Annotated in this window: 48 protein-coding genes and 1 tRNA gene; 24 read left to right on the top strand and 25 right to left on the bottom strand. The window is 67.8% G+C overall.

Features of this window, described 5'->3' with window-relative positions:
• Window positions 1-161: 161 nt before the first annotated feature.
• On the bottom strand, window positions 162-1,112 hold the full coding sequence (locus tag NA12_RS25865; RefSeq protein ID WP_067456703.1) for a cobalamin biosynthesis protein: 951 nt from the start codon (window positions 1,110-1,112) through the stop codon (window positions 162-164).
• Window positions 1,113-1,230: 118 nt separating this feature from the next.
• On the opposite strand from NA12_RS25865, the gene sigJ reads away from it, so the two are divergent.
• A complete protein-coding gene (gene sigJ, locus NA12_RS25860) occupies window positions 1,231-2,154 on the top strand; it encodes an RNA polymerase sigma factor SigJ (protein WP_067456700.1) in 924 nt (307 codons plus the stop codon).
• Window positions 2,155-2,171: 17 nt separating this feature from the next.
• Here the strand turns inward: sigJ and ald are convergent, their stop codons facing one another.
• Both ald and NA12_RS25850 read right to left on the bottom strand, forming a co-directional pair.
• Window positions 2,172-3,284: an alanine dehydrogenase gene (gene ald, locus NA12_RS25855; RefSeq protein ID WP_067456697.1), complete on the bottom strand. Its 1,113-nt coding sequence runs from the start codon at window positions 3,282-3,284 to the stop codon at window positions 2,172-2,174.
• Window positions 3,285-3,365: 81 nt separating this feature from the next.
• Complete coding sequence (locus NA12_RS25850) at window positions 3,366-4,136, bottom strand: MBL fold metallo-hydrolase (RefSeq protein ID WP_067456694.1); 771 nt, start codon at window positions 4,134-4,136, stop codon at window positions 3,366-3,368.
• A 71-nt stretch (window positions 4,137-4,207) separates the two neighbouring features.
• Here NA12_RS25850 and NA12_RS25845 point away from each other — a divergent pair, with 71 nt between their 5' ends.
• The 4 genes from NA12_RS25845 to NA12_RS25830 all read left to right on the top strand — a co-directional run bounded on the left by NA12_RS25845 (window position 4,208) and on the right by NA12_RS25830 (window position 6,623).
• The gene (locus NA12_RS25845) at window positions 4,208-5,164 is read left to right on the top strand and encodes a GlxA family transcriptional regulator (protein WP_067456691.1); all 957 of its coding nucleotides are present in this window, start codon (window positions 4,208-4,210) and stop codon (window positions 5,162-5,164) included.
• A gap of 8 nt (window positions 5,165-5,172) precedes the next feature.
• Complete coding sequence (locus tag NA12_RS25840; RefSeq protein ID WP_067456716.1) at window positions 5,173-5,688, top strand: gamma carbonic anhydrase family protein; 516 nt, start codon at window positions 5,173-5,175, stop codon at window positions 5,686-5,688.
• A 115-nt stretch (window positions 5,689-5,803) separates the two neighbouring features.
• Window positions 5,804-5,992: a hypothetical protein gene (locus tag NA12_RS25835; RefSeq protein WP_067456688.1), complete on the top strand. Its 189-nt coding sequence runs from the start codon at window positions 5,804-5,806 to the stop codon at window positions 5,990-5,992.
• 7 nt (window positions 5,993-5,999) lie between these two features.
• Window positions 6,000-6,623: a TetR/AcrR family transcriptional regulator gene (locus NA12_RS25830; RefSeq protein WP_067456685.1), complete on the top strand. Its 624-nt coding sequence runs from the start codon at window positions 6,000-6,002 to the stop codon at window positions 6,621-6,623.
• On the opposite strand, the gene NA12_RS25825 is transcribed toward NA12_RS25830, so the two are convergent.
• The gene (locus NA12_RS25825) at window positions 6,591-8,372 is read right to left on the bottom strand and encodes an Eco57I restriction-modification methylase domain-containing protein (RefSeq protein WP_067456682.1); all 1,782 of its coding nucleotides are present in this window, start codon (window positions 8,370-8,372) and stop codon (window positions 6,591-6,593) included. The two genes, NA12_RS25830 and NA12_RS25825, sit on opposite strands and share 33 nt — an antisense overlap.
• Before the next feature lie 176 nt (window positions 8,373-8,548).
• Between NA12_RS25825 and NA12_RS25820 the strand changes: the two genes are divergently transcribed.
• Both NA12_RS25820 and NA12_RS25815 read left to right on the top strand, forming a co-directional pair.
• Window positions 8,549-10,378 (top strand): vWA domain-containing protein, encoded by a 1,830-nt coding sequence (locus tag NA12_RS25820; protein ID WP_067456678.1) that lies wholly within the window; start codon window positions 8,549-8,551, stop codon window positions 10,376-10,378.
• A 107-nt stretch (window positions 10,379-10,485) separates the two neighbouring features.
• On the top strand, window positions 10,486-11,181 hold the full coding sequence (locus NA12_RS25815; RefSeq protein ID WP_067456675.1) for a nitroreductase: 696 nt from the start codon (window positions 10,486-10,488) through the stop codon (window positions 11,179-11,181).
• A 9-nt stretch (window positions 11,182-11,190) separates the two neighbouring features.
• Here NA12_RS25815 and NA12_RS25810 read toward each other — a convergent pair whose 3' ends face one another.
• From NA12_RS25810 to aceE, 7 genes are all read right to left on the bottom strand, one after another.
• On the bottom strand, window positions 11,191-11,649 hold the full coding sequence (locus NA12_RS25810) for a winged helix-turn-helix transcriptional regulator (protein WP_067456672.1): 459 nt from the start codon (window positions 11,647-11,649) through the stop codon (window positions 11,191-11,193).
• A gap of 199 nt (window positions 11,650-11,848) precedes the next feature.
• The gene (locus tag NA12_RS25805) at window positions 11,849-13,294 is read right to left on the bottom strand and encodes an acyl-CoA carboxylase subunit beta (protein WP_067456714.1); all 1,446 of its coding nucleotides are present in this window, start codon (window positions 13,292-13,294) and stop codon (window positions 11,849-11,851) included.
• Between the two features lie 122 nt (window positions 13,295-13,416).
• On the bottom strand, window positions 13,417-14,673 hold the full coding sequence (locus NA12_RS25800; RefSeq protein WP_067456669.1) for a KasA/KasB family beta-ketoacyl-ACP synthase: 1,257 nt from the start codon (window positions 14,671-14,673) through the stop codon (window positions 13,417-13,419).
• Between the two features lie 9 nt (window positions 14,674-14,682).
• Window positions 14,683-14,988 carry a meromycolate extension acyl carrier protein AcpM gene (gene acpM / locus NA12_RS25795; RefSeq protein WP_056821158.1) on the bottom strand — a complete coding sequence of 102 codons (306 nt, stop codon included), beginning with the start codon at window positions 14,986-14,988 and terminating at the stop codon, window positions 14,683-14,685.
• An 81-nt stretch (window positions 14,989-15,069) separates the two neighbouring features.
• On the bottom strand, window positions 15,070-15,984 hold the full coding sequence (locus NA12_RS25790) for an ACP S-malonyltransferase (RefSeq protein ID WP_067456666.1): 915 nt from the start codon (window positions 15,982-15,984) through the stop codon (window positions 15,070-15,072).
• 127 nt (window positions 15,985-16,111) lie between these two features.
• Window positions 16,112-17,413 (bottom strand): PucR family transcriptional regulator, encoded by a 1,302-nt coding sequence (locus NA12_RS25785; RefSeq protein ID WP_174551133.1) that lies wholly within the window; start codon window positions 17,411-17,413, stop codon window positions 16,112-16,114.
• Window positions 17,414-17,457: 44 nt separating this feature from the next.
• Window positions 17,458-20,340 carry a pyruvate dehydrogenase (acetyl-transferring), homodimeric type gene (aceE, locus tag NA12_RS25780; protein ID WP_067456660.1) on the bottom strand — a complete coding sequence of 961 codons (2,883 nt, stop codon included), beginning with the start codon at window positions 20,338-20,340 and terminating at the stop codon, window positions 17,458-17,460.
• 215 nt (window positions 20,341-20,555) lie between these two features.
• Between aceE and NA12_RS25775 the strand changes: the two genes are divergently transcribed.
• The 5 genes from NA12_RS25775 (at window position 20,556) to NA12_RS25755 (ending at window position 22,603) form a co-directional block, all read left to right on the top strand.
• The gene (locus NA12_RS25775) at window positions 20,556-21,104 is read left to right on the top strand and encodes an Rv2240c family protein (protein WP_067456657.1); all 549 of its coding nucleotides are present in this window, start codon (window positions 20,556-20,558) and stop codon (window positions 21,102-21,104) included.
• A 127-nt stretch (window positions 21,105-21,231) separates the two neighbouring features.
• Window positions 21,232-21,654: a DUF3052 domain-containing protein gene (locus tag NA12_RS25770; RefSeq protein WP_067456654.1), complete on the top strand. Its 423-nt coding sequence runs from the start codon at window positions 21,232-21,234 to the stop codon at window positions 21,652-21,654.
• Window positions 21,655-21,727: 73 nt separating this feature from the next.
• Window positions 21,728-22,192 carry a peroxiredoxin gene (locus NA12_RS25765; protein WP_067456651.1) on the top strand — a complete coding sequence of 155 codons (465 nt, stop codon included), beginning with the start codon at window positions 21,728-21,730 and terminating at the stop codon, window positions 22,190-22,192.
• A gap of 32 nt (window positions 22,193-22,224) precedes the next feature.
• Window positions 22,225-22,296, top strand: a tRNA-Val gene (locus NA12_RS25760).
• Window positions 22,297-22,384: 88 nt separating this feature from the next.
• Window positions 22,385-22,603: a hypothetical protein gene (locus NA12_RS25755; RefSeq protein ID WP_067456648.1), complete on the top strand. Its 219-nt coding sequence runs from the start codon at window positions 22,385-22,387 to the stop codon at window positions 22,601-22,603.
• A gap of 21 nt (window positions 22,604-22,624) precedes the next feature.
• On the opposite strand, the gene NA12_RS25750 is transcribed toward NA12_RS25755, so the two are convergent.
• On the bottom strand, window positions 22,625-22,873 hold the full coding sequence (locus NA12_RS25750; protein ID WP_067456645.1) for a hypothetical protein: 249 nt from the start codon (window positions 22,871-22,873) through the stop codon (window positions 22,625-22,627).
• A gap of 140 nt (window positions 22,874-23,013) precedes the next feature.
• Here NA12_RS25750 and NA12_RS25745 point away from each other — a divergent pair, with 140 nt between their 5' ends.
• Both NA12_RS25745 and NA12_RS25740 read left to right on the top strand, forming a co-directional pair.
• Window positions 23,014-23,460 carry a Zn-ribbon domain-containing OB-fold protein gene (locus NA12_RS25745; protein WP_243655069.1) on the top strand — a complete coding sequence of 149 codons (447 nt, stop codon included), beginning with the start codon at window positions 23,014-23,016 and terminating at the stop codon, window positions 23,458-23,460.
• On the top strand, window positions 23,453-24,655 hold the full coding sequence (locus NA12_RS25740; protein ID WP_067456638.1) for a lipid-transfer protein: 1,203 nt from the start codon (window positions 23,453-23,455) through the stop codon (window positions 24,653-24,655). Before NA12_RS25745 ends, NA12_RS25740 begins: the two co-directional genes overlap by 8 nt.
• 74 nt (window positions 24,656-24,729) lie before the next feature.
• Here the strand turns inward: NA12_RS25740 and NA12_RS25735 are convergent, their stop codons facing one another.
• Window positions 24,730-25,383: an FMN-dependent NADH-azoreductase gene (locus tag NA12_RS25735; RefSeq protein ID WP_067456635.1), complete on the bottom strand. Its 654-nt coding sequence runs from the start codon at window positions 25,381-25,383 to the stop codon at window positions 24,730-24,732.
• Window positions 25,384-25,517: 134 nt separating this feature from the next.
• On the opposite strand from NA12_RS25735, the gene NA12_RS25730 reads away from it, so the two are divergent.
• The 5 genes from NA12_RS25730 (at window position 25,518) to NA12_RS25710 (ending at window position 29,713) form a co-directional block, all read left to right on the top strand.
• Complete coding sequence (locus tag NA12_RS25730) at window positions 25,518-25,859, top strand: winged helix-turn-helix transcriptional regulator (protein WP_067456632.1); 342 nt, start codon at window positions 25,518-25,520, stop codon at window positions 25,857-25,859.
• Between the two features lie 197 nt (window positions 25,860-26,056).
• A complete protein-coding gene (locus NA12_RS25725; RefSeq protein ID WP_243655101.1) occupies window positions 26,057-27,829 on the top strand; it encodes a hypothetical protein in 1,773 nt (590 codons plus the stop codon).
• Window positions 27,826-28,020 (top strand): hypothetical protein, encoded by a 195-nt coding sequence (locus NA12_RS25720; RefSeq protein ID WP_067456626.1) that lies wholly within the window; start codon window positions 27,826-27,828, stop codon window positions 28,018-28,020. Before NA12_RS25725 ends, NA12_RS25720 begins: the two co-directional genes overlap by 4 nt.
• A gap of 29 nt (window positions 28,021-28,049) precedes the next feature.
• The gene (locus NA12_RS25715; RefSeq protein WP_067456623.1) at window positions 28,050-28,388 is read left to right on the top strand and encodes a hypothetical protein; all 339 of its coding nucleotides are present in this window, start codon (window positions 28,050-28,052) and stop codon (window positions 28,386-28,388) included.
• The gene (locus NA12_RS25710; RefSeq protein ID WP_067456618.1) at window positions 28,385-29,713 is read left to right on the top strand and encodes a hypothetical protein; all 1,329 of its coding nucleotides are present in this window, start codon (window positions 28,385-28,387) and stop codon (window positions 29,711-29,713) included. The genes NA12_RS25715 and NA12_RS25710 overlap by 4 nt, the downstream gene beginning before the upstream one ends.
• Before the next feature lie 90 nt (window positions 29,714-29,803).
• On the opposite strand, the gene NA12_RS25705 is transcribed toward NA12_RS25710, so the two are convergent.
• The 3 genes from NA12_RS25705 to NA12_RS25695 all read right to left on the bottom strand — a co-directional run bounded on the left by NA12_RS25705 (window position 29,804) and on the right by NA12_RS25695 (window position 31,576).
• The gene (locus NA12_RS25705) at window positions 29,804-30,064 is read right to left on the bottom strand and encodes a hypothetical protein (protein WP_067456615.1); all 261 of its coding nucleotides are present in this window, start codon (window positions 30,062-30,064) and stop codon (window positions 29,804-29,806) included.
• On the bottom strand, window positions 30,057-30,620 hold the full coding sequence (locus NA12_RS25700) for an RNA polymerase sigma factor (RefSeq protein ID WP_067456612.1): 564 nt from the start codon (window positions 30,618-30,620) through the stop codon (window positions 30,057-30,059). The genes NA12_RS25705 and NA12_RS25700 overlap by 8 nt, the downstream gene beginning before the upstream one ends.
• Window positions 30,621-30,814: 194 nt before the next feature.
• Window positions 30,815-31,576 (bottom strand): class I SAM-dependent methyltransferase, encoded by a 762-nt coding sequence (locus tag NA12_RS25695; protein ID WP_067456609.1) that lies wholly within the window; start codon window positions 31,574-31,576, stop codon window positions 30,815-30,817.
• 159 nt (window positions 31,577-31,735) lie between these two features.
• On the opposite strand from NA12_RS25695, the gene NA12_RS25690 reads away from it, so the two are divergent.
• Window positions 31,736-32,626 carry a ribonuclease Z gene (locus tag NA12_RS25690; RefSeq protein WP_067456712.1) on the top strand — a complete coding sequence of 297 codons (891 nt, stop codon included), beginning with the start codon at window positions 31,736-31,738 and terminating at the stop codon, window positions 32,624-32,626.
• A 13-nt stretch (window positions 32,627-32,639) separates the two neighbouring features.
• On the opposite strand, the gene NA12_RS25685 is transcribed toward NA12_RS25690, so the two are convergent.
• On the bottom strand, window positions 32,640-33,176 hold the full coding sequence (locus NA12_RS25685; RefSeq protein ID WP_067456606.1) for a DUF3145 domain-containing protein: 537 nt from the start codon (window positions 33,174-33,176) through the stop codon (window positions 32,640-32,642).
• 103 nt (window positions 33,177-33,279) lie between these two features.
• The gene (locus NA12_RS25680; RefSeq protein WP_067456603.1) at window positions 33,280-34,095 is read right to left on the bottom strand and encodes a serine hydrolase domain-containing protein; all 816 of its coding nucleotides are present in this window, start codon (window positions 34,093-34,095) and stop codon (window positions 33,280-33,282) included.
• Between the two features lie 39 nt (window positions 34,096-34,134).
• Between NA12_RS25680 and NA12_RS25675 the strand changes: the two genes are divergently transcribed.
• Window positions 34,135-35,331: a serine hydrolase domain-containing protein gene (locus tag NA12_RS25675; protein ID WP_067456600.1), complete on the top strand. Its 1,197-nt coding sequence runs from the start codon at window positions 34,135-34,137 to the stop codon at window positions 35,329-35,331.
• Between the two features lie 78 nt (window positions 35,332-35,409).
• Here NA12_RS25675 and aztD read toward each other — a convergent pair whose 3' ends face one another.
• The 3 genes from aztD to aztB all read right to left on the bottom strand — a co-directional run bounded on the left by aztD (window position 35,410) and on the right by aztB (window position 39,691).
• Window positions 35,410-36,570, bottom strand: coding sequence for a zinc metallochaperone AztD (aztD, locus tag NA12_RS25670; RefSeq protein ID WP_067456709.1), 1,161 nt, complete (start codon window positions 36,568-36,570; stop codon window positions 35,410-35,412).
• 26 nt (window positions 36,571-36,596) lie between these two features.
• Complete coding sequence (aztC, locus tag NA12_RS25665) at window positions 36,597-37,553, bottom strand: zinc ABC transporter substrate-binding protein AztC (protein WP_067456597.1); 957 nt, start codon at window positions 37,551-37,553, stop codon at window positions 36,597-36,599.
• Between the two features lie 62 nt (window positions 37,554-37,615).
• On the bottom strand, window positions 37,616-39,691 hold the full coding sequence (gene aztB, locus NA12_RS25660; RefSeq protein WP_067456594.1) for a zinc ABC transporter permease AztB: 2,076 nt from the start codon (window positions 39,689-39,691) through the stop codon (window positions 37,616-37,618).
• A 48-nt stretch (window positions 39,692-39,739) separates the two neighbouring features.
• Here aztB and aztA point away from each other — a divergent pair, with 48 nt between their 5' ends.
• Together aztA and NA12_RS25650 are read left to right on the top strand one after the other, a co-directional pair.
• On the top strand, window positions 39,740-40,417 hold the full coding sequence (aztA, locus tag NA12_RS25655; RefSeq protein WP_067456591.1) for a zinc ABC transporter ATP-binding protein AztA: 678 nt from the start codon (window positions 39,740-39,742) through the stop codon (window positions 40,415-40,417).
• A gap of 10 nt (window positions 40,418-40,427) precedes the next feature.
• On the top strand, window positions 40,428-40,784 hold the full coding sequence (locus NA12_RS25650) for an iron chaperone (protein ID WP_067456588.1): 357 nt from the start codon (window positions 40,428-40,430) through the stop codon (window positions 40,782-40,784).
• Here the strand turns inward: NA12_RS25650 and NA12_RS25645 are convergent, their stop codons facing one another.
• From NA12_RS25645 to NA12_RS25635, 3 genes are all read right to left on the bottom strand, one after another.
• Entirely contained in the window at window positions 40,785-41,915 is a 1,131-nt protein-coding gene (locus tag NA12_RS25645) for an NDMA-dependent alcohol dehydrogenase (RefSeq protein ID WP_067456585.1), read from the bottom strand.
• Between the two features lie 104 nt (window positions 41,916-42,019).
• Window positions 42,020-42,544: a DinB family protein gene (locus NA12_RS25640; RefSeq protein ID WP_067456706.1), complete on the bottom strand. Its 525-nt coding sequence runs from the start codon at window positions 42,542-42,544 to the stop codon at window positions 42,020-42,022.
• Window positions 42,545-42,614: 70 nt separating this feature from the next.
• Window positions 42,615-43,679, bottom strand: a complete 1,065-nt coding sequence (locus NA12_RS25635; protein ID WP_084473103.1) for a phosphotransferase family protein — start codon at window positions 43,677-43,679, stop codon at window positions 42,615-42,617.
• Window positions 43,680-43,749: 70 nt separating this feature from the next.
• Here NA12_RS25635 and pabB point away from each other — a divergent pair, with 70 nt between their 5' ends.
• Window positions 43,750-45,810 carry an aminodeoxychorismate synthase component I gene (pabB, locus tag NA12_RS25630; protein ID WP_067456579.1) on the top strand — a complete coding sequence of 687 codons (2,061 nt, stop codon included), beginning with the start codon at window positions 43,750-43,752 and terminating at the stop codon, window positions 45,808-45,810.
• A 37-nt stretch (window positions 45,811-45,847) separates the two neighbouring features.
• On the opposite strand, the gene NA12_RS25625 is transcribed toward pabB, so the two are convergent.
• The gene (locus NA12_RS25625) at window positions 45,848-46,339 is read right to left on the bottom strand and encodes a hypothetical protein (protein WP_067456576.1); all 492 of its coding nucleotides are present in this window, start codon (window positions 46,337-46,339) and stop codon (window positions 45,848-45,850) included.
• Window positions 46,340-46,622 lie beyond the last annotated feature (283 nt).

Genomic DNA, 46,622 nt, shown 5'->3' with positions numbered 1-46,622 from the left:
CTGGGACTACTAAACCCCTGGTCACCCCAAACACGTCCTCACCCGCCCCGATCACCCCACCAGTCATCACCCTTCAGTCACCCGGTCACCCGGTGATCACCTCCAGCCACCCCGCCCCGGTCATCACCTGCCAGCCACCCCGGCCCACCAGCCACCTCCACTCACCCCCGACCACCCCTTCCACACACCCCCGCAACCACAACCGCAACCACAACCGCACCAACCTGCACACCCCCCGACATCCGAACCGCCCGCCGCAGATCCCCCACAGTCGGCGCCGCCCCCTCCCCCAGAGTCGGCCGCAGCTCAACCCCATGCCGATACTCCGTCCGCCCACCGAGCCGAACCCCGAGCGCACCCGCCATCGACGCCTCGACCACTCCGGCGTTGGGACTCGGATGCGTCCCCGCATCTCGCCGCCACGCCCGCAGCGAAGCCCTCGCCGTGCCCCCGACAATCGGCGCCAAAACCGCAGTGAGCAACCCGGTGACACGGGCAGGGACAAGATTGGCGACATCGTCGGTACGAGCAGCAGCCCAGCCGAACCGTTCGTACCGCTCGTTCCGATAACCGATCATCGCGTCCAGCGTGTTGACCGCGCGATACCCGAGCACGCCCGGCACACCCGCGACCGCGCCCCACAGCAACGGCGCGACCGCCGCGTCGGACGTGTTCTCGGCGATGGATTCGAGCGCGGCGCGCGCAAGCCCGTCGGCATCGAGCACCGACGGGTCCCGCCCACAGAGCGAAGGCAACAATTCGCGGGCACCGTCGAGATCACCGGCGTCGAGACGATCGGCCATAGCGTGCCCGACACGAACGAGGCTGCGACCGCCCAGCGCGGTCCAGGTAGCCAGCGCGGTCGCCAGCACGGCACCGGGGCCCGACCCGCTGCCACGGGTGACGAGCACACCGATCCCGACCACCGAGCCGACCGCGATCACTTCGTGCACCACCCCGGCGCGCCGATCGTCGGCATAGGTCTTGTCTTCCAATGCCGCTGCCGCCGAACCGAATCCGGCTACCGGATGCCACCGTCGTGGATCGCCGAGTACTCGATCGAGCACAAACCCCAGCACCAGCCCGACCGCCGTCGATGTCGCGTTCCGCACCGGCCGAGGGTAACCGCAGCCGGGAATGTCACACCCGCGACCGCTGTTTCGTCTTCGGTGTGACGGCACTTCTAGACTCGCCGGGACCGAGCACGATCAACCGAACGGGCGCAGACACATGACCACACCGCAGCCTCTCGATCAGGCCGAACTGGCTCGCCGTTTCGAGGAACACCGCCCTTACCTGCGGCGTCTCGCCTACAGCACGCTCGGCAGCATCAGCGACGCCGAAGACGTGGTGCAGGATGCGTGGCTGCGCCTGCAACGGCAGTTCGAGGCGGGCAAAGCGGACGAGATCGACAACCTGCGTGCCTGGCTCACCACCGTCATCGGCCGCCTCGCGCTCGACCAACTCGGGTCGGCGCGGGCCCGCCGCGAACAGTACGTCGGCGAGTGGCTACCGGAACCGCAGGTCACTTCCTGGGACGATCCGGCCGACCGCATCTCCCAGGACGAACGCGTCACCACCGCGCTGCTGGTGGTGCTCGAGTCGCTCTCACCCGCCGAGCGCACCGCGTTCGTGCTGCAGGACGTGTTCGGTATGTCCGGCCCCGAAGTCGCCGAGGTGGTCGGGCGCACTCCCGCCGCGGTCCGCCAGCTCGCCTCCCGCGCCCGCAAGCATGTCGAGAACGGCACCCCGCGTTTTCCCGCGTCGCCCGCCGAACAGGAAAAGGTCGTCTCGGCGTTCTCGCTGGCCTGGCGCTCGGGTGATCTGAGTTCGCTGCTCGGCATTCTCGACGAGAACGTGGTCCTCACCGCCGACGGCGGCGGCAAGGTGCCCGCCATCCGTCGACCGGTGCGCGGCGCGGAGCTCATCGCCAAGATGCTGCTCGGCTGGTACACGGCGGCGAACGGCTGGGGTCGGGCGGTGCTGGTCAACGGCCTGCCCGGCTTGGTCGTCTTCGATGGCACCCATGTCGGGGTCTTCTCGTTCGTCATCGACGCGGGTCGCGTGGTCGCGATCACCGTCGTGCGCAATCCCGACAAGCTGCGCGACCTGCCCCTCGACGGCGACCCGGACTGGTACCTGGGCGGCAGGTAGGCGCGACGCGGTCCCGGTTACTCGCCGAGCGAACAGCCGTGCGCGGCAGCGACTTCGGCGGACAGCAGTGTGCCGTCGACGGCGGTGAGCCCCGCGGCGAGGCCGGGGTCGGCGGCGCAGGCTCCGCGCCAGCCCTTGTCGGCGATCGCCGACGCGAACGGCAGGGTGGCGTTGGTGAGCGCCACCGTCGACGTGTGCGGCACCGCGCCCGGCATGTTCGCCACGCAGTAGAACAGCGAATCCGCCACGGCGAAGGTCGGATTCGCGTGGGTGGTCGGCCGGGTCGAGGCGAAACAACCACCCTGATCGACGGCGATATCGACGAGCACCGAGCCTGGCCGCATCCGCGCGACGAGTTCGTCGGACACCAGTTTCGGCGCCCTTGCGCCCGGCACCAGCACCGACCCGATCACCAGATCCGCCGCGACAACGGCTTTCTCGAGCTCGAGCGCATGCGCGGCGAGGGTGGTGACCCGGCCGGCGAAACGAGCGTCGAGCTCACGCAAGCGCGCCGGATTCGTGTCGAGCACGCTCACTCTGGCGCCCATCCCCACCGCGACGCGCGCGGCGTTCGTCCCCGCGACACCGCCGCCGAGCACCACCACGTCGGCCGGTCGGACTCCGGGCACACCGCCGAGCAGCACGCCCCCGCCACCCATCGGCGCCATCAGGTGATAGGCCCCGACCTGCGCGCTGAGCCTTCCCGCCACCTCGCTCATCGGCGCGAGCAACGGGAGCGACCCGTCGGCCCCGCGCACCGTCTCATAGGCGATGGCGACGATTCCCGAGGCCAGGATCGCGTCGGTGCACTCCTTCGATGCCGCCAGATGCAGGAAGGTGAACAGCACCTGATCACGGCGCATCCGTGAGTATTCCTGTGCGATGGGCTCTTTCACCTTCACGACCAGGTTCGCCCGCGCCCAGACTTGATCGGCGTCGGCCACGATCCGCGCACCCGTGGCGCGGTAGTCGTCGTCGGTGAAGCCGGACCCGGCACCGGCACCGGCCTGGACGAGCACCTCGTGCCCGTGCGCGATGAGTTCGGTGGCGCCCGCCGGGGTGAGCGCCACCCGGAACTCCTGCGGCTTGACTTCCGTCGGTACCCCGACGAGTACGCCCGTTCGCGTCATCCGGCCAGCCTAGGACCCGCGCACGAGCTCAGCGGTCGGCTCGATCGCGTGTCGCGGTCGAGCCGATCACGCCGGGTCCGCTCACACGGAGAACACTTCACCGCGCACCGGCACGATCAGCTGGTGTGCGCGATCGGCGTAGGCGAAGGTGCGCTCGAGGTACTCCAGCGACTCACTGAAGTGACCCCACCCCTCCGCGTGCACGGCGACGATCACCGCATCGCCGAGTACCGCGGCGGCCGCGACGGCGGTGCGGGCGTTCAACGTGACGTCGCTGTCGCCGAACCGACCCACATTGGCCCCGCCGATGTTCAACACCGCGGCATCGATGCGCCCGACCCGGTCGACGATCTGCTCCACCAACTCCACCGAGGCGTTGTCGCCGGACACATACACCGTGGGCTCCCCCGGCGCACGCAGCACGAATCCCGTCACCACGCCGCTGAGCGGCTCGCATCCCGGCGGCCCGTGCAGGGCGGGCACCGCGATGACCTCTACCGTCCCGACGGTGACGGTCTCCCACGGCGTCAACCCGCGTACGCCCTCGATCCGGCCCGCGGCGTCCGGTGTCGAGAGGACCGTGTCGACCTCGGCGAGCAGGGCGCGGCCCGCGTTGTCGAGGTTGTCGGCGTGCTGGTCGTGCGAGAGGAGTACGACGTCGATCGGGCCGATCTCCTCGACCGGCACGGCAGGCCCGCTGAGCTTGTGCAGGGTGATCGGACCCGGGTAGTCGCCGGGCTCGTCGAACGTGGGATCGGTGAGCCAGGTCAGTCCGCCGTAGCGGAAACGCAGGGTCGGGCCGCCGATGTGCAGGGCGGATACCAGGGCGGGCTGGGCGATCTTCTCGGTCATGCCGCTAACTTTCGCCGAGCGAGCCGCCGCCCGACAGTGGCCTGCAGGCCGCACACCGATAAGATCGGGCCATGACCTCGGTGGCCGTGATCGCGTTCGACGGCATCAGCCCGTTCCATCTGTCGGTACCGAGCCTGGTGTTCGGCAGATCCGGCACCGGCGTCGACAACACCTCGCCCTACGACGTGCGGGTCTGCGCCGAGGAACCCGGAATACTGTCCACCGCAGCCGGTTTCGACATCACCGTCCGCCACGGCCTAGAGACGGTGCGCACCGCCGACCTGGTGGTCTTTCCCGGATGGGTTCGCGACACAGGGATTTCGCCCGCGCTGAACGAAGCGGTGCACACCGCGCACGCGAACGGCGCCCGGCTGATCGGTCTGTGCCTCGGCTCGTGGGCGGTCGCGGCGACCGGCCTCGCCGATGGCCGCGAGGTCACCACCCACTGGGCCGCCGCCGACGCGCTCGCGCTGGCCTATCCCGATGTGCACGTGCGGGCCGACACCCTCTGGAGCGACCTGGGCGACGTGATCACCTCCGCCGGCGTCGCCGCAGCGCTGGACTGCTGCCTGCACATCGTGCGCACCGATCTCGGCGCCCGCGCCGCCACCGAACTGGCTCGCTCGCTGGTCACCGCCCCGCATCGGCACGGCTCGCAGGCGCAGTACATCCCGATCGCGGTACCCGACGACGACCCCGACGACCCGATCGAATGCGCGATGGCATGGGCTCGCGCCCGCCTCGACACCGCCGTCGACCTCGACCACTGGGCACACGCGGCGCTGATGTCGCGGCGCACCTTCACCCGCCGCTTCCGCGATCGCACCGGCACCAGTCCCCAGCAGTGGCTGCTGCAGCAGCGCATCGACCATGCCCGACTGCTGTTGGAGTCGACCGACGACACCGTGGACCGGGTCGCCCGCGACACCGGTTTCGGCAGCACGGTGAGCCTGCGCCACCACTTCCACCGCGTGCTCGGTACGTCCCCGGCGGCCCACCGCGCGCAGTTCCGCGCAGCGGCGCAATAATGACGCTCATGATCATCAAGGTGAGCGGGTTCACTCCCGAGATCGACGACACTGCCTGGATCGCGCCGAACGCGACCGTGATCGGGCGGGTGCGCCTCGGCGCCGAGGTCGGCGTCTGGTACTCGGCGGTGCTGCGTGGCGACCTCGAGCAGATCAGCATCGGCGCGCGCACCAATATCCAGGACGGCTGCGTCCTGCACGCCGACCCCGGGTTCGCGCTCACCGTCGGCACCGGGGTCTCGGTGGGACACAACGCGATTCTGCACGGCTGCACCATCGGCGACGATGTTCTCGTCGGCATGGGCGCGACCGTGCTCAACGGCGCGGTGATCGGCGCGGGCAGCCTGATCGCGGCCAATGCCCTGATCCCCGAAGGGGCGCAGATTCCGCCCGGCTCGCTGGTGGCAGGCGTGCCGGGCAAGGTGCGTCGCGAGCTCACCCCGGACCAGCAGGACGGGATCAAGCTGAACGCGGCAGTGTATCTACACAATCTGACCAACCACCGTGACGCCGAGGTGTTGTGACCCATCACACTGAGCAAGTGACCAGTAGGGAACCCTGATAACATTTGTCCTGCGTATTGCGTCCGATCATAAGAGTGGCGGTCGGCACCGGATACGCGAGGCAGGAGGTATCACGGTGGCATACGTGCATTCCGGTGTGCGCCGAGCGGCGGGGCGGCTCAGTGTGGCCGATATCGCGGCCCAGCCCGGCGGAATCGAGGCGCTCCAATCCCGGGTTCACGAACTCCGTTCTCGCGGAGTGCATTTCGCGGCCAACGCGATCGAGCAGGAGATGGCCGCATTGGATCTACCCCCACAGGGATAATGGGGTAATGCCTACCGTTTCGTCGATCCTCGCTCGAATACTCGAAAAGCCCGGCGCCGATGGGGAGAAGCTGCTCGACAGTGCGCTGTCGGCCTTCCTCGATTTCGGGATCAAGCGCACGAGCATGGGCGAGATCGCGAAGCGGGCCGGGATCAGCCCGGCCACCCTCTACCGGCGCTACGAGTCCAAGAACGAGCTGGTCGAGGCCGTCGGTGTCCGCGAGGCACAGCGCTATGTGACCGATATCGACGAGCGGGTACGCGCGGTCACCGAACCCGGCGAGCAGCTCATCGAGATCTTCGTCGCCTTCGTCACCACCATCGCGAGCAATGAACTGCTGCGCCGGTTGCTCAGCACCGAACCGGAAATCATCCTGCCCCGGCTCACCACCGAAGCCGGACCGATCCTCGCCATCGGGCGGGCCTATCTGGCCGAGAAGCTGCGCGAACTCCAGGACAGCGCACCGGTGCCCGAGTTCGATCCCGACCTGGTCGCCGAGGTCATGGCGCGCCTCGCGCTCTCGCTGGCGCTGACCCCCGACGGGCTGATCCCGCTCGACGACGCGGCGGCGGGGCGGGAGTTCGCGCGACGCACGCTGCTACCGATGGTCGGTCTCCGCGACATCGGCTGAGACACCGAAGGCTGCCGCCACCGCCTCGTCGATGCCCGAATCAACTACCGGCACACCCTCTTCCACCAGCGCGCGCACCCTTCGCACAACCTCACCGGCCGCCCGTGTGCCAGGGTCGGGCACCGGCAGCCGCGCAACGTACTGGGTGATCCAGCGGCGTCGGCCCGAGTACAGCCGGTTGCCGCAGACCGCGTCGTAGAACCGCAGTCCCAGTGCCGAATTCGCCACGCCCATCAGCAGATACGCCAGATCCGTGGCCGCACGACCCTGGCCGAGATCGGTGAGTGAGATCCAATAGCAGTCACCGTTGACGACCGCGCCCGACCGATCGAGAGCGAACCGTGGACGTGCGCTGATGTCGGGGAACACCAATTTCGGTGCGCCCCACAGGTGCGGCCGCTGCGGTACCCAGATCTCGAACCACTCGCGGCCACCGTCGAGTACGTAGCGCCTGCCCGCGAGGGCCTGTTGGTGCGACTGTAGATACGCAGCGGCACAGGGGAATTCGTCGAGATCTATCGGAGTGCGACGAGGCTGCGTCAGATCGTAGGGATAGAGCACCTTCGTGCCGCGCGCCATCGCGACTCGCCAGGGTTGCAGGTCGTGGTGAGTGATCAACTTCCGCAGCAGTTCCGGCTCCGGCGTCGGGTCCAGCTGATCCCAGTGATCCGAGATGAACACCCGGTCGGCCGTTGTCTTGATCCCCACCCTGATCCGCGCGGCCTCCCCGAACGTGCGCCAGGTGCGATCGGCGATCCGCCCCAGCCAGCGATCGACCGAGGGCCGCGACATACGCCACGCGGTGTCGCCCCGACGATCGGAGCGGACACCGTCTCGTGGGCCGAGCGGGCCCGCCGACTCCGCGCTCACCGTCGGCGGGGCCGTCACCGTGGACAGCTGGTCCGGCGCGCGGAGCATCGCCTCGCCTGTCGCCAACGCGCCGATCTCCACGGCGAACACCCGCCCGCCCGCGCCGACACGGCAGGCATCCTCGCCCGCCAGCGCATCGAAAAGCTCAGCGGCGCAATTCGGTTCGGCCCCCGGGTCCTCGTAAACCGAGACATAGCGGCAGCGGGGCAGTCCGGTGGCGCGCAGCGCGACGGTGATCGCGGGCAGCACCGCGGCGGCGAAGAGCTTGGTGTCACCGAGGTCGTAGAGCTCCACCGGCGTCAGTTCGTCGGTGAGGATTCGGCGCAGGTTCGATCCGGCGCGAGTGGTGAGAAACCGGTTGGCACAGAGCAATCCGAGCACGCCCCCGACCGCCAACAGCCGCGGCGCGACGGCGACGAAGGGGTGGGTGAGGTCGATCCGCCCACGCAGGCCGAACTGTTTGCTCAGCAGCCGCGCGGTGTCGCCGCCCAACTGCTGGGTCCGAACGTAGGGCGGATTGCTGATGATCACATCGAACGAACCGTCGACCAGTTGCGCCGCGGCTGCAAGGAAATCGCCGTCGCGGCAGTCTATTTGCACGCCGAGTGCGCCGGCTCGGTCGGCGGTTTCGGCGACAGCTCGTCGATCCAGGTCGTATCCGGTCAGGTGCACCGTCATATCCGGTGCGCTAGCGGCGATTTCCCGATGGAGGGCGAGCAACAGCTCGCCGTCCCCGCACGCCGGGTCGAGCACGCGCAGCACCCCGGCGCGAGGGGCGTACCGCAGTGCCCGTCGCGCCAGGAACCGCGCGAGCTCCGGTGGCGTGTAGTGCCTGCCGTGCCGTTTGCGCTCCTGCGCGTCGCGGGACTGCGAAGCCATGGGTTCGATTGTGCCCCGGAATCACCCCGATGCGCCGCAGGCGCGGATACCCGACCTGCGCAAACCAGATCGAATGTTTCAAACAGTGCTTTGCGCCACGACATCAGGGGTAGAGCGGCCATTGCCCGATAGGTAACGTCTGTCCGGTTTCACCCCGCTGCACCGAAGCCGAGGACATGTCGAGACTCAGCGCGCTGACCGCCGCACTCACCGCCGCAGCCCTCACCGTGCTGACCGCGTTTCCGCTCGCTCAGGCCGATCCCGGTCGGTACGCGCCGACCATGCTCGTCCTCGACGCCTCGGGCTCGATGGAGCGTCCCGATCAGGGCGCCACCATGATGGATTCGGCGAAGCGGGCCGTGCGCGCGTTCGTCGCCTCGGCGCCCGACGACTCCGCGGTCGGACTCGCCACCTACGGCACCGGCACCGCCAACTCGGAAGCGGACAAAGCGGCAGGGTGCCACGACGTCCAGGTATTGCGGCAGCCGACCACCCTCGACAGGCCCGCCCTCACTGCCGCGGTAGACGGCATCCACCCGCGTGGCTGGACCCCGATAGGCGCCGCGCTGCGCCTGGCCGCCGACGCGCTGCCCGATTCCGGACCGCGTTCGATCGTGCTCGTCTCCGACGGTGACGACACCTGTTCGCCACCCGACCCGTGCGAAGTCGCCAGGGAGCTCGAGCAGCAGGGCATCGACCTGATCGTGCATTCGATCGGGTTCGCCGTCGACGACAAGGCGCGCGCCCAGCTCACGTGCGTGGCGCAGGCCACCGGCGGCACCTACAGTGATGCCGCCGACGGTGCCGCGCTGGAACGCGTTCTGCCGCGGGTGAGTTCGGCCGCACTGCGCAACTACCAGGCCACCGGGACACCCATCACCGGCACCGACGAATACCGGACAGCGCCGCTCGCCAGGCCCGGCCAGTACCTCGACACCATCGGCCAGCGGCAGAAGCGGTTCTACGCCGTCGACGTACCCGAGGGCGCCACCGCCTATTTCACCGGCATCGTCTCGTCCCCGCGCACCGACGGCGTCGCTATGACCGAGGACATGAACGCGCTGGAACTGCGGGTCTACGGCCGCGACGGCGTCGACTGCGCCGTCCGCGAGCGCGAGCTCGAAACCAGGGCCGGCGACGGTGTCGCGCTCACCGTCGCGAAGGCTTTCGAGGGCGCGGCCGAGGAGCCGACCAGCGCCGATTCCACCCACTGCAAGGGCGGCGGCCGCTACTACTTCGAGATCGACTGGGATCTGGTGGCGAAAGGCTCGCCCGCGCGACTGCCGCTGGAAATCCTGGTCGGTATCGAACCCGGGGTCACCGATCCCGGACCCGCCGCGGTCAGTAACCCGGCCACCTTCACCGATCCGGCGGGGCCCGCGCGACCGATCAGCGGCGGCGGCTCGTTCACGGCCGCGACCACCTTGCCCGGCACCGGCAACTACACCGACACCCTGCAGTCGGGTGAGTACGTGTTCTATCGCGTGCGGCTCGATTGGGGACAGGGATTGGCCTACCGCGTGCGGTACGCCGAGACCGGCGGTGCGAACAGCACGGCCGCGTCGAATGTGGAGACCACCCTGTTTTCGCCGCTCGGTCGCGAAATCGACGCCGATACCGCCGCGTACACCGGCAGGTCGAGCGCCGAGCTCACGCTGGCGTCGGTGCCGGTGCGGTATGCCAACCGGGATCACTCCGATTCGCGGGTCCAGCGGCAGGCGGTGGCCGGGTGGCACTACATCGCCGTGAAACTCGGCATTCCGATGGGCGCGGACGCGATGCCGCCGACGCCGATACAGCTCGACGTCACCGTGTCCGGCGCGGCGGAGCCCGGACCGACCTACGTCGGCGCCGGCGCTGCGCCGGAAGCCGAGCAGACTGCCGCGGTGCGTGGTCCGGCGACGGTCGACCGGCCGTGGGTCCTGTACGTCCTGATCGGGGCGAGCGTGACGCTGGTCGTCGGCATCGGTATCGCGATCGCGGTCGTCGCCCGCCGACGCGAGTGATTCCGGCTCTCCCGGCTGCACGGTGTCGACGGGTTCCGCGCCGGTGGCCGAACTGCTAAATTAGTCTCGAAATGAGACCAGTTCTCCGTACCCCAGGGAGCCGCGCGATGGCGCAGACCGACCACGACAGCAGCGATTTCGCCACTCTCCAGCGGCTGGCCGACCAGCGCTGGACCTGCCGTCAGTTCACCACCGAACAGGTCGACCGCGCGACCGTCGAACAGCTGCTGACCCTCGCTCAGCGCACACCCTCGTGGTGCAACACCCAGCCGTGGGAGGTCGTGGTCACCGCGGGCGAAGGCACGCAGCGATTCCGCAAGGAACTGCTCGATCACATCCAAACCGCGGGCAACGCACCGGATTTCGAGTTTCCCGCCACCTACGAGGGCATCTACCGGGACCGTCGCCGGGCCTGCGGATTCCAGCTCTACGACAGCGTCGGCATCGCCAAGGGCGACCACGAGAAGACCATGCGCCAGATGGTGCGCAACTTCGAATTCTTCGGCGCCCCACACGTCGCCATCGTCACCTCCGAAGCCGACCTCGGCATCTACGGCGCCATCGACTGCGGCCTCTGGCTGGAGAACTTCCTGCTCGGCGCCCAAGCCCTCGGCCTCGGCGCCGCACCCCAGGCCGCCCTCGCCTCCTACGCCCCCTTCATCCGCGACTACTTCGCCATTCCCGACACTCGCAAGGTCGTCTTCGGTATCTCCTTCGGCCACCCCGACACCACCCACCCCATCAACAACTTCCGCACCGCCCGCGCCCCCCTCGAAGATCAGGTCACCTGGCACACCTCCTGACCGGGCCAGTCAGGCACGGCTGGCAGTCATTCCAGGACCCGCTTGCGGCTCGACGTCACGCGCGCTGATCTGCGCCGCGCATTCATCGCACGTCAGGTGCGCGTGCGCCTCACCCGTGCAGCCGCGATGCCGGTACTCCACCGGAGGCCCTTCGGGCGCCATATACGCATCACCCCAGTCCCGAATCGCGATCAGAATGGGGTAGATCGCGTGCCCTTTCTCGGTGAGGCGATATTCCTCGTACGCACCGTCATCAACGGGGCGCTTCACCAGGATCTCGTGCTCGACCAGCCGATCGAGCCGATCCCGCAGCCGACTTCGTGAAATCCCCAGCGCACTCTGAAACGCGTTGAAACGACGCACCCCCGCGAAGCTGTACTTCAGGATCAGCAAGGTCCAGCGATCACCGAAGATCACCAGCGGCCGCGTGATAGAGCACGGGACATCTGCGAGTTCCTCATAACGCACCCTGCCATTATGCGCGCGGGCACACTACAGCGAGCGGACACCGACCCTGCTGGTAGCCGCGGCGCACGTCAATACCTCGTGGACGCGGTACGAAATCGCGCCCGCCTTCCGCGCACTCTGCGGCTGACAGCGAAACGGCCGCCGCCACTTCCTGAGTCAGGAAGATGGCGGCGGCCGTCGAAGTGTTGCTGTGGTCAGATCACAGGGGGATGTTCTTGTGGTGGCTCTTGCGGGCCGGGGCCGACGCGAGGGCAGCGGCGATGATGCTGCGGGTTTTGGCGGGGTCGATGACCTCGTCGACCACGCCGATGGCGACGGCGCGTTCGACGCCGCCCGCGAGCTGCTCGTGTTCGGCGGTGAGGCGCTCGTGGAGGGCTTCACGCTCGGATTCGGGAGCGGCGGCGAGCGCCTTCTTGTGCAGGATGCCGACGGCGGCCTTGGCACCCATGACAGCGACCTCGGAGCCCGGCCAGGCGTAGACGGCGGTGGCGCCGAGGGAGCGGGCGTTCATCGCGATGTAGGCGCCGCCGTAGATCTTGCGCGTCACCAGGGTGACGCGGGGGACGCGAGCTTCGGCGAAGGCGTGCAGCAGCTTCGCGCCACGGCGGACCACGCCCTCGAGTTCCTGGCCGACGCCGGGCAGATAGCCGGGAACATCGGTGATCACGACCAGCGGGATGCCGAATGCATCGCACAGACGCACGAAACGTGAAGCCTTCTCCGCGCTTTCGGAGTTGAGGCAACCACCCAGACGCAGCGGGTTGTTGGCCAGCACGCCGACGGTGCGACCGCCGAGACGACCCAGACCGGTCACCATGCTGCGGGCGTAACCACCCTGGAGTTCCTCGAAGGAGGATTCGGTGTCGCCGTCGGGGGACACGACATTGTCGAGCAGTTCGTGCACGATCGGCTTCACGTCGTAGGCGCGCTTGGCCGACTCGGGCAGCATCGCCTTGAGGTCGACATCGCCGTGTTCGGCCGCGACCAGATCGAACTCGCCCTGCTCGGCGAACATCGACACCAGTCGGCGCGCGCGGTGCATGGCGTCGGCCTCGTCGTCGGCGGCGATGTGGCAGACGCCGGACTTCTTGAAGTGTGTGATGGGACCACCGAGGGTCGCCATGTCGACGTTCTCGCCGGTCACCGAGCGCACCACGTCGGGTCCGGTGACGAACACGCGGCCCTCGGGCGCCATGATGACCACATCGGTCAGCGCGGGACCGTAGGCGGCACCACCGGCGGCGAAGCCGAGGACCACCGAGATCTGCGGCACCAGACCGGACGCGCGAACCATGGCCTCGAAGACCAGGCCGACCGCGTGCAGCGCCTCGACACCCTCGGCCAGGCGCGCACCACCGGAGTGCCACAGCCCGACGACGGGAATGCCGGATTCGATCGCGGTGTCGATCGCGTCGACGATGTGCTTGCAGCCCTCGACGCCCATCGCGCCGCCCATGACGGTGGCGTCGGAGCAGTAGGCCACGGTGCGGACCCCGTCGACCTCGCCGATCGCGGCGAGCACGCCGGAGCGATCGCGCGGATGCAGCGGCAGGACGGTGCCGGGGTCGAAGAAACGTTGGAGCCGACCCAGTGGGTCGCGCGGATCTGTGGTGGTGTCTTGAAACGCGGGAGCAATGATGGTCATCGCGTTCACTCCTTCGCAAGAGATTGCCGCTGCGGCGGCTGCTGTGGCGAACCGCCGGTGGGGGTCGAACCATTCAGTTGGCACGACCCCCGACCGGGGATCGGATGTGCAGTCTGCGGCGGTTACGCCCGACCGAAGGCGAGCGCGACGTTGTGCCCACCGAAACCGAAGGAATTGTTGATCGCGTACTCGATTTCCTGGCGACGGGCTTCCCCGTGCACCACATCGAGATCGATCGCCGGATCCTGGTTGTCCAGGTTCAGTGTCGGCGGAACAATGCCGTCCCGGATAGCGAGCACCGTGAGGATCGACTCGAGCGCGCCGACGGCGCCGATCGAGTGACCGAGTGCCGACTTCGGCGCGTACACCGAAGCGTGCTTACCGATTGCCTTGTGGATCGCGTTCGCCTCGGCGGAGTCACCGATGGGCGTCGCGGTCGCGTGGGCGTTGATGTGGGTGATGTCGCTCTTGGTCAGACCAGCGGTCTGCATCGCGCGAGTCATCGCCCTGGCCGCACCGGTGCCCTCGGGATCGGGAGCCACCAGGTGGAAACCGTCGGAGGTGATACCGGCACCGAGCAGGCGAGCGTGGATGGTGGCACCACGCGCCTTGGCGTGCTCCTCGGTCTCGATGACCATGAGCGCGCCCGCCTCGCCGAAGACGAAGCCGTCGCGGTCCTTGTCGAAGGGACGCGAGGCGCCCTTCGGGTCGTCGTTGCGGGTACTCATCGCGCGCATCATGGAGAACGCGGCGATCGGCACCGAGTCGATGAACCCCTCGACGCCACCGGTGACGACGATGTCGGCGTCACCCATCACGATCATCCGCCACGCGTTGGCGATGGCCTCCGAACCCGACGAGCACGCCGAGACCGGAGTGACCACTCCCGCCCTGGCCTTCAGCTCGAGACCGACGACCGCCGACGGACCGTTCGGCATGACCATCTGAACAGCCAGCGGCGAGATCTTGCGATAGCCACCGTTCTTCAGCTTGTCGACCGAGTCGATCAGGGCGTCGCCGCCGCCGAGTCCGGTGCCGATCGCGACGCCGAGACGGTCGTTGTCGACCTCCGGGCTGCCCGCGTTCTTCCACACCTCACGACCGAGGACGGTCGCCAGGCGCTCGACATACGCCATGCGGCGGATCTCGACCCGGCTCAACAGCGTGTCGGGGCTGACCTTCAGGTGACCGCCGATTCGCACCGGCAGGTCGTATTCCTCGATGAAGGAATCCTCGAGAACGTCGATTCCGCTCTCACCGTTGAGGAGTCCCTTCCACGTCGCATCGACATCACCTGCGATCGACGTGGTCGCCGCCATCGACGTGACGACGACATTGGGGAAGTTCCCGTTCAAAGTGCTGGGAGCAGGAGTGGTCAAAGTTCGGCCCTACTCGCCGGCGCTGTCGAACTTGGCCTTGAGCTCGGCGGCGACGTCGGCGTTCTCGGCCTCGAGCTTCTGGACGTAAGCGACGGAGTCACCGACAGTCTTCAGGCTGGCCAGATCCTCATCGGGGATCTTGACGCCGTACTTGTCTTCCATCTGCACAGCGATCTCGACCATGGACAGCGAGTCGATGTCCAGGTCGTCGACGAAGGACTTCTCGAGGGTCACCTCGGAGGGTTCGATACCCGTAACCTCTTCGATGATCTTGCCGAGTTCTTCGACGATCTGTTCCTGGGTCAGAGCGGCCACTTTGGTGGCTCCCTTCTTGTTGCTATTTGTGGGGTTCGTGTACGGCCTGCACTTCGCTGTGCATGACCGCCGGGGGGAAAGCTAGCCCGAGATGGTCAGTTCGACCAACGCGGGGAGGTCTTCGGGGGACTTGAGGGCCAGATTGGGCGTGCCCTTCAGTTCCCGTTTGGCGATGCCGACCAGCGTGCCCGCGGGCGGCAACTCGACCACGGCCGAGACGGCCGCGGCGCGAATGGTCTCGTTGCACAGGTCCCAGCGCACGGGGCGGGTGACCTGAGCGGCAAGTTTCTCGATCGCGTCGGCACCCGAGGTGACCGGTTGTCCGTCGAAGTTCGACAGCAGCGTCCGGATCGGGTCGCTCGGCGAGATCTGTGCGATGGCATCGGCGACAGCTTCGCGTGCCGGGGCCATGAAAGCGGTGTGGAACGCACCGGCGACGGGCAACGCGCGGACCCGTGCCTTCTCCGGCGGGTTCGCGGCGAGCTCCGCCAGAGCTTCCAGGCTGCCCGCCGCGACGATCTGGCCTACCGCGTTGCGGTTGGCCGGGACGAGATCGAGTTCGGCGAGCCGTGCGAGCACGACGGCTTCATCGCCACCGAGCACCGCGGACATGCCGGTCGGCTCCAGCGCACAGGCCTTGGCCATCTCCCGGCCGCGGATGGCGGCGAGGGCGACTGCCTCGTCGGCGGTGATGACACCGGCGACAGCGGCTGCGGCGAATTCGCCGACCGAGTGTCCGGCGACGATTGTATCCGCCGGAATCGACCCGGGGGCGATTTCGGCGAACGCGAGCAGCGCGGCGGCGACCACGAGCGGCTGCGTCACCGCGGTGTCGACGATCTCCTCGGCCGTCGCGGTGGTGCCGAGACGGACCAGATCGAGGCCTGCGGCCTTCGACCAGAGCTCGAGGCGATCAGTCGCACCGGGAAGTGCGAGCCACGGCGTGAGCATGCCGGGTGTCTGGGACCCCTGTCCTGGGGTGAGCAACGCGATCACTCCCTAAGAAAACACTGTGACCCCCACCGCATGAGATGTCGGCGCGAATGAAGCTTTCCGATCGCTTTTGTAGGGGTCCCACAAAATCCGAGGTGGGGTGTCGGGATCGACCGATTCCCCGATCCCGTTACAGGGGGTCGTGAGCCATTGGGACAGGTGGGGTTTCTGTGACAGAAGGAGATGATTCGTTATGCGTTCGTGTCAAACGGCCCACTGTTGCTGCGATTCGGAGCACATAGGCGTCACGAGGATTCATCGGATCACGCCCGGTCACCTCGCCGATTCGTTTGAGTCGGTACCGAACGGTATTTGGATGGACGTACAGCTGCCGAGCGCAAGTCTCTACTGCTCCACCACAATCCAGGTAGGCGTCGAGTGTGTCGGATAACGAAGATCCGGCCGCGGCCAACGGGAGAACAAGATACTCGTTCAGCGCCTCGATCGCAGCTCTGTCGCCCAGCAACGCGCGTTCCGGGAGCAACTCGGTGGCGTGAACGGGCCTTGGCGCACCGCGCCAGCCCACCACGGCCTCCATCCCCGCCAATGCCTCGATCGCCGACGCGTGCGCGGCGCCGAGGGTGCGCATCGTCGGACCGATCACCACCGGACCGTCGGAGAACACCTCGGCCAGCAGATCGGTGAGGAACGGCGAGTTGATGCCCGTCTCTCCCAGATGCCCGCTGACCACCATCACCAGTCGTGCGCCCTGCACCACCGCCAGCGCGGCCCTACTGTGTTTGGTCGCGATGGTGTGCACCGCGCCGACCGTCGACACACCCTGGTCCAGCGGCGGCGTGCCGACCAGCACCGTGGCGGGCGCCGTGGCGTCCCAGTTCAACGTGGCGGCCCGGGAAAGCATGTCCGGACCTGTGTCGCCCCGAACCACCGCGTCGACCACCAGGGCCTCGAGGCGGGTATCCCAGGCGCCACGCGACTCCGCCGCGCTGGCGTACACCGAGGCGGCCGCGAAACCGAGCTCACGCCCGTACCGCAGCACCGCCTCGGTGAGCGCCACCAGCTGACGATCGTTGCGCGCCAGCGCGGGCAGCCACTGCTCGAAGAAGTCCATGGCCACCCGCACCATGTCCACGGTCTGGCGCAGCGTGAGCCGCCGCGCCAGATCCTGTGGAATCACCTGGAACGCGTCGAGGCTGAAGCGGATATCGGAATCGGGATCCTGCAACCACTCCAGGAAGTTCACGACCGCCGTCTGCACCAGCATCTGCACGCCCGCTCGCTGCGCGGCGTCCAGGTCGGCGAAGAACGGCAGCCGATCCTGCATCGACCCCACCGCCTCGGTGGAGAGCCGGCCCGAGAACTGCTTGACCCGCTTGAGCAGCGTGTCGGGCAGCGGATCACGGGTCTGCCGGTTCGGGGACAGCGCCCCCGTCGGTAGATAGACCTCGTGCTCGCTGGTGCCCTCGGTGATCCGACGGGGCCGCGGCGGTTTGCGCTCCACAGTCCAATAGTCCGCTACGCGAGTTCCTCTGCCGCGTCCGCACTCGGCTTCGGCGCGGCGGCCACGCTGTCGATGCCGTATTTCGCGGCCGCTTCCACTGCCTTGGCCTTGTCGAACGTGCCGTCCCGGACGAGACCCTCCAGCACCGCGACCACGATCGACTGGGCGTCGACGTTGAACACCCGTCGTGCGGCCGTCCGGGTGTCGGAGAAGCCGAACCCGTCGGTGCCGAGGGTGATGTAGTCGCCGGGCACCCACTGTCGGATCTGATCGGGCACCGCGCGCATCCAGTCCGTCGCGGCGACCACCGGTCCACGCGCGGCCGAGAGCGCCTGGGTGACGTAGGGCGAACCCGAATCCACATCGGGGTGCTTGAGGGCCGCGATCTCCTTGTCGAGCGCCTCCCGGCGAAGCTCGCCGTACGAGGTCACCGACCACACATCCGCGGCCACACCCCACTCCTGCGCCAGCAGTTCCTGCGCGCGCAGCCCGTCGGGCACGGTCACCCCGGAGACGAGGATCTGGGCACGGACCTCGCCCTCACCACCGTCGCGGTACAGGTACAGACCTTTGAGCAGACCCGCCACGTCGAGGTCGTCGGGCTCGGCCGGCTGCTGGTAGGGCTCGTTGTACAGGGTGATGTAGTAGAAGATGTTCTCCCCACCGAACGTGCCGACCTCGGGCACCTCGGTACCGGGCAGCAGGCTGGCCGCGGCCTCGCCGCCGCCGTACATGCGGCGCAGACCGTCGCGCACGATGTGCGCGATCTCGAACGAGAACGCCGGATCGTAGGTCACCACAGCGGGATTGGACGACGCCAGCAGCAGCGACTGACCGTCGTTGTGCTGCAGACCCTCACCGGTGAGGGTGGTGCGGCCCGCGGTGGCGCCGAGCACGAATCCGCGCGCCAGCTGGTCGGCCGCGGCCCAGAAGCTGTCGCCCGTGCGCTGGAACCCGAACATCGAGTAGAAGATGTAGAGCGGGATCATCGGCTCGCCGTGGGTGGCGTAGGAGGTGGCGACCGCGGTGAACGACGCGGTGGAACCGGCCTCGTTGATGCCCTCGTGCAGGATCTGGCCGACAGCGCTCTCCTTGTAGGCGAGCATGAGTTCGGCGTCAACCGAGGTGTAGAGCTGGCCGTTGCGGTTGTAGATCTTCAGCGTCGGGAACCACGAGTCCATGCCGAAGGTGCGGGCCTCGTCGGGGATGATCGGCACGATGCGCTTGCCGATCTCCTTGTCGCGCAACAGTTCCTTGACCAGGCGCACCAGCGCCATCGTCGTGGCGACCTTCTGCTTGCCCGAGCCCTTGCGGACCGAGCGGTAGGCCTCGTCGCCGGGCAGCTTCAACGACTTGGCCGACGAACGACGCTCCGGCACGAACCCGCCGAGCGACTTGCGCCGGGCCAGCATGTACTCGATGGCCGGATCGTCCATGCCCGGGTGGTAGTACGGGGGCAGGTACGGGTCCTTCTCCAGCTCGGCGTCGCTGACCGGGATGCGCTGCAGATCGCGGAAGTCCTTGAGGTCCTGCAGCGCCAGCTTCTTCATCTGATGGGTGGCGTTGCGGCCCTCGAAGTGCTTGCCGAGGGTGTAGCCCTTGATCGTCTTGGCCAGGATCACCGTCGGCTGACCCTTGTGCGCCATCGCCGCCGAATACGCCGCGTACACCTTGCGGTAGTCGTGGCCGCCGCGCTTGAGATTCCAGATCTCACTGTCGGACATGCTCTGCACCAGCGCCTTCGTGCGCGGGTCGCGGCCGAAGAAGTGGTCGCGCACGTACGCGCCGTCATTGGCCTTGTAGGTCTGGTAGTCACCGTCCGGGGTGGAGTTCATCAGGTTCACCAGCGCGCCGTCGCGGTCGGCGCCGAGCAGCGCGTCCCACTCGCGACCCCAGACCACCTTGATCACGTTCCAGCCCGCGCCCCGGAAGAACGATTCCAGTTCCTGGATGATCTTGCCGTTGCCGCGCACCGGGCCGTCGAGCCGCTGCAGGTTGCAGTTGATCACGAAGGTGAGGTTGTCGAGCGCCTCGTTGGCGGCCACCTGGATCAGGCCGCGCGACTCGGGCTCGTCCATCTCGCCGTCGCCCAGGAACGCCCAGACATGCTGATCGGAGGTGTCCTTGATGCCGCGATCAGTGAGGTAGTGGTTGAACCTGGCCTGGTAGATCGCGTTCATCGGGCCCAGGCCCATCGACACCGTCGGGAACTCCCAGAAGTCCGGCATCAACCGCGGGTGCGGATAGGACGGCAGGCCCTTGCCGAGGCCGCCGTGGCTGTATTCCTGACGGAATCCGTCGAGCCGGTCGGTGCTGAGGCGGCCCTCGAGGAAACCGCGCGCGTAGATGCCGGGCGAGGCGTGGCCCTGGATGTAGACGTGGTCGCCGCCGCCGGGATGATCCTTGCCGCGGAAGAAGTGGTTGAAGCCCACCTCGTACAGCGCCGCCGAGGACGCGTAGGTCGAGATATGGCCGCCGACACCGATTCCGGGGCGCTGCGCGCGATGCACCATGATCGCGGCGTTCCACCGGATCCAGGCGCGGAAGCGGCGCTCGACTTCCTCGTCACCGGGGAACCATGGTTCGTTCTCGGTGGGAATCGTGTTGACGTAATCGGTGGAGGTGAGCGCCGGAATCGAGACACGGCGTTCGCCCGCGCGCTCGAGCAGGCGCAACATCAGGTAGCGCGCGCGACCCGGGCCCTCCCGGTCGAGCATGTCATCGAAGGATTCCAGCCATTCGCTGGTCTCCTCGGGGTCGATATCCGGTAGATACGACGCCACTCCCTCGCGGATGACCCGCACCCGTTCACCGGTCGGTTTGGTGGTGGATTCACCGCCCCCGGCGGAGCTCGCTGGTGGATCGTTGGAAGCTGCAGAGTGGATCAGGTCGGTCAAATCTGCTCCTCGTGATGGGGGCTGAACTGCTTGGTCGGCGTCGCTGTCCCCGGGCCTGCCCGCCTGGTGTGCGGACCACCCGTTGCGAAAGGTTCGGGTGCACCCCCATCCTTACCGAAACGGCTGCCGAGGTCATCACCACGGCGGGAATACCATTAGGTAGGTTCTGCGGGGGAATGCGAGTCGCGCACGTGGATGAGAGGGAACGCCGGACGATGAGGGTGCTGCACGCGCGCCGACTGGGGTTGATCTGTGCCTTCGTCGCCGTGACCGCGGGTTCGGTGGTGGCGGGTTGCGCCGAGCAGATCCCCGGCACACCGACGACCGACGCGGCTGAAGTGGCCGCCTACAAGACCACGGCCGCCGCGTCGTCCTCCGCGGCCGCCTCCTCGCGCGCCGCAGCCGCGCGAGAGCGCGCGATCACCGACAACTGCGGGCAGTTCGCCACCACCACCGGCGCGGGCGTCACCGCCTACAACGACTTCGTCTCCGCGCACGACACCAACGCTCCCGACTACGCGGCCAAACGCGAGTCCGCGGCCACCACCCTCGACAACGCGGCGACCAAAGTGGAGTCGGGCGTCGTCGCCGCGGTGGGCGCTCTGCCGACCGAACTGGCCGACAAGTTCACCGCGTATGTCGTCGCCGCGCGCGAGCTGGCCGCGCAAACCAGAAAGATGACCTACAACTCACCTGTCGGCAAGCTCAACGAGGCCAGTCGCACCATCAACCAGGCACGCACCGCAGTCCACGACGCCTGTTGAGACGACCGATTTCGCCCTCCCGACACGCGGCATACGGTCCCAATTCATCCGATCAGCTTGCGCTGCGGCCGATAACCATGTTCGCTTGCACCTATCTTACTGTCGGAAGTTTAGGGAGGACACCACCGTGGTCGCCGCGGCGGACGCGCAGAACTACGCTCAGAAGCTTGGCATTTCTCACGGCTTGGTTGTTCAGGAATTGGGCTGGGACGAGGACACCGACGACGCATTGCGCGCCGAGATCGAGGAGGTCAGCGGCGGCGAGATGGTCGACGAAGACTCCGATGAGGTCGTCGACGCCGTCCTGCTCTGGTGGCGAGAAGGTGACGGCGATCTGGCCGACGAGCTGATGGATGCCATCAGCCCGCTGGCCGATGAAGGCTTCATCTGGGTCCTCACCCCCAAGACCGGCCAACCTGGTCATGTCGATCCGAGCGAGATCGCCGAAGCCGCACCCACGGCCGGCCTGACCCAGACATCCACCATCAGCCTCGGCAGTTGGACGGGCTCACGCCTCGTTCAGCCGAAGGCACCATCCAAACAGCGCTGAATCCGCCGTTCGCTAGGGTCTCAGTTGGGCTCACAGGCCCGGCTGAGACCCGACACGACGGAGGATTCGTAGTATGCCGCTAGAGGTTGGCACTCTCGCGCCGGATTTCACCCTCAAGGACCAGAACAACCAGCCCGTCACCCTGTCGGATTTCCGCGGCAAGAAGAACGTGCTGCTGGTGTTCTATCCGCTCGCCTTCACCGGCATCTGCCAGGGCGAGCTGTGCAAGGTCCGCGACGAGCTGCCCAAGTTCCAGAACGACGACGCCGAGATCATCGCGATCTCCGTCGGCCCCCCACCCACCCACAAGATCTGGGCGGCGGAACAGGGCTACCTGTTCCCCCTGCTGTCGGACTTCTGGCCGCACGGCGCAGTCACCCAGTCCTACGACGTCTTCAACGAGAAGTCCGGTTACCCCAACCGCGGCACCTTCGTCGTCGACAAGTCCGGCTACATCACTTTCGCGGAGATGAACGGCCCCGGACAAGCCCGTGACCAGGCGGCTTGGGAGAAAGCCCTCGCCGCGCTAGATTCATAACCCGACACCGCCGGTACTCCCCGGCGGTGCCAGGGCGTATAGCTCAGCGGTAGAGCACTGGTTTTACACACCAGCGGTCGGGGGTTCGAACCCCTCTGCGCCCACAGATCGTGAGACGGCAAAGGCCGTTGAAGGCCGGTGCCCCAGGATTGGGGGCGTTCGGAATCAGTTGATCGTTCGTACGCTTCTCGCATGATTCTCACCTCCCGGGCATTGCGCACCGGAACCGCAGTCCTCGCCGTAACCGCCGGTCTGGTCGCCGCAGCTGGTCCCGTGGCCGCCGAATCACCGCTGGATTCGGGCAGTGGGTCGTTGGGTACCGGCTCGTCGACGCTGGTGCAGTCCGTGCTCACCGCGATCGGATGCTATGTCGGCGCCAACTCCTGCGGGTCCATCATCATCCCGCTGTAATTCACACGGGGAGAAGCCTTTTCAGGTTTCAGCGGGCGGAATTCGACCGGTGCCGTGCTGATGTTCGCAGTCGGCGTGGATCGGCGGGCAGTAGGTGATGGCGGCGCAGGCGAGGCAGGTGTGCGTTCGGTGGTGTCCGCCGATCCGTCGGCACGGCAGCACGCTGACGAGTGACCGGCCTGCCCCGAGCCGGTGCCCGTTCGGGCGGAAGCGCGGAGCCGGTTCCGTCCAGCGCCCATTACGCAGGTAGAGCCGAATCGAGTCGCACATACGTTCGATTATGCACCTCCGAGCGCGGGCGGCACGACCGGGCACGCCTGCGCCGAGTCGCGCCCGTCGCACCCGCGCCCGAGCAGCGCTGGAACGGGATTCCGCCCCAAAGTAGAACGTGTTCCTATAGCGTCGGCCACGTGCAGAAAGAACAACGCCCCGCGGTGGCTGACTGGTTCACTGCGGACGACGGCCGGGTACGCCTTCAAGGAACTCGCTGTAACGACTGCGGCACGCCGTACTTCCCGAAGAACACCCTCGCCTGCCGTAACCCGCAGTGCACAGGTACCCACGACGGCTCCGAGCTCGTCGAGTACCTGTTCTCCACGCGCGGCCGGATCTGGTCGTACGCCGACGCGCGGTACAAGCCGCCCGCGCCCTACGTCTCGGCCGACCCCTTCGTGCCCTACATCGTGGCGGCGGTGGAGCTCGAGGTCGAGCAGATGGTGATTCTCGGGCAGGTCGTGCGCGGTCTCACCGTCGACGACCTGGCCGTCGGGATGCCGGTGGAGTTGACCGTCGGGACGCTGTACGAGGACGAGGACGCGGAGCACACGGTGTGGATGTGGAGGCCGGTCAATGACTGACACGAATGATCGCGATATCGCCGTCCTCGGCGCGGGCATGCACCCGTGGGGCAAGTGGGGACGCAACTTCGTCGAATACGGTCTGGTGGCGGCGCGTGCGGCGCTGGCTGATGCCGGGTTGAACCACCGCGACGTCGGCTACATCGCCGGCGCGGACACCATCCGCAACGGCTACCCCGGGTTCGTCTCGGGCGCGACGTTCGCCCAGGCGCTCGGCTGGTCGGGTGCGCAGATCTCGAGTAGCTACGCCGCGTGCGCCTCCGGTGCGCAGGCCATCGCCAACGCGCGCGCCCAGATCCTGGCCGGGCTGTGCGAGGTGGCGCTGGTGGTCGGCGCGGATACCACCCCGAAGGGTTTCTTCCAGCCGGTCGGCGGCGAGCGCCGCGACGACCCCGACTGGTTGCGCTTCCATCTGCTCGGCGCCACCAACCCCATCTATTTCGCGCTCTACGCCCGGCGTCGCATGGCCTTGCACGGCGCTACCCTCGACGACTTCGCCGCGGTCAAGGTGAAGAACTCCCGGCACGGCCTGAACAACCCGAATGCCCGCTACCGCAAGGAGGTCTCGGTCGAGGAGATCTCCGCCTCGGCGATCGTCTCGGACCCGTTGCGGCTGCTCGATATCTGCGCGACGAGCGACGGCGGGGCCGCGCTGGTGCTGACATCGATGGACTACGCGCGCCGCCACGGCATCGCCGATCCGGTTCGTATCTCCGCGCTGTCGACGGTCACGCCGACCTTCCCGAAGACTGTGCTCGATCTGCCGGATTTCTCGACGGATTCCGCTGTGGCCGTCGAGCCACCGTCGCGCACCTTCCGGTCTGCTATCGCGCACGCCGCCTACGAAGAGGCAGGGATCGGGCCCGCCGACCTGTCCTTCGCGGAAGTCTATGACCTGTCCACCGCGCTGGAACTGGACTGGTACGAGGACATCGGCCTCTGTGAGACCGGCGAAGCGGAGACTCTGCTGCGCAGTGGCGCAACGACTTTGGGCGGACGGATACCGGTGAACCCCAGCGGCGGCCTTGCCTGCTTCGGCGAGGCCATCCCCGCCCAGGCGATCTCCCAGGTCTGCGAGCTCACCTGGCAGCTGCGTGGCCAGGCGGATGGCCGCCAAGTGGACAACGCCCGAGCGGGCATCGCGGTAAACCAGGGCCTCTTCGGCCATGGTTCAGCGATCATCGCCACTCGCTGACCGAGCAGAATCCAGGTCGGCCTACCGAAACCCCGGGCTCTGTCCGGGGTTTCGGCATCGCGAGTCGGATGCGCTCAGTCCGCTACGTCGACGACTTCGCGCGCAGGAGTCAGGTCGGCAACCCGGCTGCGGGCGCGTTCGAGGGATCGCTGTAGGCGCTCGCCGCCGAATTCGTCGTTGCCCGTGTAGACGAACTCGACCTCGTCGATGCCGATGAAACCCAGCGCCGTGCGCAGGTACGGCTCCACGTGGTTCATGCTCGCCAGCGGGCCCCCCGCCTCGTAGCCTGCGTCGCCGGTACCGACGATGACGAACGCGCGCTTACCGGAAGTGAGCGGCGTGTACGGGTCCGCGGCCTCGGGATCGAAGGCGAAGGTGCGCCCGACCCGGACGATCTGGTCGATGTAGGCCTTCAGCATCGCCGGTACCCCGAAGTTGTACATGGGGACTCCGAGCACCAGCACGTCGGAGGCGAACAGCTCGTCCACCAGTCGGTCGCTGTAGGCCAGGGTGTCGCGCATCTGCGCGGTGCGCTGCCCCGGTGTGGTGAAGGCGGCGGCGATCCAGTCCTCGGTGAGATGCGGCGGCGGTTCGTAGCCGAGATCGCGGCGGATCACGGTGTCAGCGGGTCGACCCTCGCTCCAGCGCGCGACGAACTCCCCGACCAGCGTGCGGGTGTGAGAACGCGATCGACGAGGGCTGGCATCGAGTCGAAGTAGCTGAGCCATCTCTGGAACTCCTGTCGGAACGGGGTCGGCGTGCGGGATCGAGCCTGCCCGACAGGGAATTTCCGCGTAAGAACGCACATTTCTGTTACTCGGTACCCTTTTCCATACCGTTGCCGGTGAGACGAGGATGTGGCGTGGCGAAACGTAAGCAGGATCTCGATTTCGACTGCCCGGTCGAGGTCACCCTCGATGTGATCGGCGGCAAGTGGAAGGGCATGATCATCTTCCAGCTGAGCGAGGGCACCGCCCGGTTCAACGAGATGCGCCGGGCGATGGCGCACGTGACCCAGCGAATGCTGACCGCGCAACTGCGCGAACTCGAGCGTGACGGCGTCCTCACCCGCACCGTGTATCCGGAGGTCCCGCCCCGGGTCGAATACGAGCTGACCGATTTCGGTCGCGGTCTCGTCCCGATCATCAGGCTGATGGAGACCTGGGGCGAGCGGTACCGGGAGCAGCTCCGGCCTGCCGGTTAGGCGCTTCGACCACTGAACCGCGACCTGTGCGCGCGGGGTATCGGCGCAGCACGGAATTCGGGATACTGTCGGTAACCCTTAGATCGGGCGCTTCGACATATCGGAGGACAACGGTGTCCACAGTGAGCGATCCCTCGACAATCCTGTCCGCGCCGGGCACCGAGGGCGGTGGCGCCGCTCTCGGTCAGGTCGCGGTGATGACCGGCGCGGCCGCGGTGATCGGCGCGGTGCTGCTGTGGGTGGCGTATCTGCATCGGACGCGCCGCATCACCTGGCTGCGACAGCTGGCCGACTTCAGCGGCCGGCTGATGAACCGCCCCGGCTGGGTGGCGCTGCCGATCGCGATGTTCCTAGCGACCATCCTGACCGCGTTTCTCGGCTTCATCTGGGATGTGAGCCTGCACGTCGGCAAGGGCCGCGACGACGGACCGCTGGCCAACCCGGCGCACTATTTCATCCTGGTCGGACTGTTCTTCCTGTTCATGGCGGGCATGCTCGCGATCATCCTGCCGCTCGACGAGAAGCCGGGCGCGGCGGCGGTGAAGATCACCCGCGACTGGTACGCCCCCGTCGGCGGCATTCTGATCGCCGGCGCCGGTCTGTACGCGCTGATCGGTTTCCCGCTCGACGACATCTGGCACCGGCTGTTCGGCCAGGATGTCACGCTGTGGGGACCCACCCACCTCATGCTCATCGGCGGTGCGGGTCTGTCGCTGATCGGGGTGCTGCTGCTCGAGCTCGAAGGCCGCTACAACCGGCCCGACCCCGAACGCACCGACGGGCGGGTGCTGTGGGCGATTCAGGCCTTCGCTTTCGGCGGCCTGGTGATCGGACTGTCGGTCTTCCAGGTCGAGTTCGACTTCGGCGTCGAGCAGTTCCGGTTGGTCCTGCAACCGATGCTGATCGTCTTCGCCGCCACGATCGCCCTGATCTCGGCGCGGTTGACCCTCGGCCCACTCAGCACACTGCTGCTCGTGGCCTTCGCCTTCTGCGTGCGGTCCATTGTCGCAGTCCTCGTCGGCACCGGCTTCGAAGCGCCGCGCAATGTGTTCCCGCTGTACCTCGGCGCCGCGATCGTGGTCGAACTGCTCGCCCTCCTGCCGCTGATCCGGCGACCGCTCTGGTGGGGTGCGCTCACCGGTCTCGGTGTGGCGACGGTGGGTATCTGGCTCGAATCACTGTGGATAGAGCGGATGTTCGTCAATCCGTGGGTCAGCGGGATGTGGCTGGAACTGCTCGCGATGGCGGTGCCGGTCGGGGTGGCGGGCGGTGTGATCGGCGCGATGCTCGGCACCGTCTTGCGCGGCGAAGCCCTGCCCAAGCCCACGGTGCGGCGGGGCATCGTGGTCGCCGCCGTGGTGATCGCGGCCGCGGCCACCGCGAACGGGCTGATCATCCGGGTGCCGGAGAACGCGTCGGCGACCGTCGCGCTCACCGACGCCGAGCCCGAGCAGGGCGGGCGGATGGTCACCGCCGACATCCGGCTCACCCCCGGCGACCTGATCGGCGACAGTCCCGAATGGGTGGAGATCCTGGCCTGGCAGGGCGGTATCGGCGCGGACAGTCCCGGCCACGGCCTCGTCGTGGACAAGCTGCGGCGCGTCACCGACGACCACTTCGTGTCCACCCGTCCGGTGCCCGTGCACGGCACCTGGAAGACGGTGCTGCGCCTGCAGGACGGGCGTATGCAATCCGCGCTCCCGATCTTCATGCCGCTCGATCGCGGCATCGGCGCCGCGGAAGTGCCCGCGCCCGCGGGCTTCACGCGACCGTTCGTCGAGGAGATCTCGGTACTGCAGCGTGAGCGGTCCTTCGACCATCCGTCCTGGCTGATCGGTCTCGCGGGCCTGGTGGTGCTGGCGTGCAGCCTGGCCTTGATCGCGGCGATGGCGTGGGGCGCTGCCCGGGTGAACGACCGTTATCTGGCGGCGGGCAGCGTCCCGGACCAGAAGGCAACGGTCGAACCATGATTCGCCAGGAGAACGTCGACCTGCTCGCCGACCACTCCCTCCTGCTGGCGATCCCGGCCTTCCTGCCCGCGGTGGCTCTGGTCGGTCTGGTGCTGTTCATCGCGATGCGTGACCGGCGCGCGGAGAAGCACGAAAATGAGGACACCCGAGCACAATCCGCGCGGACCGACCGCACCGAGGAGAATCCGTGACACATCGTCGGGTCCGGTACAGCCTTGTCATGGTTGCCGCGGGTGCGCTGTTGGTCGGCTGCTCATCGAGTACGGAGTCCGAGCCGACCGACGAGCGCGCCGCCCGCACCATCGACATCCGAATCGCGAACGGCGCGGTGTCCCCGACCAATACGCGCACCGAAGCCGAAGTCGGGCAACGCATCGTGCTGCGGGTCGACAGTGACGCCGCCGACGAACTGCATGTCCACTCCTCTCCCGCGCACACCTTTCCCGTCGCCGCGGCGTCGGGCCAGCAGTTCGACTTCACCGTGACGGTGCCGGGCCAGGTGGAGATCGAACTGCACCACCTCGGACGGACGGTGACCACCCTGCTGGCCCGGCGGTGAAGCTCCTTGCCCACGGCCTGAACGGGGCCGCTGACCTGCCGATTCCGCTCACCTACGCCTTGATCGGCGCGGCGTGGGCGCTGACGTTCTCGTTCGCGCTGCTGTTCTTCGCCTGGCGGCTGCCACGGCTGGACCCCGGGTCCCCCGGATTACCGCTGCCGGGACCGCTACGCCGAGTGCTCGACGCCCGCGCGACACGGACGGTCATCGCCGTGGCGAGTGTGGTGGTGACCGCGTGCGTGATCGTCATCGCGGTGTTCGGCTCCTCGGATCCGGCCTCGAACCCGGTGCCCGGGGTGCTCTACATCGGCGTCTGGGTCGGGGTGATGGTGGCGTCCCTGCTGATCGGGCCGGTCTGGAAGGTCGTCTCGCCGGTCCGGGCGATCCATCGATTCGGCTGCCTGCTGCTGCGGCGCCCGCCGGAGCGCGGACTGCTGCGCTATCGCGGCGAATGGGGTTATCTCCCAGCCGCTCTCGGTCTGTTCTCCTTCGTGTGGCTGGAATTGGCTTGGCGCGCACCGGGGTCGGTGAGCTCGGTGCTGACCTGGCTGCTCGGCTATCTGGTGGTGACCACGATCGGGCTCGGGTTGTTCGGCACCGTGTGGGCGGAACGGGCCGATCCGCTCGAGGTGTACAGCACGCTGCTGGCGCGCCTGAGCGTCTACGGCCGCGACAGCGCGGGCCTGCCAGTGGTACGAATGCCGCTGAACAACCTCGCGGGGACTCCCGCACTCCCCGGATCGGTCGCGGTCGCGGCGACACTGCTGGGATCCACCGCCTTCGACAGTTTCTCCACCTTCCCTCGGTGGCGCGAACTGGTCGACGACCTGGCGCCGGTCCTTGACCCGACCCTGGTGCGCACCGCCGGACTGCTGGTCTTCATCGGCGTGGTCGGCGGGGTCTTCGCCCTCGCCGCACGCGCCACCGGTGGCGTGCGCCCCGCCGATCGAGCGCTGCTGCCCCGACGGCTGGCGCACAGTCTCACCCCGATCGTGGCGGGCTATCTGATCGCCCACTACCTCACCTTTCTCGTGGAGAAGGGACAGTCGACGGTACTGCTGTTCGCGGACCCGCTCGACCGTGGCTGGAACCTCGCGGGCCTGGCCGATCGCGATGTCGCCTACGTGCTGTCGAACCATCCGAGCGTCCTCGCCACCTGCACGGTGCTCGCCGTCCTGATCGGCCACCTCCTCGGCGTCGCCGCCGCCCACGACCGCTGTCTGGTCCTGCTGCCACCACGTCACCGGCTGACCGGCCAGCTGGCATTGATGCTGACGATGGTCGGCTTCACCTTCACCGGGCTGTATCTGCTGTTCGGGGGTTAGCGGTGTCAGGGGCACACGCACGCACCCTGTCCGCTGCTCGGCGCGGCGTGGAGCGGCCGTTGCCGACCGCTCCACCGTCGTCAGCGGCCTTCAGGCGGTGTCGCTGACGGTCAGTGTGCACTGACCGTTGGTACAGGAGCGCTGTAGCCGGCCCCGCGAGATGGTCTGCATCAGTCCGATCGCCCAGCATGTCGGACATCCGCGCAGCGCGACCACGCCCACGGGCAGCAGCAACACACTGACGGCCCCGACGACCGGGATCAGCGCGATCGACCCGACCAGCGCACCGAACCCCACTGCTCCGCGCACCAGGTGCACGGCCATGGACCTACTCGCGAAATCATCACTCATCGTTTTCTCCCCGAGCCTCATCGGATGTGTCCTGTAGCGCCTGTCGAACAGTCGCTCTGGCCCGGTGCAGCCGTGATTTCATCGCCGTCGTACTGAGCCCGAGCGCATCGGCGACCATCCGGCCGCCGTAGCCCTGGATATCGCGCATGATCAGCACGCTGCGTTGGTCGGCGGGTAGATCGGCGACCGCCGCTGCTACCCGCCCGGCTTCCAGACGTCGCAGCACTTCGTCCTCGGCCGAGGCGGCCGAGATGGTGTCCTGCGCTGGGGTTCGTCCCGACAGACTCGTCCGCGCGCGACGCAGGCATTCGTTGCGAACGATCCGGAACATCCACGACGCCAGCGCACCGGAAGCCCGCAACATCCCGATCTTGCGATACAGGATGATCAGCGCCTCCTGCGCCGCGTCCTCGGCGTCTTCCGCTGTGGCGCACAGGGAATGAGCGAAGCGCTGGATATGCGGATGCGAACCCGACACCAGCGCGGCGATCGAATCCACGTCCCCACCCTGCGCGGCGACGATCAATCGCTCATCGGGCCACCGCGACTCACCCACGCCCAGCTCGTTTGCGCTTCACGACCACCATGCACGTGCAGAGCAATATCAGACCGACCACAACACCGATACCGATGACCACGACAAACCTCCCTGTCCTGTCCCGACGTTCGTCGCGACACACATAAGAGGCACCGACCACCCGAAAGGATTCACCCGTCCCGAAACTCGTCACAGATGACATGTGGAGCCTGTCAAGGACAACGAGCGCTGATGAGCCAGGAACGTGAGTCGAAATACACACCGGTTTCTGTCTCGTGGTCGGTGAGAACCGCGCGCAACCGCGCACAGGCCTGCTCGGCTTTCACGGGCTCGCGCGCGGCGAGAAAGGCGGTGAACCCTGTCAGGCGCAGGAGGTTGTCGTAGGCGGACGCGCTGTCGGGACCGTAGTAGACGGGCTCGTCGATCTCGGTGAAGTGGATGTCGGTGAAACCCGCTGCTACCAAAAGTGATTCGGATGCGACCGGGTCCGCGAGCGAGAACGGTCCACGACCGGGGGTGGCGATCGACGCCGCGAGTACATCGCTGAACACGGTCGCCCATTCGTTGCGGTCGTGACCTTGCCAGACCAGCCACGCGAGACGACCGCCCGGACGTATCGCGCGCGCGATATTGGTGAACGCGGCGAGCGGATCGGCGAAGAACATCACACCGAACCTGCTGATACAGAGATCGAATGCCGCGGGCGCGAAGGGATGCACCTGTGCGTCCGCCAGCTCGAAACCGACATTCGACGGACCTTCGTCGGCGCTGATCCGGCGGGCCCGGTCGAGCATCACCTCCGAGATGTCGACCCCCAGCGCGCTCCCGTCGACGGCTGCTCGGGCCGCTTCGCGCGTGGTCTGGCCGGTGCCACAACCGATGTCGAGCACGCGATCACCACGGCCCACCTTCGCGGCCGCGAAGAAATGCGCCTGGTGCAGGCGTAGTTCGGCGTCGTAGTCGAACAGATCCATCGTTGTCCTCCGGCAGCTGTGTGCTCGGCGCGCGCGTACCTCGGTGGTGGTCGCACGTGCTCGGACCATCTCATCATCTCCATGTCCGCGCACCCGCCGATGGCGGCCCGACCGTGGAATCGGCGTGACACCGACGCGGCGACCCGCCAGGATAGGTCGATGTCGACACGAGAACTCGTCGTCCTCGGCACAGCCGGGGCTGTGCCCACCCGCCGTCGCAACCACAACGGTTACCTCCTGCGCTGGGATGGGCAGGGCGTGCTGTTCGATCCCGGCGAGGGCACGCAACGTCAGATGTCGCACGCGGGTGCTTCCGCGACCGAACTACATTGGCTGTGTATCACCCATTTTCACGGCGACCACTCGCTGGGTGTCCCCGGCATCGTGCAGCGGCTGGGACGTGACGGAGTGCCGCACGGCGTCCACGTCGTCTACCCCGGCGAGAGTGCCGAGTACTGGGAACGACTGCGGTACGCGACGAGTTACTACGGCTCCCCCACGCTGATCGAGCACCCGATGCGGGGCCCCGGAGAAACATTGCAGGGCAACGGTTTCACTCTCACCGCGCGCCCCCTCGACCACAGCATGCCCACCTACGGCTACCGCCTCGCCGAACCGGACGGCCGCACCTTCCTGCCCGAGAAGCTGCGTGAGCACGGCATCTCCGGCGCCGCGATCCGTGAGCTGTCCGGGCCGCTGCTGGACCAGTGTTCGGCGCCGAGGCCGGGCCAGAAGGTCGCTTTCATCATGGATACGCGCCTGTGCGACACCATCTTCGAGCTCGCCGATGGTGTCGACATGCTGATCATCGAGTCCACCTTCCTCGACTCCGAGACCGATCAGGCGCACGAACGCGGCCATCTCACGGCGCGTCAAGCGGGCGAGGTCGCGCGCTCCTGCGGCGTGACAACCCTTGTCCTGACCCACTTCTCGGAGCGCTACACCGAAAGCGAGGACCACCTGTTCATCGAGCAGGCGGACTTCCCCGGCGCGGTCATGGCCCACGATCTCGACCACGTCCCGCTCCCGACACGACGCACCGGCGGCTGAGGACAGCCAGCTGTCAGCCCACGTCCCGGCGCAGCCAGGTGACCTCGGCGCCGACATTGTCGGTGCCCTGACGGAAGGCTTCGAGGTCCTCGTCCCACGGTGCGCCCAGCGCGCGGTCGAGTTCGGTGCGGAAGTCGAAGGTTCCGTGGGCATCCAGTTCTTCGGCGGCCTGGAGCAGAGCGCGTAATCGCATTTCGCCCAGCATCACGTCGCCGTTGGCGCCGGTGGATCCGTGCCAGAGACCGAGGCCGGGGACGAAGCTGTAGCGTTCGCCGTCGACGCCTTCGCTGGGGTCTTCGGTGACTTCGAAACGCAGTACGGGCCAGGTGCGCAATGATTGGGCTATCCGGGCCGCGGTGCCGACGGGGCCGATCCAGTCACTGCTCGCACGGAGTTGCCCGTCGGCCGGTTGGGCGTTCCACCGCAATTGAGCCGGGGACGACAGTGCGGTGGACAGCGCCCATTCCACGTGAGGGCACAACGCGGCAGGCGATGAGTGGATGTAAACCACACCCGCCGTCGCGTCAGCGAACTGACTCGATGCGCGCACTTACCAACACCTCCAGCCTCGACAAGGAACGTCTTCCCCAACGGCCCGTCATGGTCTGGCGTGGCACGAGTGTACTGAAGTGCGCGGTGTTGCGCGTGTTACTTTACTGCGTGTCAGGTGTCTCTGCGATAACGGAATCGCTGAATTTCGGCCACGCCGCTCTGGCCCAGTCACCGAAATTCTTGTCGCTCAGCGCGATTGTCGCCACCCGGATTTCCGGGTCGACCCAGAGGAACGTGCCGGACTGGCCGAAGTGCCCGTAGGTGCGCGCGGAATTGGTTTTTCCCGTCCAGTGCGGGGTTTTCCCGTCGCGGATTTCGAATCCCAATCCCCAGTCGTTGGGGCGCTGCGAGCCGAATCCGGGCAGGACTCCGTTGCGGTCGGGGAATTGCACCGAGGTCGCGTCATCCAGGGTTTGCCGAGATATCAATTGAGGTGTCAGCAATTCGGTGGCGAACAGCGTGAGGTCGGCGAGGGAGGCGCTACCCCCGTGGCCGGCAGAACCGTCGAGGACCGCCGTGCGCATACCGAGTGGCTCGAAAACCGCCTCGCGCAGATACCGCGGAAACTCGATCCCGGTCTGCGCGGTGAGGAAATCGGCGAGCAGTTCGAAGCCCGCGCTCGAGTAGATGCGCCGGGCCCCCGGTTCGGCGAGAACCTCGGCGGAGTCGAACGCGACGCCAGAGGTGTGGGCGAGCAGATGGCGCACAGTCGAGCCGGGCGGACCCGCTGGTTGGTCCAGTTCGACCGCGCCTTCCTCCAGTGCCACGAGCGTGGCGTAGGCGACGAGTGGTTTGGTGACCGAGGCCAGCCGGAACACCCGCTCGGTGTCGCCGATGCTCGACACACCGTCGGCCGTGACCACGGCAGCGGCGGCGTTTCCGACCGGCCACTGCTGAACCTGCTGCAACGATCGCATATCGGCAGCGTACGAGACGCGGCTACGATCGAGGACATCATGAGTTCCGCACCATCGATCCACGGCGACGTGGCGGCCGGTTTCGGCCCCGTCGCCGACGCCTTCCGCCGCAATTTCACCGACCACGGCGAGATCGGCGCCGCCGTGGCCGTCTACGCCGGCGACCAGCCACTGGTCGACCTGTGGGCGGGCCATCGCGATCGCAAGCGCGAGGTGGCGTGGGAGCGCGACACGATCGTGCCCGTGTTCTCCTCGTCGAAGGGGATGTCGGCGTTCACCCTCGCGACGGCGGTGTCGCGGGGCCTGCTCGACTACGAGGCGCCGGTCGCGAAATACTGGCCGGAGTTCGCCGAGCACGGCAAAGAGCGAATCACGGTGCGTCAGCTGATCGACCATCAGGCCGGCCTGTCGGGGCTGGACCGGATCGTGAAGCTGCGCGAACTTCTCGACCGCGACGCGCTCGGCGAGCTGCTCGCCGCGCAGAAGCCGGCGTGGCGGCCCGGCACCCGGCACGGCTATCACGCGCTCACGCTGGGGCTGTATCAGAGCGAATTGCTGCGGCGGGTGGACCCGGCGGGGCGCAGCCTCGGGCGATTCTTCGCCGAGGAGATCGCGGGCCCGGTCGGCGCCGAGCTGTTCATCGGACTGCCCGAGACCGAGTCGATGGACCGGGTCGCCCAGCTCTCGGCGACCAAGGGCTGGGACATCTGGCGTTACGAGTGGCGCGATCTGCCGCTGCGCATCGGCGGCGAGGTCTATGCCAAGCGCGGGTACTCCTATGCGGCACTGACCAATCCGCGTCCCGGCGCGCCCGCACGCGCCGCGCGGCGGGAGTTCCTCGAGGTCGAGTGGCCCGGGATGAACGGTGTGGGCAATGCCCGCGCGCTGGCCGAGGTCTATGGCGCCGCCGCGGGCCGCACCGGCGTGCTGCCGATCAGCGCGGACGTTCTCGACCTGCTGGCCGCCGCCGACACCGCCGATGATGTGCCCGCCGACGACCTGGTGCTGCACACCAAGAGCCGCTACCACCTCGGTTTCCGCAAGTCGCGTGGCACCTTCCGCTTCGGCTCGGACAAACGCGCGTACGGCACCACCGGGTTGGGCGGCTCCTTCGGATTCGCCGACCCGGCAACCGGATTGGGCTTCGGCTACAGCATGAACCGCCTCGGCATGGCGATTCTCGACGATGTGCGCAGCCGCAACCTGCGCGAGGCCGTCGTGCGGTGCGCCGCCTGAGTCGACGATCCGAACAGGCGAGCACCACGCTGCCCGGTGTCGCGCGAGACGGACACCGGGCGAGCGCGGTGAGCTCGATCAGTGCGCGGTGACGCCGGTCAGCTCGTTCGGCGTGGCCGCTAAAGTGGCGCTGGCCGTGACGTTCCCGGCAGCCAGGTCGACCCGGTGCACCTGCTTGGTCGCGGGGTCGCTCACGTAGGCGATGCCGTCGCGAACGAACAGGTTCGGGCGGGCCACCTGCCAGTCCAGCGGCTCCTGCCAGCTGCTGAGCACCGGGATGGTGCGAACCACCGTGCCCGCGACCGGGTCGATGACGTGGATCTTGCCGTCGGTGCCCAGCACCAGAGCCTCACCGTGGGGACCGCGAGCCAGCGAGCGGAAGGTGTAGCTGGTGCCGATATCGACCAGGCGCAGCGTGCCGTCGGTGGTATTCACCAGCGAAATCTGCTGCGGGCGTTCGAGTTCGGCGTCCTTGTCCTGCTTGTAGTCGCCGAGCACGATCGGCGAGGCCTCGCTGCCGGACATATTGCCGATCCGACCGTAGGGGGTGGGACTGGTGACCTTGGTGATCTTGCCGTCGCGGTAGACGACGGCTCCGGTCTGGCAGCCGATCACGACCGCCTCACCCTGGGCGGCCGCCTCGCCGTGCACACCGGGGCAGTCCTCGTTGCGGGTGAGCTCCTTACGGTCCTTGTCCAGCGCGACGACGCCGACCCGCTTGGACTCGGTGCCGAGGGTGAGCACCAGGTTCCCGTTGCTCAACTCGATCGCGACGCCGTGGTGCGGAGCCGCCGCCCGGTAGACCTCCGTCGGCTTACCGCTGTCGACCTGCGCGGTATCGAGCACGGTGACCTCACCGGAGCCGTCGGCGAACAGCACCGTCTTGCCCGCGTGCCGGACCACGTGCCCCGGCTTGGCGGCGGGGAACTGCGTTCCGGTGAACGCGGCATCGTAGGCGTCGAAGACGCGGAACCCGTCCTTGGTCGACACCATCAGGTGGTCGTCGTCCCCGGCCGGGTTGAGCCGGTTGTAGCCGTCGATCTTCACGTCCCCCCGCTGGGCCAGTGACGCGCCGTCGAGGACGTAGATTCCGCCGTCATAGGTGAGGGCGATCGGCTCGGTTCCGGGCGTGTGCTCGTGATCGTGGCCGGAATCGTCGGTGCCACAACCACTCAGCGCCATCGCCGAGGCGAGTGCCGCCGACATGGCCACCATCGTGGTGGTCCGTGACCTGTTCATGTCGTGCTCCATCTCTTGTGCGTGAATTAGGTGCTCGGCCCGGAGAGACCTCGGGCGATGGCTTCGGTGTTGGCGCGCGCCATCTCCAGATAGGTGGCCGCACCCGCACCGGGCGCGGTGAGCGACTCGGTGTGCAGGGCGATCACCCGCACCTGGAGTCCGGTGTGTTCGGCGAGGACGCGCGAAAGCCGATCGGGCTGTGACGAATCGGCGAAGATGGCGCTCACACCGGCGGTGCGGATCGCGGTCGCGAGGTGGTCGAGATCGGCGGCGCTCGGCGAGGCCAGGGTGGTGCCGCTGGGGATGACCGCGCCGATCACCCGGAACCCGAATCGCTGTGCGAGATAACCGAAGACGTGGTGGTCGGTGACCAACTGCCTGCGCTCGGGCGAGACGGCGGCGAACCGCTCGGTCATCCACCGGTCCAGCTCGTCGATCTCGCCGAGGTAGCGCTGCGTATTCGCCCGCACCGCGTCGGCGTCGATGTCGTCGACCTGGGCGAGTACCTCGGAACTGATCGCCTCGACGGCCGTGCGCACCCGGCGCGGATCGGTCCAGAAGTGCGGATCGGGTTGTCCCGCCGACTCATCGGAGGCATAGGCGATCGGATCGACTCGCTCGGCCACCGCCAGGGTGGGCACCCCGGCAGCGGCAGCGGCCTCCACGTGACGCGCCACGCCTTCCTCGAGCCCGAGCCCGTTGTGCACCACCAGCGCGGCGCGCTCGATGTCGGCCGCTCGACGTGCGGAGATGCCGAAGGAATGCGGATCGGCCCCCGCCTCCATCAACACCGTCACCGGTACCGCGTCGCCGACAACGGCCCTGGTCAGATCGCCGAGGATATTGGTGGTCACCACGATTCCGGACCGCTCGGCCCCGCTGCCGCACGCACTCACCAGCGGCACGAACAGGGCAGCCGCGAGCAGCAGCAGGACAGCGTGGCGAATCGTCCCCGCACGCCCGTCGGAGCGTGGCGCCCACATCGAGGAGATGGCAGGTGTCCGCTGCCGACTCGAAGGCGGAACGTGAGAGATGTACGTGCGCTTCACAAGCCTGTCTCCACCATCAGCGAAGGCGTGATGTCCAGCGAGAACGTGCGCGCGACGCGAAGGTTGTCGTTGTAGGCGATCTCGTGGACGGTGCGCGCCCGAGAGTCGTTGATATAGGCGCGCTCCGGGTCAACCGCGATCACCGGGTCTCCGTCGACCGGCCCGGCGATCAGCGCCGTACGCGCTGTCTCCGTGCCCGTGACGGGGTCGATGCCGTGCAGCACACCATCGCGGGTGAGCACGAGCAGCGGCGATCCTTCACCGGCGGTGTTCACCGCGACCGCGTCGGAGATCGTGGTTCGGGTCCAGGTCTTCTTCCTGATATCGAGCGTCCACACCCCGTCACGACCCGCGAGTGCGGTCAGCGTGGTGCTGCCGGGGCGGTGGGTGAACGCGCTCGCGCGGTCCGGGGTGTGCGCCGGGTAGGGAACCTTCTCGGCGACGAAATCACCCTCGCGCTGTGCCACCACGAGCGCGCCGTCGGCACACCCGAAAACCACTCCGCGCCTGGTCACGGCCTGCCCTTTCGGCTGCGGACAGGTGGCGGTCGGCACCTGCCCCGCCGTGCCGTCGCGCCCGCGCACCTCGACTCGACCCGCACTGTCGACGACCACGATCCGCTCGGCGTACGGGATCGCGATGCCCTCGATCCGGCGTTGCGCCCGGGCGACACCGTTGTCCAACGCGGGGCGGTCGAACAGGATCGACGCACCGGAGTCCAGCACAACCGACGCGAGGGCGGCATCGCTGTACGCACCGACAACCGAGTCGCCGACGCCGCTGGGTGTCCTTGCGGCGCCGGGCTCGGCGGTCGAACCTCCGTCGGCCGCGGACATCACCCCGACCTCGCGTTCGGGGGCCTGGTAGTAGTGCCGATGGTCGCCGTGGTCGACGGTCCATCCCCCGCTGTCCACGACGCGAACCGAGGCTCCCGCGCTCAGATACGCGAACCGCCCGTCACCAACCGCGGGTGCCGCATCGATCGGCGACCGATCGGTACTCGGATGCGGTTGTGCCGAATCACTTTTCGTCTCCCCGGCCTCGATCGGCGTGACCTCCTCGGTCAGCAGATCGATCACCCGCACCGCCCCGGTCCCGTCGGCGAGAAGCAGGCGCTTCTGCGCCTCGCTCATCTCCTGCGCTCCGGCGACGAACCCGTGCGGAGTCTCCTCGACCACCGCCGGTTCCACAGCCGGCGCACACCCGACCAGCGGCAGCGCGGCCAGCGCGGCCACCGAGGTGGCCCCCGCCTTCCCGAACCGATCCCGCACCGCCGAGCAGATCGCGGAGACGAAGAACGACCCCACCGCCACGGCCGCGATGGTCGCTCCCGCGGCCGTGCCCGCATGCCAGGAGATGACCAGTCCCGCGACGGTGGAGAACCCACCGACCAGCGCGGCGATCGACATCACCACCGGAATCCGATCCGACCAGTACACCGCGGCAGCGGGCGGGGCGATGAGCAACCCGAACACCAGCAGCGTCCCGACGACGTGGAACGAGGACACGATCGCCAGGGTCAGCAGCCCCACCAACGCCACCTGCGCCGCTCTCGGATGCAACCCGAGCGTGTGCGCCTTGCGCGGATCGAAGGTCAGCGCGACGAAGGCCCGGTGCCCGAAGACCGCGATTGCCAGCGAAACAGCCAGCGCCGCAAGGAGATACCACAGGTCGACGCTGCGTACCGCCAGCACGTCCCCGAACAAGAACCCGGTCAGGTCGACAGCGAAGGACTGCGACCGCGACACCAGGATCACCCCGGCCGCGAGCATCCCCACGAACAGCAACCCGATCGCGGTATCGGCCGCGAACCGCTTGCCGCGCGAGAGCAGCGACACCCCGGCGGCCATGGCGGTGCAACTCACCGCGGCGCCGATCATCAGATTCCCGCCGAGCAACGCCGCGACCGCCACGCCGGGCAGCATCCCGTGGGCCATCGCGTCGCCGAGAAATGCCATGCCGCGCACCACCACCCAGGTCCCGGCGAGGGCGCACACGCACGAGACGAGCAGCCCACCCCACAGCGCGCGTTGCACGAAAGCCACCTCGAACGGGGCGAACAGCCATTCCATAGCGCGAGACGATATACTGAAAATGATTATCGTTTCAATTGAGGTGAGATGCAGCACACAGACAACGCGGCGATCCGGATCGAGCACCTGACCGCCGGCTACGCCCGGCAGCCCGTCCTCCACGACGTGACGGCCACCATCCCGCGCGGGCGGCAGACCGCGATAGTCGGACCCAACGGCTCGGGGAAATCGACCCTGCTCGGCGTTCTCGCCGGCACCGTGGCGGTTCGAGCAGGGGCGGTGCACCGCGGCACCGCCCGGCGCCCCGCCTTCGTGGTGCAGCACACGGCGATACCGCCGACCCTGCCGATCACCGTGCGAGAAGCGGTCGCGATGGGGCGCTGGGCGCATCGCGGACCGTGGCGGCGCCTGACCCGCGCGGATCGCGAGATCACCCGCATCTGCCTGGAGCGCATGCAGCTCACCGACCTGGCGACTCGACGGCTCGACACCCTCTCGGGCGGCCAACGCCAACGCACCCTGCTCGCCCAGGCTTTGGCGCAGGAGTCCGACCTACTGCTGCTCGACGAACCGGCGGCGGGCTTGGACGAGGCGTCCGTGGCCGAGATATCCCGAGCCCTGGCGCAGCTCAGCGCGGCTGGTGTGACCGTCGTCGCGGCCACCCACGACCTCGACGAGGCGAGCAGGGCAGACCACTGCCTCCTGCTACGGGACGGGCAACTGGAGGCCGCGGGTCATCCGGAGAAAGTCCTGGTCAAAGCCTAGAGTCGAGGGCATGACCGAGAAACCCGACTCCGTCGACGCCTACCTGGCGGCCCAACCGCCCGCCGCGCGCGCTGTCCTGCAGCGGATCCGCGAAACGATCCACCGCGCGGTGCCCGATACGGGCGAGAAGATCAGCTACGCCATCCCGGCCGCCACCATCGGCGGCCGGGTGTTCATCTTCTTCGCGGGCTGGAAGGCCCACGTGAGCGTGTACCCCGTCCCGGACGGGGACGAGGCGCTGGAGAAAGCCATCGAGCCCTACAACGCGGGCCGTGGCACCTTGCGATTCCCACTCGGCGAACCGATTCCGGACGACCTGATCGCACAGATCGCGGTCCGCCTCGCCGAGCAGGCAGGCGAGAGCTGACTACCAGTCGGCTTCGGTGTAGCGGATGATCCCGCGAATGTTCTTGCCGTCCAGCATGTCCCGGTAGCCCTGGTTGATCTCTTCGAGCGAGTAGGTGCGCGTGACCATGTCGTCGAGATTGAGCTGGCCCGCCTTGTACAGCGCGAGCAGTCGCGGCGCGTCCTGACGGGCATTGCCACCACCGAAGATGCAGCCCTTCACCGTCTTCTGCAACATCGACAGCAGGAAGGTGTTCATCTTGACGTCGCTCGCGTCCATCCGCCCCATCGAGGTGACGACGAGAGTGCCCGCCTTGCCGGTGAGGATCAGACCCTCTTCGACGTAGTCGCCGTGCATCTCACCCATGGTGAGGATGACCTTCTCGGCCATCCGACCCTCGGTGGCCTCGATCATCGGCATGATCGCGGCGGCCATGCTCTCGTAGGTGTGCGTGGCGCCGAACTTCTGCGCCTGTTCCAGCTTCCACGGATTCGGGTCGATGGCGATGACCTTCGACGCGCCCGAGAGCACCGCGCCCTGCAGCGCGCTCATCCCGACGCCGCCGATGCCCGCGATCACCACGGTCTCGCCCGGCTGCACCTGCGCCACATGGGTCGACGAACCGAACCCGGTCGGCACGCCGCAGCCGACGAGGCACGCCACCTCGAACGGGATGGTGGGGTCGATCTTCACCACGGAGGTGTGATGCACCGTCATGTACGGGGAGAAGGTACCGAGCAGGCACATCGGGATGACGTTCTCGCCACGCGCCTGGATGCGGTAGGTGCCGTCCGAGATCGCCTGTCCCATGAGCAGTCCGGCGCCCAGGTCGCACAGCGCCATATCGCCCGCGACACACGAGGGACAACGGCCGCACGCGGGAATGAACGACAGGATCACGTGGTCGCCCACGGCCAGGTCGGCCGGACAGTTCGGGCCGAGCTTGGTGATGACACCCGCGCCCTCGTGCCCACCCATGACGGGATAACCCGGCATCGGCGTCGCGCCGGTGACGATGTGATGGTCGGAGTGGCACATGCCCGCCGTTTCCATCCGGATCTGCACTTCACCGGCGACGGGGTCGCCGACCTCGATCTCCTCGACCGACCATTCCTGATCGGTGCCCCACAGGATCGCGCCCTTCGTCTTCATGCCGGTAGACCTCTCGCCAAGCTCGTGCCTCGTTGTGATTGCACTCACCCTAGCGACAAAACACCCGTTTCTGAAACACGTTCTAGAAAATAGTCGAGAGATTTCTATCCGCGCACGTCATGGACGTGATGCACGAGGTCGTGCACAAAGTACCGGCCCAGCGACGAGACAGTGAACAGCGAACCGTCACTGCGCGCGCCGCGCAGATCGAGCCGATCGGCCGGCACCGCGCCGAACGCCGCGGCCACCCGATCGGCGGCGAGCGACAGCTCCCCGGCGACGACGGCGGGATCCTGCCGGTCGTAGCGATCAGCGACGGCGGTCGCGTCCTGATCCCAGTTCTCGAACCGGGGCGCCTCGACACCGTCGCCGTCCAGCATCAGCGCGAGCCTGGTGTCGAAGATCCGGCACACATCGCGCACGTGCGCGCCGTATTCGAGGACTGACCAGGTCAGCGCGTCCGGGCGCACCCGGGCGTCCTCGCGTTCGAGCGCCGAGCCGATCCGGGTGGCGCTGTCGAGGACCACCGCGGGCACGGCCGAGTACGCGGTGGCCTCGGCCTCGAATCCGCACTCGGAACAGGGGCGTTCCAGGACCCAGGTCCAGTTCTTGGTATCAGGGACGATCATGGAACTCACCCCAGAATGACCGCTTCTTGTGCTCCATCAATATCAAGCCAACTATCGGCGAGATCCGGCATCACTCGGCGAGCTTGTTCGCTTCCTCGAACAGTTCCAGCGTCACCGCGTGCAGGAAGTCACCGACCGGTTTGGACGCCTTGCCCGCGAACGCCCGCGCGTAGGTGCCCTCGAGGACGATGCCCAGCTTGAAGCAGGCCAGCACGGTGTACCAGGTGACGGCGCCGAGATCGCGGTCGGAGAACTTGCCGTAGTGCTCGATCATCTGCGCCTCGGTCGGCAGACCGCCGACTGTGCCGAGGTTGCCCATCAGACCCGCCCCGACAGTGCCGGGTTCGGGTCGGGTCGCCAGCTGCCAACCGAGGTCGAGCAGTGGATCGCCGATGGTCGACATCTCCCAGTCGACCATCGCCGCCACCTCGGGACCGTCGTAGTCGAACATCATGTTCGCCAGGTGGCAGTCGCCGTGCATGATGCCGGGCGTCCAGTCGGTCGGCCGGTGCCGCTCCAGCCAGTCACCGATCCGCTCGATACCGGGGATCTGTGGGCCGGGGTAGCCCTCGTTGGCGCTGTAGGAATCGAGCTCACGCAACCAGCGCGGGACCTGCCGTTCGAGGAAACCCTCGGGCCGGCCGTAGTCGTCGAGCCCGAGCGCCCGGTAGTCGAGCGAGCCGAGCCGGGCGATGGCCTCGACCGCGGACAGACCCATCTGGCGCCGGATCTCGGGATCACCGGCGTGCAGCTCGGGCAGTTCCGTCTGCGGGTTGAAGCCGCGAATGGGCTCCATGAGATAGAACACCGCGCCGATCACCGACTCGTCGTCGCACGCGGCGATCACCCGGGGCGAGCGCACCTCGGTATCGGCGATCGCCCCGAGCAGACGGGATTCCCGGCCGATCACCTCATTGCTCTTGGCCCGCAGATGCTTGGGCCCGCGTCGCAGCACGTACTCGCGTGCACCCCTGGTGAAGCGCAGCATCACGTTCTGGGTGCCGCCGCCGAGTGCGGTGACCGCGTCGAATTCGGTCCCGGGCAAGCCCTGTTCGTCCATCCACCGCCCGATCGCCGCGAAATCGGCGACCGCCGGGTCGATATCGACAGGTTGAGAAACAGCCATGCCGCACATTGTGCCCGGAGATCGGCGGGGACCATGTGGGAATGCGCGCGCGCACGCCCGGCGTAATGTTTCTGCCACGATGCGCACGCTCTTGATCGACAACTACGACTCGTTCACCTACAACCTCTATCAGCTGATCAGCGAGGTCAACGGGAGCGAGCCGACCGTCGTGCGCAACGACGAGGCCGACGACCGCCTCGACCTCGATCAGTACGACAATGTGGTGATCTCGCCCGGACCCGGCCGCCCCGACCGCGCCCGCGACATGGGGGTCTCGACCGCGCTGATCGAGCGGACCGAACTGCCGCTGCTCGGCGTGTGCCTGGGCCACCAGGGGATCGTGCTCGGCGCGGGCGGCACGGTGGAGCGCGCGCCGCGGGCCAGGCACGGCTTTCTCGATCAGGTGACCCATGACGATCGTGACCTGTTCGCCGGTCTGCCGCAGGGCTTCACCGTGGTGCGATACCACTCGCTCGCGGCGCGGGAACCGCTACCCGCGGCGCTCGAGGTGACCGCGTCGACCAGCGACGGGGTGATCATGGGGGTGCGTCATCGCACACGGCCGCAGTGGGGTGTGCAGTTCCACCCCGAGTCGGTGTCGAGTGAATTCGGCGCCGCCCTGCTGCGCAACTTCGCCGATCTCACCAAAGCGCGCACGCGGGTAGCCGCGCCGGTGGTGGTGCGCGGACCCGCCGCGGTGACGACCGTGTCGCGGGAACGATCATTTCGCTTGCGGCACAGGGTGATCGAACGAGCGATCGACACCGAGGCGATCTTCCTGCGCCGCTACGCCGGCGCCGCGAGCGCGTTCTGGCTCGACAGTGAGCACGTCGAACCGGGCCTCGACCGGTTCTCCTTCCTCGGTGACGGGAGCGGGCCGCATGCCGAGACAGTCGGCTACCGGGTCGGCGACGCCCGCGTCACCGTGACGGACCGCGAGGGCACCCGCACCGTCGCGGGCACGATCCTGGACTATCTCGACCGCGAACTGCGGGTACGGCACTGCGACACCCCGCCGCTGCCCTTCGATTTCGCGGGCGGCTACGTCGGCTATCTCGGTTACGAGGTGAAGGCGGACTGTGGTGCGAGCGTCGCGCATCGCTCCCCCACCCCCGACGCCCAGTGGATTTTCGCCGACCGGCTGATCGTCGTCGACCACGTGGCCGGGCGCACCCACCTGCTCGCCCTGTGCGAACCCGCCACCGAACCCGGCGCCGAGCAGTGGCTGCGCGAGACCTCGGAGTCCCTCGACGATCTCCCGACCTGGGTCAATCCCACCGATCTGCGCGTGCCCGCCGATCCCGATGCCGTGCAGGCGCATCTGGTGCGTGGCCGCGACCGCTACCTCGCCGACATCGCGGTGTGCCAGGACCGGCTGCACGCGGGCGAGTCCTACGAGATCTGTCTCACCGACGCGGTCGCCGTCGCCGCGACACCCGATGACGGATTCGCCTTCTACCAGCGACTGCGCCGCTGCAACCCGGCTCCCTACGCAGCCTACCTGCGTTTCGACGGCCTGGATGTGGCGTGTTCGTCGCCGGAACGGTTTCTCAAGATCGACCGGGACCGGGTGGTCGAGAGCAAGCCGATCAAAGGCACCGCCCCGCGCGGACGGACCGCCGCCGACGACGAGCGCCTACGTCGCGCGCTGGCCGACGACCCGAAGACCAGGGCCGAGAACCTGATGATCGTCGACCTGCTGCGCAACGACCTCGGCCGCGTCTGCGAAGTGGGCTCGGTGCACGTCCCGAAGCTGATGGACACCGAAACCTATTCCACCCTGCACCAATTGGTGTCGACCGTGCGTGGCACGCTACTGCCCGACGCCGGGGTGATCGACTGCCTGCGCGCCTGTTTTCCCGGCGGTTCGATGACCGGCGCGCCGAAGCTGCGGACCATGGAGATCATCGACGAACTGGAGACCGCGGCGCGCGGCGTCTATTCGGGCACCATCGGTTTCCTCGGCCTCAACGGCACCGCCGACCTCAATATCGTCATCCGCACGGCTGTCCGCTACGACGACGAGTGGCGGATCGGCGCGGGAGGCGCGATCGTCCTCGATTCCGATCCCGAGGACGAGTACGCGGAAATGGTGCTCAAGGCAGCGGCGACATTCCGGGCTCTGACTCTCCGGACATGAGTTCGACGCGCACGGTACTGCCGGATCGGTGCGGCGTTCAGCGTCGCCGACGACCGCGCTTGTCCGGCTCCGGCTCCGGTGCGGGTTCCTCGCCCCCACGCCCCGTGATCCGCCCGAGCAACCCGACACCGGGCAGCTTCGCCACCGCGCCCAGCACGTCCTCACCCAGCGAGATCAGCGCCTCGAGCCGTGGCAACAACCGGTCATAGGTGGCGAACACCGGATCAGCCAGCGCCAACGTGCGATCGAGCCGGTCGATCGTGCTGTTGAGACGATCCACCGCGATCGACAGGTTCTCCACCAGATCCGGCAACTGCGCGGCCAGCTGCGCCGACGCGGGCGGCAACCGAACCGCCGCGTCGAAGGCATACCCCGCAGTCTGCTGAGCGGCATCGATAGCCTGCCCCGCCGCGATCTGCGCCGCCCCCACCGCCGCCTGCGCCGCCGACAACAAGTCGGCCCCCGGCACCTTCCGCGCCTGCGCCGGAGCAGGCTCCTCCGCGCGCCCCCGTCTCCTCGGGTTCGTCATGACACCACTGTGCCCCAAGGACACCCCAGACGCAGGGCAACACACCCCCGCACCACCGCGTTGTCACACCACAACCCCGCCACCACACACCCCAAACCTCCACGAATTGCCCTCACTCCCGACCACACCCCACACCCCACACCCCCAACCCACCACGATCACACTCCCAACCACTCCCACTACCCAAGGTCCGCCGCACTACCGCACCCCGCCCCAACGCTCACCCCCAAGTCCGCAGCCCACCCCCCACTCCCAACGCTCACCCCAAGTCCGCAGCCCTACC

It is taken from the genome of Nocardia alba NBRC 108234, assembly GCF_001612665.1.
In the GTDB taxonomy this organism is placed as follows: Bacteria; Actinomycetota; Actinomycetes; order Mycobacteriales; family Mycobacteriaceae; genus Nocardia; species Nocardia alba.
The sequence above is the reverse complement of the archived record's forward strand: the minus strand, read 5'-3'. Positions and strand labels throughout refer to the sequence as shown.

What these genes read in the sequence shown, in the direction of transcription:
- sigJ (WP_067456700.1), top strand. Translation starts at nt 1,231, where the DNA reads ATGACCACACCGCAGCCTCTCGATCAGGCCGAACTGGCTCGCCGTTTC.
- ald (WP_067456697.1), bottom strand. Translation starts at nt 3,284, where the DNA reads ATGACGCGAACGGGCGTACTCGTCGGGGTACCGACGGAAGTCAAGCCG.
- NA12_RS25850 (WP_067456694.1), bottom strand. Translation starts at nt 4,136, where the DNA reads ATGACCGAGAAGATCGCCCAGCCCGCCCTGGTATCCGCCCTGCACATC.
- NA12_RS25845 (WP_067456691.1), top strand. Translation starts at nt 4,208, where the DNA reads ATGACCTCGGTGGCCGTGATCGCGTTCGACGGCATCAGCCCGTTCCAT.
- NA12_RS25840 (WP_067456716.1), top strand. Translation starts at nt 5,173, where the DNA reads ATGATCATCAAGGTGAGCGGGTTCACTCCCGAGATCGACGACACTGCC.
- NA12_RS25830 (WP_067456685.1), top strand. Translation starts at nt 6,000, where the DNA reads ATGCCTACCGTTTCGTCGATCCTCGCTCGAATACTCGAAAAGCCCGGC.
- NA12_RS25825 (WP_067456682.1), bottom strand. Translation starts at nt 8,372, where the DNA reads ATGGCTTCGCAGTCCCGCGACGCGCAGGAGCGCAAACGGCACGGCAGG.
- NA12_RS25820 (WP_067456678.1), top strand. Translation starts at nt 8,549, where the DNA reads ATGTCGAGACTCAGCGCGCTGACCGCCGCACTCACCGCCGCAGCCCTC.
- NA12_RS25815 (WP_067456675.1), top strand. Translation starts at nt 10,486, where the DNA reads ATGGCGCAGACCGACCACGACAGCAGCGATTTCGCCACTCTCCAGCGG.
- NA12_RS25805 (WP_067456714.1), bottom strand. Translation starts at nt 13,294, where the DNA reads ATGACCATCATTGCTCCCGCGTTTCAAGACACCACCACAGATCCGCGC.
- NA12_RS25775 (WP_067456657.1), top strand. Translation starts at nt 20,556, where the DNA reads ATGAGGGTGCTGCACGCGCGCCGACTGGGGTTGATCTGTGCCTTCGTC.
- NA12_RS25765 (WP_067456651.1), top strand. Translation starts at nt 21,728, where the DNA reads ATGCCGCTAGAGGTTGGCACTCTCGCGCCGGATTTCACCCTCAAGGAC.
- NA12_RS25755 (WP_067456648.1), top strand. Translation starts at nt 22,385, where the DNA reads ATGATTCTCACCTCCCGGGCATTGCGCACCGGAACCGCAGTCCTCGCC.
- NA12_RS25750 (WP_067456645.1), bottom strand. Translation starts at nt 22,873, where the DNA reads ATGTGCGACTCGATTCGGCTCTACCTGCGTAATGGGCGCTGGACGGAA.
- NA12_RS25740 (WP_067456638.1), top strand. Translation starts at nt 23,453, where the DNA reads ATGACTGACACGAATGATCGCGATATCGCCGTCCTCGGCGCGGGCATG.
- NA12_RS25735 (WP_067456635.1), bottom strand. Translation starts at nt 25,383, where the DNA reads ATGGCTCAGCTACTTCGACTCGATGCCAGCCCTCGTCGATCGCGTTCT.
- NA12_RS25725 (WP_243655101.1), top strand. Translation starts at nt 26,057, where the DNA reads ATGACCGGCGCGGCCGCGGTGATCGGCGCGGTGCTGCTGTGGGTGGCG.
- NA12_RS25720 (WP_067456626.1), top strand. Translation starts at nt 27,826, where the DNA reads ATGATTCGCCAGGAGAACGTCGACCTGCTCGCCGACCACTCCCTCCTG.
- NA12_RS25715 (WP_067456623.1), top strand. Translation starts at nt 28,050, where the DNA reads ATGGTTGCCGCGGGTGCGCTGTTGGTCGGCTGCTCATCGAGTACGGAG.
- NA12_RS25705 (WP_067456615.1), bottom strand. Translation starts at nt 30,064, where the DNA reads ATGAGTGATGATTTCGCGAGTAGGTCCATGGCCGTGCACCTGGTGCGC.
- NA12_RS25695 (WP_067456609.1), bottom strand. Translation starts at nt 31,576, where the DNA reads ATGGATCTGTTCGACTACGACGCCGAACTACGCCTGCACCAGGCGCAT.
- NA12_RS25690 (WP_067456712.1), top strand. Translation starts at nt 31,736, where the DNA reads ATGTCGACACGAGAACTCGTCGTCCTCGGCACAGCCGGGGCTGTGCCC.
- NA12_RS25680 (WP_067456603.1), bottom strand. Translation starts at nt 34,095, where the DNA reads ATGCGATCGTTGCAGCAGGTTCAGCAGTGGCCGGTCGGAAACGCCGCC.
- NA12_RS25675 (WP_067456600.1), top strand. Translation starts at nt 34,135, where the DNA reads ATGAGTTCCGCACCATCGATCCACGGCGACGTGGCGGCCGGTTTCGGC.
- aztD (WP_067456709.1), bottom strand. Translation starts at nt 36,570, where the DNA reads ATGAACAGGTCACGGACCACCACGATGGTGGCCATGTCGGCGGCACTC.
- aztC (WP_067456597.1), bottom strand. Translation starts at nt 37,553, where the DNA reads ATGTGGGCGCCACGCTCCGACGGGCGTGCGGGGACGATTCGCCACGCT.
- aztB (WP_067456594.1), bottom strand. Translation starts at nt 39,691, where the DNA reads ATGGAATGGCTGTTCGCCCCGTTCGAGGTGGCTTTCGTGCAACGCGCG.
- aztA (WP_067456591.1), top strand. Translation starts at nt 39,740, where the DNA reads ATGCAGCACACAGACAACGCGGCGATCCGGATCGAGCACCTGACCGCC.
- NA12_RS25650 (WP_067456588.1), top strand. Translation starts at nt 40,428, where the DNA reads ATGACCGAGAAACCCGACTCCGTCGACGCCTACCTGGCGGCCCAACCG.
- NA12_RS25645 (WP_067456585.1), bottom strand. Translation starts at nt 41,915, where the DNA reads ATGAAGACGAAGGGCGCGATCCTGTGGGGCACCGATCAGGAATGGTCG.
- NA12_RS25640 (WP_067456706.1), bottom strand. Translation starts at nt 42,544, where the DNA reads ATGATCGTCCCTGATACCAAGAACTGGACCTGGGTCCTGGAACGCCCC.
- NA12_RS25635 (WP_084473103.1), bottom strand. Translation starts at nt 43,679, where the DNA reads ATGTGCGGCATGGCTGTTTCTCAACCTGTCGATATCGACCCGGCGGTC.
- pabB (WP_067456579.1), top strand. Translation starts at nt 43,750, where the DNA reads ATGCGCACGCTCTTGATCGACAACTACGACTCGTTCACCTACAACCTC.
- NA12_RS25625 (WP_067456576.1), bottom strand. Translation starts at nt 46,339, where the DNA reads ATGACGAACCCGAGGAGACGGGGGCGCGCGGAGGAGCCTGCTCCGGCG.